The 57,671-nt window shown below is 47.1% G+C and carries 51 protein-coding genes (1 of these 51 running past the window's edge); 24 read left to right on the plus strand and 27 right to left on the minus strand.

The genetic code is table 11. From position 1 onward, the window contains the following. Positions 1-372: 372 nt before the first annotated feature. The 7 genes from PJF56_RS11490 to dapB all read right to left on the minus strand — a co-directional run bounded on the left by PJF56_RS11490 (position 373) and on the right by dapB (position 7,341). Positions 373-1,236 (minus strand): ABC transporter permease, encoded by an 864-nt coding sequence (locus tag PJF56_RS11490; RefSeq protein ID WP_347179527.1) that lies wholly within the window; start codon positions 1,234-1,236, stop codon positions 373-375. Between the two features lie 86 nt (positions 1,237-1,322). Continuing rightward, positions 1,323-2,456 (minus strand): ABC transporter substrate-binding protein, encoded by a 1,134-nt coding sequence (locus tag PJF56_RS11495; protein WP_283762813.1) that lies wholly within the window; start codon positions 2,454-2,456, stop codon positions 1,323-1,325. A gap of 219 nt (positions 2,457-2,675) precedes the next feature. Further along, the gene (locus tag PJF56_RS11500) at positions 2,676-3,815 is read right to left on the minus strand and encodes an ABC transporter ATP-binding protein (RefSeq protein WP_283762814.1); all 1,140 of its coding nucleotides are present in this window, start codon (positions 3,813-3,815) and stop codon (positions 2,676-2,678) included. A gap of 89 nt (positions 3,816-3,904) precedes the next feature. Continuing rightward, positions 3,905-4,888, minus strand: coding sequence for a Gfo/Idh/MocA family protein (locus tag PJF56_RS11505; RefSeq protein ID WP_283762815.1), 984 nt, complete (start codon positions 4,886-4,888; stop codon positions 3,905-3,907). Between the two features lie 12 nt (positions 4,889-4,900). Next, positions 4,901-5,638: a ribonuclease III gene (gene rnc, locus PJF56_RS11510; RefSeq protein ID WP_283762816.1), complete on the minus strand. Its 738-nt coding sequence runs from the start codon at positions 5,636-5,638 to the stop codon at positions 4,901-4,903. Positions 5,639-5,709: 71 nt separating this feature from the next. Then, positions 5,710-6,291: a hypothetical protein gene (locus tag PJF56_RS11515; protein WP_283762817.1), complete on the minus strand. Its 582-nt coding sequence runs from the start codon at positions 6,289-6,291 to the stop codon at positions 5,710-5,712. A 222-nt stretch (positions 6,292-6,513) separates the two neighbouring features. After that, on the minus strand, positions 6,514-7,341 hold the full coding sequence (gene dapB / locus PJF56_RS11520; protein WP_347179528.1) for a 4-hydroxy-tetrahydrodipicolinate reductase: 828 nt from the start codon (positions 7,339-7,341) through the stop codon (positions 6,514-6,516). Between the two features lie 447 nt (positions 7,342-7,788). Here dapB and PJF56_RS11525 point away from each other — a divergent pair, with 447 nt between their 5' ends. Both PJF56_RS11525 and PJF56_RS11530 read left to right on the plus strand, forming a co-directional pair. Continuing rightward, complete coding sequence (locus PJF56_RS11525; protein ID WP_283762819.1) at positions 7,789-10,386, plus strand: adenylate/guanylate cyclase domain-containing protein; 2,598 nt, start codon at positions 7,789-7,791, stop codon at positions 10,384-10,386. Next, the gene (locus PJF56_RS11530) at positions 10,383-11,570 is read left to right on the plus strand and encodes a DegT/DnrJ/EryC1/StrS family aminotransferase (RefSeq protein WP_283762820.1); all 1,188 of its coding nucleotides are present in this window, start codon (positions 10,383-10,385) and stop codon (positions 11,568-11,570) included. The genes PJF56_RS11525 and PJF56_RS11530 overlap by 4 nt, the downstream gene beginning before the upstream one ends. On the opposite strand, the gene PJF56_RS11535 is transcribed toward PJF56_RS11530, so the two are convergent. Next, positions 11,567-11,758: a hypothetical protein gene (locus PJF56_RS11535; protein ID WP_283762821.1), complete on the minus strand. Its 192-nt coding sequence runs from the start codon at positions 11,756-11,758 to the stop codon at positions 11,567-11,569. The two genes, PJF56_RS11530 and PJF56_RS11535, sit on opposite strands and share 4 nt — an antisense overlap. Positions 11,759-11,965: 207 nt before the next feature. Further along, positions 11,966-12,334: a YccF domain-containing protein gene (locus tag PJF56_RS11540; RefSeq protein WP_283762822.1), complete on the minus strand. Its 369-nt coding sequence runs from the start codon at positions 12,332-12,334 to the stop codon at positions 11,966-11,968. Positions 12,335-12,443: 109 nt separating this feature from the next. Here PJF56_RS11540 and yidD point away from each other — a divergent pair, with 109 nt between their 5' ends. Further along, positions 12,444-13,442 (plus strand): membrane protein insertion efficiency factor YidD, encoded by a 999-nt coding sequence (gene yidD, locus PJF56_RS11545; RefSeq protein WP_283762823.1) that lies wholly within the window; start codon positions 12,444-12,446, stop codon positions 13,440-13,442. A gap of 57 nt (positions 13,443-13,499) precedes the next feature. Continuing rightward, positions 13,500-13,682 carry a hypothetical protein gene (locus PJF56_RS11550; protein ID WP_283762824.1) on the plus strand — a complete coding sequence of 61 codons (183 nt, stop codon included), beginning with the start codon at positions 13,500-13,502 and terminating at the stop codon, positions 13,680-13,682. A 166-nt stretch (positions 13,683-13,848) separates the two neighbouring features. Here the strand turns inward: PJF56_RS11550 and PJF56_RS11555 are convergent, their stop codons facing one another. Continuing rightward, entirely contained in the window at positions 13,849-14,901 is a 1,053-nt protein-coding gene (locus tag PJF56_RS11555) for an NAD(P)-binding domain-containing protein (RefSeq protein ID WP_283762825.1), read from the minus strand. A 123-nt stretch (positions 14,902-15,024) separates the two neighbouring features. Further along, complete coding sequence (locus tag PJF56_RS11560) at positions 15,025-16,161, minus strand: pentapeptide repeat-containing protein (protein ID WP_283762826.1); 1,137 nt, start codon at positions 16,159-16,161, stop codon at positions 15,025-15,027. A 258-nt stretch (positions 16,162-16,419) separates the two neighbouring features. On the opposite strand from PJF56_RS11560, the gene PJF56_RS11565 reads away from it, so the two are divergent. The 7 genes from PJF56_RS11565 to PJF56_RS11595 all read left to right on the plus strand — a co-directional run bounded on the left by PJF56_RS11565 (position 16,420) and on the right by PJF56_RS11595 (position 23,665). Further along, positions 16,420-18,084 carry a tetratricopeptide repeat protein gene (locus PJF56_RS11565; protein ID WP_283762827.1) on the plus strand — a complete coding sequence of 555 codons (1,665 nt, stop codon included), beginning with the start codon at positions 16,420-16,422 and terminating at the stop codon, positions 18,082-18,084. Between the two features lie 338 nt (positions 18,085-18,422). Beyond that, complete coding sequence (locus tag PJF56_RS11570) at positions 18,423-18,653, plus strand: hypothetical protein (protein ID WP_283762828.1); 231 nt, start codon at positions 18,423-18,425, stop codon at positions 18,651-18,653. Between the two features lie 6 nt (positions 18,654-18,659). Further along, positions 18,660-18,815, plus strand: a complete 156-nt coding sequence (locus PJF56_RS11575) for a hypothetical protein (RefSeq protein ID WP_283762829.1) — start codon at positions 18,660-18,662, stop codon at positions 18,813-18,815. A gap of 93 nt (positions 18,816-18,908) precedes the next feature. Continuing rightward, the gene (locus PJF56_RS11580; RefSeq protein ID WP_283762830.1) at positions 18,909-19,982 is read left to right on the plus strand and encodes an amino acid ABC transporter substrate-binding protein; all 1,074 of its coding nucleotides are present in this window, start codon (positions 18,909-18,911) and stop codon (positions 19,980-19,982) included. Between the two features lie 191 nt (positions 19,983-20,173). After that, a complete protein-coding gene (locus tag PJF56_RS11585) occupies positions 20,174-21,343 on the plus strand; it encodes an amino acid ABC transporter permease (RefSeq protein WP_283762831.1) in 1,170 nt (389 codons plus the stop codon). 169 nt (positions 21,344-21,512) lie between these two features. After that, positions 21,513-22,730 carry an amino acid ABC transporter permease gene (locus tag PJF56_RS11590; protein ID WP_283762832.1) on the plus strand — a complete coding sequence of 406 codons (1,218 nt, stop codon included), beginning with the start codon at positions 21,513-21,515 and terminating at the stop codon, positions 22,728-22,730. Between the two features lie 143 nt (positions 22,731-22,873). Further along, the gene (locus tag PJF56_RS11595; protein ID WP_283762833.1) at positions 22,874-23,665 is read left to right on the plus strand and encodes an amino acid ABC transporter ATP-binding protein; all 792 of its coding nucleotides are present in this window, start codon (positions 22,874-22,876) and stop codon (positions 23,663-23,665) included. Between the two features lie 77 nt (positions 23,666-23,742). On the opposite strand, the gene PJF56_RS11600 is transcribed toward PJF56_RS11595, so the two are convergent. The 3 genes from PJF56_RS11600 to ribD all read right to left on the minus strand — a co-directional run bounded on the left by PJF56_RS11600 (position 23,743) and on the right by ribD (position 26,096). Further along, positions 23,743-24,201, minus strand: a complete 459-nt coding sequence (locus tag PJF56_RS11600) for a hypothetical protein (protein WP_283762834.1) — start codon at positions 24,199-24,201, stop codon at positions 23,743-23,745. Between the two features lie 136 nt (positions 24,202-24,337). Further along, a complete protein-coding gene (locus PJF56_RS11605; RefSeq protein WP_283762835.1) occupies positions 24,338-24,898 on the minus strand; it encodes a hypothetical protein in 561 nt (186 codons plus the stop codon). A 76-nt stretch (positions 24,899-24,974) separates the two neighbouring features. Beyond that, entirely contained in the window at positions 24,975-26,096 is a 1,122-nt protein-coding gene (gene ribD / locus PJF56_RS11610; protein ID WP_283762836.1) for a bifunctional diaminohydroxyphosphoribosylaminopyrimidine deaminase/5-amino-6-(5-phosphoribosylamino)uracil reductase RibD, read from the minus strand. Positions 26,097-26,300: 204 nt separating this feature from the next. Between ribD and PJF56_RS11615 the strand changes: the two genes are divergently transcribed. The 3 genes from PJF56_RS11615 to PJF56_RS11625 all read left to right on the plus strand — a co-directional run bounded on the left by PJF56_RS11615 (position 26,301) and on the right by PJF56_RS11625 (position 28,509). Continuing rightward, positions 26,301-26,999, plus strand: a complete 699-nt coding sequence (locus PJF56_RS11615; RefSeq protein WP_347179529.1) for an MBL fold metallo-hydrolase — start codon at positions 26,301-26,303, stop codon at positions 26,997-26,999. A 44-nt stretch (positions 27,000-27,043) separates the two neighbouring features. Further along, a complete protein-coding gene (locus tag PJF56_RS11620) occupies positions 27,044-27,589 on the plus strand; it encodes a rhodanese-like domain-containing protein (protein ID WP_283762838.1) in 546 nt (181 codons plus the stop codon). A 143-nt stretch (positions 27,590-27,732) separates the two neighbouring features. Continuing rightward, positions 27,733-28,509: a sulfite exporter TauE/SafE family protein gene (locus PJF56_RS11625; protein WP_283762839.1), complete on the plus strand. Its 777-nt coding sequence runs from the start codon at positions 27,733-27,735 to the stop codon at positions 28,507-28,509. On the opposite strand, the gene PJF56_RS11630 is transcribed toward PJF56_RS11625, so the two are convergent. Then, a complete protein-coding gene (locus tag PJF56_RS11630) occupies positions 28,506-30,491 on the minus strand; it encodes a sensor histidine kinase (protein ID WP_283762840.1) in 1,986 nt (661 codons plus the stop codon). The genes PJF56_RS11625 and PJF56_RS11630 overlap by 4 nt on opposite strands. 212 nt (positions 30,492-30,703) lie before the next feature. Between PJF56_RS11630 and PJF56_RS11635 the strand changes: the two genes are divergently transcribed. Beyond that, complete coding sequence (locus PJF56_RS11635) at positions 30,704-32,038, plus strand: hypothetical protein (protein WP_283762841.1); 1,335 nt, start codon at positions 30,704-30,706, stop codon at positions 32,036-32,038. 18 nt (positions 32,039-32,056) lie between these two features. Here the strand turns inward: PJF56_RS11635 and PJF56_RS11640 are convergent, their stop codons facing one another. Then, a complete protein-coding gene (locus PJF56_RS11640) occupies positions 32,057-33,340 on the minus strand; it encodes an ATP-binding protein (RefSeq protein ID WP_283762842.1) in 1,284 nt (427 codons plus the stop codon). A 77-nt stretch (positions 33,341-33,417) separates the two neighbouring features. Here PJF56_RS11640 and PJF56_RS11645 point away from each other — a divergent pair, with 77 nt between their 5' ends. Next, positions 33,418-33,897, plus strand: a complete 480-nt coding sequence (locus PJF56_RS11645) for a pentapeptide repeat-containing protein (protein WP_283762843.1) — start codon at positions 33,418-33,420, stop codon at positions 33,895-33,897. A gap of 325 nt (positions 33,898-34,222) precedes the next feature. Here PJF56_RS11645 and PJF56_RS11650 read toward each other — a convergent pair whose 3' ends face one another. Both PJF56_RS11650 and PJF56_RS11655 read right to left on the minus strand, forming a co-directional pair. Continuing rightward, positions 34,223-34,507: a hypothetical protein gene (locus PJF56_RS11650; RefSeq protein ID WP_283762844.1), complete on the minus strand. Its 285-nt coding sequence runs from the start codon at positions 34,505-34,507 to the stop codon at positions 34,223-34,225. Then, positions 34,504-35,073, minus strand: coding sequence for a hypothetical protein (locus PJF56_RS11655; protein ID WP_283762845.1), 570 nt, complete (start codon positions 35,071-35,073; stop codon positions 34,504-34,506). The genes PJF56_RS11650 and PJF56_RS11655 overlap by 4 nt, the downstream gene beginning before the upstream one ends. Positions 35,074-35,355: 282 nt before the next feature. Here PJF56_RS11655 and PJF56_RS11660 point away from each other — a divergent pair, with 282 nt between their 5' ends. Next, positions 35,356-36,393, plus strand: a complete 1,038-nt coding sequence (locus PJF56_RS11660) for an N-acetylmuramoyl-L-alanine amidase (RefSeq protein ID WP_283762846.1) — start codon at positions 35,356-35,358, stop codon at positions 36,391-36,393. A gap of 146 nt (positions 36,394-36,539) precedes the next feature. Here the strand turns inward: PJF56_RS11660 and PJF56_RS11665 are convergent, their stop codons facing one another. Further along, entirely contained in the window at positions 36,540-36,860 is a 321-nt protein-coding gene (locus tag PJF56_RS11665) for an FmdB family zinc ribbon protein (protein WP_283762847.1), read from the minus strand. Positions 36,861-37,101: 241 nt separating this feature from the next. Here PJF56_RS11665 and PJF56_RS11670 point away from each other — a divergent pair, with 241 nt between their 5' ends. Beyond that, on the plus strand, positions 37,102-38,172 hold the full coding sequence (locus PJF56_RS11670) for a CHAD domain-containing protein (protein ID WP_283762848.1): 1,071 nt from the start codon (positions 37,102-37,104) through the stop codon (positions 38,170-38,172). A gap of 183 nt (positions 38,173-38,355) precedes the next feature. Here the strand turns inward: PJF56_RS11670 and dndD are convergent, their stop codons facing one another. Together dndD and dndC are read right to left on the minus strand one after the other, a co-directional pair. Next, positions 38,356-40,377, minus strand: coding sequence for a DNA sulfur modification protein DndD (gene dndD, locus PJF56_RS11675; RefSeq protein ID WP_283762849.1), 2,022 nt, complete (start codon positions 40,375-40,377; stop codon positions 38,356-38,358). A gap of 117 nt (positions 40,378-40,494) precedes the next feature. Continuing rightward, entirely contained in the window at positions 40,495-42,165 is a 1,671-nt protein-coding gene (dndC, locus tag PJF56_RS11680; RefSeq protein WP_283762850.1) for a DNA phosphorothioation system sulfurtransferase DndC, read from the minus strand. 85 nt (positions 42,166-42,250) lie between these two features. Here dndC and PJF56_RS11685 point away from each other — a divergent pair, with 85 nt between their 5' ends. Then, positions 42,251-43,444, plus strand: coding sequence for a DNA sulfur modification protein DndB (locus PJF56_RS11685; RefSeq protein ID WP_283762851.1), 1,194 nt, complete (start codon positions 42,251-42,253; stop codon positions 43,442-43,444). Positions 43,445-43,505: 61 nt separating this feature from the next. Here the strand turns inward: PJF56_RS11685 and PJF56_RS11690 are convergent, their stop codons facing one another. Next, positions 43,506-44,522 carry a DNA sulfur modification protein DndB gene (locus PJF56_RS11690; RefSeq protein ID WP_283762852.1) on the minus strand — a complete coding sequence of 339 codons (1,017 nt, stop codon included), beginning with the start codon at positions 44,520-44,522 and terminating at the stop codon, positions 43,506-43,508. Positions 44,523-44,859: 337 nt separating this feature from the next. On the opposite strand from PJF56_RS11690, the gene PJF56_RS11695 reads away from it, so the two are divergent. From PJF56_RS11695 to PJF56_RS11705, 3 genes are all read left to right on the plus strand, one after another. Next, positions 44,860-46,374, plus strand: coding sequence for a DGQHR domain-containing protein (locus PJF56_RS11695; RefSeq protein WP_283762853.1), 1,515 nt, complete (start codon positions 44,860-44,862; stop codon positions 46,372-46,374). Positions 46,375-46,461: 87 nt separating this feature from the next. After that, on the plus strand, positions 46,462-47,643 hold the full coding sequence (locus PJF56_RS11700) for a helix-turn-helix domain-containing protein (protein ID WP_283762854.1): 1,182 nt from the start codon (positions 46,462-46,464) through the stop codon (positions 47,641-47,643). A 5-nt stretch (positions 47,644-47,648) separates the two neighbouring features. Then, a complete protein-coding gene (locus tag PJF56_RS11705) occupies positions 47,649-48,281 on the plus strand; it encodes a hypothetical protein (RefSeq protein WP_283762855.1) in 633 nt (210 codons plus the stop codon). 60 nt (positions 48,282-48,341) lie between these two features. Here PJF56_RS11705 and PJF56_RS11710 read toward each other — a convergent pair whose 3' ends face one another. Both PJF56_RS11710 and PJF56_RS11715 read right to left on the minus strand, forming a co-directional pair. Beyond that, positions 48,342-50,570, minus strand: a complete 2,229-nt coding sequence (locus PJF56_RS11710) for a ComEC/Rec2 family competence protein (protein ID WP_283762856.1) — start codon at positions 50,568-50,570, stop codon at positions 48,342-48,344. 135 nt (positions 50,571-50,705) lie between these two features. Beyond that, positions 50,706-51,890 carry an S-layer homology domain-containing protein gene (locus PJF56_RS11715; protein ID WP_283762857.1) on the minus strand — a complete coding sequence of 395 codons (1,185 nt, stop codon included), beginning with the start codon at positions 51,888-51,890 and terminating at the stop codon, positions 50,706-50,708. A 142-nt stretch (positions 51,891-52,032) separates the two neighbouring features. Between PJF56_RS11715 and rppA the strand changes: the two genes are divergently transcribed. Then, the gene (rppA, locus tag PJF56_RS11720) at positions 52,033-52,710 is read left to right on the plus strand and encodes a two-component system response regulator RppA (protein ID WP_283762858.1); all 678 of its coding nucleotides are present in this window, start codon (positions 52,033-52,035) and stop codon (positions 52,708-52,710) included. Between the two features lie 10 nt (positions 52,711-52,720). On the opposite strand, the gene PJF56_RS11725 is transcribed toward rppA, so the two are convergent. The 3 genes from PJF56_RS11725 to PJF56_RS11735 all read right to left on the minus strand — a co-directional run bounded on the left by PJF56_RS11725 (position 52,721) and on the right by PJF56_RS11735 (position 55,757). Beyond that, entirely contained in the window at positions 52,721-53,548 is an 828-nt protein-coding gene (locus tag PJF56_RS11725) for a metallophosphoesterase (RefSeq protein ID WP_283762859.1), read from the minus strand. A 308-nt stretch (positions 53,549-53,856) separates the two neighbouring features. Next, on the minus strand, positions 53,857-54,531 hold the full coding sequence (locus PJF56_RS11730; protein ID WP_283762860.1) for a response regulator transcription factor: 675 nt from the start codon (positions 54,529-54,531) through the stop codon (positions 53,857-53,859). Between the two features lie 137 nt (positions 54,532-54,668). Continuing rightward, positions 54,669-55,757, minus strand: a complete 1,089-nt coding sequence (locus tag PJF56_RS11735) for a DMT family transporter (protein ID WP_283762861.1) — start codon at positions 55,755-55,757, stop codon at positions 54,669-54,671. A 400-nt stretch (positions 55,758-56,157) separates the two neighbouring features. On the opposite strand from PJF56_RS11735, the gene PJF56_RS11740 reads away from it, so the two are divergent. Next, a protein-coding gene (locus PJF56_RS11740; protein ID WP_283762862.1) for a serine/threonine phosphatase crosses the window boundary here: on the plus strand, positions 56,158-57,671 show its 5' portion. It continues 55 nt past the right edge of the window; 1,514 of the gene's 1,569 nt are visible here — the first part of the coding sequence; the start codon lies at positions 56,158-56,160; its stop codon lies beyond the right edge, outside the window.

Here is a 57,671-nt window from a genome sequence, read left to right on the forward strand (position 1 = left end):
CGGTAATGGGTAATGGGTAATGGGTAATGGGAAAACCATTTTTTACGCTATGCGTGCCCATTCTTCAGGCTTTTCATGGGACAACACTCTCAAGGAACATTTCGATTACTGTACCTCATAACATCGAAAAACGCTGTAAGGAGTTAGGGAGCGAGATATTAAGAAGTTAGGGAGCGAGACGCTCCCACTCCTTAATATTAAAGGTTTTAGGAGTGCGGGCATCTTGCCCGCTTGTTCGATATCAAAGCTATAGCAAGGCGCGATCCCATTCTGCAACCTGACTACCAATTACCCATTACCCATTACCCATTACCTATTACCGCGCGTTTCATGTCTGCGAAGCAGAAAGCGCTATAACTCTGGATTCTATGCCTAGGCTTGGGGGGTGGGGTCGCCATATTTGATTAAGAGGGCGATCGCCAAACTGACGGCTAAAATCACCACCATACTGAGCGCGGAGCCAAATCCCCAGTTCTGAGTCGCGCCCAGAAACTGGTTATAAATCAAACGAGCTGCGGTCATACTGGATGCACCTCCAAGCAGCTCCGGATTGACAAAATCCCCTAAACTACTGATAAAGACCAATAGACTCCCGGCGGCAATACCTTGGAAGGTTTGGGGAACGGTAATTTTCCAGAATCCTTGTATGGGGGTTGCGCCTAAATCGGCTGATGCTTCTAATAACCGTTTATCGAGCTTTTCCAGGGCTGAATAGAGAATTAATACCATATAGGGCAAAAAGCTGTAACTCATGCCAATGAGAACGGCTGGCCATTCATTAAGCAGATTTAAGGGGGGCAAACCGATACTGGTGATAATGCTATTGAATACGCCTGTCCGTCGGAGGATGGTGATCCAGGCATAGGAGCGCAACAGGGAAGAAGTCCACAGGGGCAGCACAAAGCCCAAGAGGATTAAATTTTGCCAGCGTTTGGGGGCGTTGAGGGCGATCCAATAGGCAACCGGGAAACCCAAAAGTAGGCAAATGGTCGTTGTTCCGATCGCAAAAAAGAGCGATCGCCCAATCACTTGCAGATAAACCGGTTCAAATACCCGCAAATAATTCTCCAATCCCGAAGGATTCACCACATCCCCCGGTCGAATATTGGGCACTAAACTTAACTCAAAAATTACCAGAGTGGGTAACACTAAAAGCATTAAAAGCCACAAACCAGCAGGCCCTAGGAGGACGCTGGGGCCAATCAAAGTTGACCAACGGCGTTTAGGAGTCGGCATTTCAGTTGACTGGGATTCAGAAGGAACAGTTGAAGACATAAAGTGCTTCGCGCGGTAATGGGTAAAAATTTAACTTTCTTGCTCGTTTAACTACTGGTTAATTGAGTCCAATAGCGGTCATAGAGTTGGGCAATATCGTCTTTCACGGGCGAAACACTTTCACAGTTAGCTAAAATCTCTGGAGCCGGAAACAGGGTACGATCGCCTTGAATCTCCTCCGGTAATTGTTCATAGGCGACTCGATTCGCCGTAGCAAAACTGAGGCGCTTCGTAATTTCAGCCGCTACCGCCGGTTGTAACATGAAATTAATCCAAGCATAGGCCCCATCTGGATTAGGAGCTGTTTTGGGAATCACCAGGGTATCCGTCCACAAAGAAGAGCCATTTTCAGGAATTACATAGCCCAGGTTTTCGTCTTCTCCCATGATTTCACTGGCATCCACCGAATAACCCATAGCAATTTTCAGATCGCCGGTGAGAATTTGGGGTCGCCAAGCATCGGAAGTAAAAGAGGCGATCGCCGGTTTCAAGTCCACCAACGCTTCATAGGCCTCTTCAATTTCCTGGGGATTTTCCGAATTCAGAGAATAACCCAAATGTTTCAGCGTCGCCCCCATCACCTCCCGCACATCATTGAGCAGCGTCACTTGGCGGCTTAATTGGGATTGATTTTGCCACAAATATTCCCAATTTTCCGGTTCCCCATTTAAGGCTTGGCGATTATAAATTAACCCTGTTGTTCCCCAACTAATGGGAATACTGTGAGCATTGCCAGCGTCATAGGGCGGATTCTGGTAATTCTCAAAAAGCTGATTTAAACCTTCAATGCGACCGAGATCCAGGGGAGTTAATAAATCATCCTCCACCATTTTCAGCACCATATAATCCGAGGGATAAATGATACTATAAGCACCGCCACCCCCAGCTAAAACTTTAGCCAGCATCGCCTCATTAGAATCAAACACATCGGCGATGACTTGAATCCCCGTTTGTTGTTCAAATTGGGCCAGCAAATCCTCATCGGTATACCCGGCCCAGGTATAAATATAAAGTTTATTACTATCCCCTCTTTCCACGCTCTGAGTTTGCACATCTGCCAACGTCCAACCACAAGAAGACAACCCCAAACCGGCTAAGGCAGCAGTTGTCCCCTGCAAGAAACGGCGACGGTTGATCGGGCGAGAAGATGAGAGATGATCCGGCTTATCCTGTTGACGCATGGGCAACCCTTACTTCAGTGACCAAGAGATTTGATCCAATTTATTTGAGACGTAAACTTGGAAGTCCCTCTCCCTTTCATGTCCGCTTGCGGAAAATCCCTCTCCCTGGGGAGAGGGACTTCTGCTCCCCTTCTCCTATGGGAGAAGGGGCTGGGGGATGAGGGCAACCGTTGATAACTCATTATAAAATGCTACATAACTTCTTGAATTTAGATTGTCCTATTCATGCAAAGCCAAACAATCCGTCGGCTGCCAATGGACATAGAAGGCAGTTTCCGGATTAGATAGGGCTTGAGCATAGGAACTCCCTTCGCGAACCGGTTGGGATACGGTAATTTGATCGCCTGAAACCAATTCCACCACACATTGAATATGGGTTCCCATAAACATCGTATGCTTAATTCGGCCTTCAAAACAGTTGCGATCGCCCTCTGGAGGAGTCAAACTCAGGTGAATTTTTTCCGGTCGTACACTCACCACCAGGCGATCGCCCCCTGCCGCGCTACCCTTGAGGTCTGAAGCTGCCCAAATCTTCAATCCCTTATCCGTTTGTACCTCAACCGCTCCCGAATGCAGGGAAGCGCTGCGACCTTTGAATAAATTGGTATCCCCAATAAAATCGGCGACAAAGGGAGTAGCCGGACAATTGTAAATCTCACTGGGAGAGCCAATTTGTTCAATTTTGCCATCGCGCATAATGGCGATGCGATCGGAAAGGGAAAGGGCCTCTTCCTGATCGTGGGTAACCATCACAAACGTTAGTCCTAACTCCTGATGCAAATTAGACAATTCTACCTGCATCTCTTTGCGTAATTTCAGATCCAACGCCCCCAAGGGTTCATCCAATAACAAAACCGCCGGTCGATTCACCAACGCCCGTGCCAGAGCCACCCGTTGTTGCTGTCCCCCAGACATTTGTTTGGGCAAGCGATGGGCAAACGCCTCCATTTTCACCAAGCGGAGCGCTTCCTTTACTCGGTCTTCAATCTGGGCTTTCGTCAGCTTTTTTAACCGCAGTCCAAAGGCAATGTTCTCCCAAACATTCATATGTCCAAACAGGGCATAACTTTGAAACACAGTATTGACCGGACGGCGGTAAGGGGGAACCTGGTTGACCGACTGCCCTTGAAGCAACAATTCCCCAGCCGAAGGCACTTCAAAACCGGCAATCAGTCTTAACGTCGTGGTTTTTCCACACCCAGAGGGCCCAAGGATACTAAAAAATTCACCTTGGTGAATATTCAAGTTTACGCCTCGGACAGCCGTTTCTGAGCCAAACACCTTAAAGACTTTGCGAAGCTCAACATCTAAGTCGATATTGGTTTCCCGATTGATTTGATTAGTTGCGGTCTGAGACATAATGAGAACCCCTAGCAATGAGTCCGCAGTTAAGCAGGGACAGTAACAAGGATCTAGATGGTTTCAGTTTAATCTATATCAATTACCAATTACCAATTGCCCTTGAATTGAATCTGTTGCAGGGTACGAACTAGGTCTGCTCCAACCCATCCGGAGGAGTGAGGAGAAGGTTGATTGTGACGTACACAGTCCAGGAAATGATCGCAAACTTGTTTTAGGGGTTCTCCTGGAGGGGGGGACAGGACTTCGAGGTTCATGCCTACTGGGTTAAAATTGCCCCCTTGAACCTCGAAGTGTCCCTGTTGCACAATTAGAGGATCGGCACTGAGTTCATCAAAAATTAACGTCCCCTCTGACCCAACGACGGCTAAACGTCTTTGTTTATCTGGGTTGAGCCAACAGAGGTGGATGGTAGCCTTAAATCCACTGGGATAGATGAGTTTCACCCAAACCACATCGGGTAAACCTGGCTGTAACCAGGTGTCGGCGGTCGCATCAACTTCTATAGGGGTTTCTCCTAACCAGTGATTAAAGATGGCCAGATCGTGGATGGCTAAGTCCCAGAGCGCGTCTACGTCTTGGCGCACGGGGCCTAAATGGGTGCGGGTGGCATATCCATAGCGTAGCTCTCCTACTGCTCCAGAAGAGAGTGCCTCTTTGCCTCGCTGCACTACGGGATGAAATAGATAGGTATGGTCTACTACAAGCTGTCGTTGTTGAGTTTCTGCTAGATGGCAAAGCTCTAGACATTCTTGGGCATCCAGGGTGAGGGGTTTTTCGGCTAATACGTGACAATTCTGATTGAGGGCGTATTTAATGATCTCATAGTGGCTGGAGGCGGGGGTGGCGATCGCCGCTAATTCCACCTCTTCCCCCCCTAAAACCCCCTGCCAATCTTCGGTCAACTGCACCGAGTCGGGCAGGTTATACCGATTTTTCATCGCCTCTAGTCGGCTAGGGTTGGGGTCTACCACCGCTACGACTTCCGTCTGGGGATGCTCCAGGAAATTACGGATTAAATGGGTTCCCCATCGACCCGCGCCCAAAATCCCAATCTTAAATGGCTTATCCACGCTGTCGTTATTTCACCCCTCTTGAGCGATCTTGATTTTTGATAAGGCATCTTTAGCGGCTGCTTGTTCGGCTGCTTTGCGCGATCGCCCTTTTCCTGTACCATAGGATTCTCCCTGCACCCAAACCTGAGCCGTAAAGGGTTCGGCTGTATGTTTTTGCGATTCTACCGTAATCAGTTTATATTCCGGTAAAACCTTATGAACTGCTTGAGTCCATTCTTGCAGAGCTGATTTATAATCTCGCCGAGCCGGATCTTTACGAATCTCCGTAGACAGAGTGGTAAAATGACCATCAAGCCAAGGTCGGATTAACTCTAGGGTATGGGTACTCAAGTACAGGGCCCCTAAAATGGCTTCAAAAGCATCTGCTAAACGGGATGAACGGCCGAGTTTATCGCTGGCTGTTCCCCGATCCATCACCAAGTCTTGTTCTAAACTGTAACGATCGGCTAACTGGGCTAAAGTGCGATCGCTCACCAAAATTTTCCGAATCGCCGAAAATTCCCCTACCGACGCATCCGGATACAATTCCATCAATAATTCTGAAGCCGCGATCCGAACCACCGCATCACCAATAAACTCTAATTGCTCATAGTTTTCTGTAGAGGACATACTCGGATGAGTCAGCGCTTTATCGAGTAAACGCCATTCCACCGGAGAGGTTTCCGGTAACCCCAGCTTGAGAATGACACTTTGCAACTGCCGTTGTCTTCGGGGATAACTAACTTCTTCAGGGACAGAACTAGACATTACCCATCCAATGTGAGGTTTTGCTAATTTTCCCATCCTATCTTAAATAATTAAAAATTAAAAATTAGTTTCTAAGGACAGATTGTTTTTTTAGGACGTTTAAGAGCATGGAGTTCTAGGGCCTGATGGAAATCGATCGGTTGCCAATAGGATACTCCTTTGAGGTAAGTTACTGACGTAAAATAGCGGCTGTTACGCACTTGAGTAACCGTTTGCGGTAATACGCCAATCAATTGCGCCAGCACCTGAGTATTGAGTTCTTCAACTGTTTTCTGGCCAAAGAAGGCTTCTAGATTCGAGAGCAGCTTTTCCGTCCGACAGAAAGGGTTAGGAGAAAACTGAGTGAGTTTGTGTAACCACCGCATCCATTGCAGGCGCATACTATAGGCTTGGTGGTAGTCTTGACGGTTGGTAATCGGCAACAATTCTGGGGAGCCAATAAACACTAATTCTCGGCCTTGTTCGTGGGAGGTAATCGCCGCACCTGGCCCTAGAAACTCGGCATAATAATCTGTACAGAGAATCAATGCACTTTTTTTCTGGGGGGAAATGGCAAAAACTCCTTTGATGTCCCAGGATTGGCGATCGCTGGATTTTAATTCTCTATGTCCTTCATTACACATCATCTCCGTTTCTCTCCCGACATCAATCATCTGTGAGCAAGTGTGGGTTGTTTAGTGGGCTGTTTTACGGCTCTACCCTTTACCTACACTTGTTGAGATTCTAATTTACGCCCTCTTTATTTGTCTTTATCAATTCTTTAATCTTTACCGAATCCACATATTTCTGCCTCAGTTTACTTAGTTTTTATCAAGTCTCCGTAGGAAAATTTCTGTTTTTTTGTATTACAGTATACCATAATGCCCGATGGCCCATTAAAGAATTTTTTCTAGGCCATAAACCAGGGTTTTCAGTTGTAAGACTTTGCGGATGGCTAGAAGTACGCCGGGCATGTAGCAGAGGCGATCGCTAGTATCATGACGCAAGGTGTACAATTCTCCTGGAGACCCAAACAAGATCTCTTGGTGGGCAATCAACCCTGGAAGGCGCACGCTATGAATGCGAATTCCCTCATCGGCCGATGCTCCTCTGGCTCCGGCTAGATGCTCCTTCTCATTTACCTTGGGAGGATTATAGGACTTACCCAACTCACCCAACAACTGAGCCGTTTTAATCGCCGTCCCACTCGGAGCATCCGCTTTCTGGTCGTGATGGAGTTCAATAATTTCCACATGATCGAAATACTTGGACGCTTGGATCGCCGCCTGCTGTAATAGAACCATACCAATCGAGAAATTAGGAATCACCAAACATCCCGTACTCGCTTTATCCGCAAACTCTGCCAACTCTTGTAACTGCTGGGGACTCAGGCCAGTTGTACCCACGACCGGACGAATTCCGTAGGCGATCGCACTGCGCACATTATCATAAACCGAATCCGGGTGCGTAAAGTCCACCATCACCCCCAACTGACGCTCCTGAGTCGCATAGGCCAACATCGACTCTAACTGATTCAGAATCGGAACCTCCAGGGGGCCACATCCAGCCACCTCCCCCACATCCTGACCATTACGATCCGGATTGAGATCCACCCCCCCAATCAACTTCATATCCTCAGCTTGGGAAACAGCCTTAACCACCTCTTTGCCCATTTTCCCGGCTGCACCATTGACAATTACGGGAATCGTCTGATCGCTCATCATCCACTCCTGAATCATAAAACAAACAACCACAATTGGCAGATCAGCCCTTGGCGTTGAGTCCTCTGAAAAGACACAATAGAAAAGTTAGGCGATCGGAAGTCGATCCTATCACGATCCTTGGCCCTCCAAAACCGGTAAGGACAGCTTACAGATTATCCGGTTGATTAGATAATCTCCTCGGAGAGAGGATAATAACCATCTTTTATCTTTGACTAAAACTTAAATGGACTCAGACATCTATGACCCTATGCCATCATAAAATCTATTATCATAGCTCAATATTAGAGGATATCTTAGTCCCGACCTGAGCGGATGTAACTGTACTCCCTTGCTAAGTAAGTTTGTCCATCTAGCCATGCGGTAGGTGGCTACAACTCTAGATGTGACAGGGTGCGAAAATCAGCAAGCCCATGGGCCGCTGATGCCAACCATACCCACCATAACAACATGATGCACCGTTCCTTACAGGTACCTGTTCATGTCGGACTCAGTCCGAAATTAGAGCCGATGAGAGACCATGAGAAAAGCAAAGAAGAATTGGTACAGGAATTAGTTACCCTGCGCCAGCAAGTGGTGAACTTGCAAGATCGACTGCGGTCTACTCAGGCAGACTGGGAAACACGATGGGAAAAGACAGAAAGTGAACTCAAAGCTGAGGTCGAGGCTCGCACGGCAGCCCTAAAAGAGTCGAACGATCAATTTGTGGCCGAAATTGCCGAACGCTATCAAACCCTTCATGCTCTGCGTACTGCTAAAGACCAATTAGAAGCGATTTTAGAGGCTGTACCGGGAACGGTATCTTGGATTAGTCACGATCTGCGCTACCTAGGAGTCAATCGACATTTAGCGGAAATATTTAATTTGCCTCCAGAAGAATTTGCGGGTAAACCTTTAGGATTTTTAGGCAGTAGCGATGGATTTGATGGGTTTGTGCAAGATTTCTTTGCCAGTGATGCTCAGGAAGCCTTCCGGGAAGTGGCGATGCGGATTAAGGGAAAACATCGCATTTTCTTGATTGTGGCCCAAAAGTATGACAATAACCAGGCAGCGTTTACGGTTGGCATTGATATCACGGAGCGCAAACAAGCGGAAGAAGCCCTACGGGAAGCGGAAAATAAGTATCGGACGATTTTTGAGAATGCGGTAGAGGGCATTTTTCAGATGACCCCGGATGGGCGCTATTTGAGTGCAAATCCGGCTTTGGCTCGAATTTATGGCTATGCTTCGCCAGAGGAGTTGAAAAATACTTTAATTAATGTTCAGGATCGGCTTTATCTTGACCCTCGGCAACGGCAAGAATTTATTCATTTGCTGCAACAGTATGATTCGGTGGTGGGGTTTGAGTCCCAGATTCGTCGGCTCGATGGACAGTTAACTTGGATTTCCGAGAATGGGCGAGCGGTACGGGATGAGGTGGGAAATTTACTCTATTACGAGGGTACGGTTGAGGATATTACGGAGCGTAAAGAGGCGGAGGAGCAACTGTGGCGGCTGAATGAGGAGTTGGAACAACGAGTTGAGGAGAGAACGGTTGAGTTAAAGCAGGCGGTGGATCAGCTCACGGTGGAGGTGGCGGAACGGGAACGGGTGGAAGCGGCGTTGCGGGTGTCTGAGGCGGAACTGCGGGCGCTGTTTGCGGCGATGACGGATATTATTACGGTGTTTGATGGTGAAGGTCGGTTTATTCGGGTGGTTTCGACGAATTCGGAGACTCTGTTTAGTCCGACGGCCGATCGCATGGGAAAAACGGTGTATGATATTTTTCCTCCGGAACAAGCGGAAATTTTTGCCCGGCAAATTCAACAGGTGGTGGAAACGGGGCAAACGATGAATTTAGAGTATTCTTTACCGGTTTCTTTGATGCCGGGGATGGTGCAGGACAATCACGGATATTGGTCTCAGGATAGGGGAGAAAATGAAGTCTGGTTTGCGGCGAGTGTTTCTCCGATGCCGGATAATTGTGTGATTTGGGTGGCTCGCAATATTACCGAACGTAAGCGGGTGGTGGATGCTATGCGAGCGGCGGAAGAAAAGTATCGCAGTATTTTTGAGAATGCGGCGGAAGGAATTTTTCAATTGACTCCCGATGGACGTTATTTGAGTGCAAATCCGGCTTTGGCGCGGATGTATGGTTATGGATCTCCAGAGGAGTTGATGGAGCAGTTACAGAATGTGGGGACGAATCTTTATGTCGATCCGGGCCGTCGGGATGAGTTTATGAGGCTGATTGAGCGGGAAAATGCGGTCTCTAATTTTGACTCCCAGGTGTATCGCCAGGATCGTAGTATTATTTGGACTTCTGAGAATGCTAGGGCGGTTCGCGATGAGCAAGGAAATTTATTGTTCTGTGAGGGAACAGTGGAAGATATTACGAAGCGGAAAGAGGCGGAAGCGGCATTAAGAGCAGAGCAGGAGAAATCGGAAAATTTGTTGTTGAATGTTCTGCCGGGGGCGATCGCCCAACGGCTGAAACAGGAAGAAAAGAATTTGATCGCCGATCGCTTTGATGAGGTGACGATTTTGTTTGCTGATATTGTGGGCTTTACTCGCATGTCTTCGGGAATTTCGGCAACGGAGTTAGTGAATTTACTCAATGAAATTTTTTCCCGGTTTGATGAATTGGCTAAAATCCATCAGGTGGAAAAGATTAAAACCATTGGTGATTCTTATATGGTGGTTAGTGGTATTCCCAAGCCCCGTGCAGATCATGCGGAGGCGATCGCCCAAATGGCCCTGGATATGCAAGGGGTAATTCCCCACTTTCAGCAACCTAATGGTCAACCCCTGCAACTGCGAATTGGCATGAGTACGGGGCCGGTGGTGGCTGGAGTAATTGGGATGGCCAAGTTTATTTATGATTTGTGGGGAGATGCGGTGAATGTGGCTTCGCGCATGGAATCTATGGGCATTCCGGGTAAAATTCAGGTCACGGAAGCCACCTATAAAAAGCTTAAACATCGCTATTTGTTTGAAAAACGGGGTGAAATTCAGGTGAAGGGTAAAGGGATGATGACGACCTATTGGTTGATAGGAACGGGCCATTGAAGACCTATCCCCGTTTAGGATTGGATGTGCAATGGCCCGATTTGCTGGCCGGACTTGTGGAAGGTTCCGAGTCGGAATTAGAATTAGAAGGGGCGATCGCTTCCTATTGGCCCACTTCCCGTTCGATTCAGGTTACCCTATCGGTTAGAAGTGCCTTCGATTTACTCTTGCAAGCACTGGCATTACCCCCAGGAACTCAAGTTCTGATGAGTGGGGTGAATGTACGCCACATGGTGGAGATTGTGCGATGTCATGGGTTAGTCCCTGTCCCCGTTGATTTAGATTTCGATACCTTAGCTCCAAATTTAGACCATTTGCACCGCTTGATTTCGCCTCAGACCGGTCTTTTTGTGATTGCCCACCTGTTTGGATCGATTATTCCTTTAGCGCCCTATATTGCCCTCTGTCGCCCATATCAGATCCCCTTGGTGGAAGATTGTGCCCAAGCCTTTGCCGGGTCGTATTATTTAGGGGATGAACAGGCTGATGTGAGCTTCTTTAGTTTCGGCCCGATCAAGACTTGTAGTGCGTTGGGGGGGGGTGTGGCGCTCATAGGTGATGAGACTCTGGCAGAGAAAATGAGGGAAATTGGCGATCGCTATCCTCGAAAAGGCGATCGCTGGTATAGACAACGCCTACTCAAATATTGCGCCCTGAAAGCCATCTCTAACCCTTATCTGTATCACGCTCTGCTGCAAGCGATCCAACGTTTGGGGAAAGATGTGGATCGGGCGATCGGATCGAGTGCCAGAGGATTTAGCTCTGGAGAACTGATCCCCCAACTGAGACAAAAACCGCCTCACCTATTATTACAATTTCTGGCTCACCGACTCAAAACTTGTCCCAATTATCAGGAGCGCATAAACCGGGCAAAAATGATTTTAACTCAACTCGATCGCTCCATCATCTGGCCGGGATCTGCTGCGGATCAACACTCCTTTTGGGTGGTTCCCATTCAAACCCCATCCCCTCAACTCTGGATGGAACAACTTCGCAATTCCGGCTTTGATGCCACCCAAGGAAATACCAGCTTAATCGCCATTCCGACTCCTGAAGGAAACCCCTTACCCCAATCTCAAAAACTGCTGCAAACCCTGCTGTATTTACCAGTTTCTCCAGCATTACCCGTTACTGAATATCCGCCACTCATTCAACAGATTAACTCCCTGAGCCATCCGACTTAACGACGTTGACACACTTTTTGTAGGCGATCGCCTTCAACCACAAAAACATTACACTGCACTCGATCTCGATCGAGCTGCTCCAATACAGACATTTTCGACTGCTCAGATAATACCCGATCGGACACGAGAGGATTAAATAGGGCAGCCATTAGGGTTGAAAAGGTCAAAAGAACGAAACTTACATTCATTGGTTCAAATCTCCGTTTGCTGCTTTAGCTAACCGTCTCCTGGATAAATCTGTAATTACTCGGACTTATGGGTTGTCTGTTAGCTGTTATAATCCAATTTTGGACAAAAAACAAGCAAAATCCCTAGTAGGGTGTTCCACAATTGCAACCGTCCACTCATGGATGGCCAGGAAGTTAGCTTCGGTATTTTCAACAGAAGCGCTCCCTTTAACGAAGTTCCCGTCCGAAGGGAAACAGGGCTAAAGGAATTAACTTAAAATGCTGTTGGGCAAAGGGAATGCCGATAATGGTAATAAACAAGATCGCCCCGTGGAGGAGATGAGAAAGAGCAATTTCCCAACCAAACAAAATCACCCAAACAATATTCAAAATCATGGCAACCATGCCAGAGGAAGTGGGGCTAACCTCAACTTCTTTACCAAAGGGGGTAAAGGTGGCAAAACCCAGTTTTATCGTCTGTATGCCAAAGGGAATGCCGATAATGGTCACACAAATGCCAAGACCACCGATAATATAGCCCAATCCAGAGATTAAGCCACCAAAAATTAACCAGATCAGGTTACCCAACAGTGTCATAACTGGTTTATCTCCCCCATTGAATGACGAAATTGAATGACTAAACGGATTGATTGTATCAAAGACCGGTTCGATAGGAGTATAACCTTAGATATATCTTTGGCTGAACATGGGACTCAAACTCAAACTCTGGGAAACTCAACTGCTGAAAGTGGTACTAATTCGCGCCATTCAAGCCTATCGGCGGGGAATTTCGCCCCTCTTTCCTCCAAGTTGTCGATTTTATCCCACTTGCTCCGAGTATGCGTTGACGGCGGTGGAACGGTTTGGAGTGATGGGGGGGTTACAATTGGCAGGAGCGCGGATTTTAAGGTGTAATCCGTTTCATCCCGGAGGCTACGATCCGGTTCCAGAACTAGAAAAAGTGAGTCATGAGACAATGGGGATTATGGTATTAAAACCTTATCAACAGATTCGGATTGAAGATCCTCACGAGCCTTTGGTTCCCATTCCTCTAGAGTTGTTTGCGGTGGTTGTTCCCCATCCCTATGAGCAGTTGGGCGCACCCTATGGGGATAAGTCGCCCTATTGGTTGCGGAAAACAGTTTGCGATCGCCTGTTGATGGCTCAAAAGCAACTGCAAACCCATCATCCGGGCTGGAAGATTCAGATTTTTGATGCCTATCGACCGATCGCCGTTCAAGAGTTTATGGTCGAATATAGCTTAATCCAGTTGGCGCAACATCAAGGACTCGATCCGGAAACCCTCACCAAGGAGCAACGGCAAACCCTCTTAGAGGAGGTGTATCAGTTTTGGGCGGCTCCTTCCCCCGATCCGGCGACTCCTCCCCCCCATAGTACGGGGGCTGCTGTAGATGTTACCCTGGTGGATGAGATGGGAACCCCGATTGATATGGGATCGCCCATTGATGAAATTTCTCCCCGTTCCTTTCCCGATTATTATGCCCAAGGGAAGACTGCCCAGGAGCAGGGTTATCATAAACACCGTCAACTGCTCGATCGGATTATGGAGTTTGCCGGGTTTAAGCGTCATCCCCGTGAATGGTGGCATTTTTCCCATGGGGATCAACTCTGGGTATGGCTGAAGGTACTCGAAGGCAGTTGGCATCAGTCGGAGGCGATCGCCCATTATGGCAAAGCTCCCTAATCATCCCTCAAAATTCCCCCCTTTGGCTACAATGAGAGAGAGTATGGGAGGCCTTAGATGTTAGAAATCATTGCGATCGTCATCTTTTCGGTTGCTACCTTTGCCCTAGCCTATCTTCTGGGGTTAATGGGTATGGCATTAACGGGACTTTTTTTCCTCCTCGAAGATATCCCTGGATGGGTATGGACAGCCCTCTTATTAGGATTGACGGTAGCAACGTATAGAGGATTAAGGTACTAAGATTCTCCTAGTCAAGCCCGTCGGTTGTTGAATTATTCCCTGTGGGAATTTCAAAAACTGTTGGGGGAAAATCATATTGTATTGATCCCTCCCTTGGCTAACATTAGAGGAGTAAGGATCTAACGAGGTGGTGGTAGAGTCTGCCTTGCCAAAATCAAAATGGCAACTATTTAACCAAACACGATATCGCTGTTTGATGGCAAAACTGTTGGGCTTGTTTGAGCCAGGCTCGATCGAGCGATCGCTGGCATTCTGGAGCTGCAAAGGCGCGATCGTAGGCTATCTCTAAATGAGGATACTTTACTTTCGCTTCTTGTGCCAACCGTTTCGCCGTATCGATGCGGACATAAATCGCTCCACTGTTCATTTTTTCATTCATCAAAGCGAGAGCATTAGCAGAAAAAACACGCGGCGGAGAAGCTGACACTATTTTAGCACACTTTTCTAATTTTTTCAGCAAATCAACCTCAATTATTCCCGCATTTAATCCTCCTTTAGGATGCTCCCAAGGCACAGCTACCGCTACATAGGAAGCATCGATAAAAGCCTGTTCTAAAGACTTCGCACAAGTGACGCGATCGCAATCAATTCCTCGCTCTTGTAGTCGTAATTGTTGTTCTCTTTTGGTTGCGGCTTGCAGAGAGGGACTAATTACCTGTACATTCAAGTCTTTTTCAATCGCTTTGTGGACGATCGGTTGGGCAATATTGCCCATCCCTAAAACAGCGATTTTATCCCTAACTTTTGCTTTCTCTAATTCTAAATACTCGATCATATGTTGAGCTACAAACGGCGAATTAATCCCCGGTAAATTGCCCACGGAAACCCCATATTTTTGCGCCGCATCTTTATCAATTGCCCTGGTATCCACCCCTCGACGAATCACCAGTAAGGGACGCTCAGACGCGATCGCCTCCCTCCAAGCACGAAGGGCAAACCCTGGAACCGCATTATTGCCCACAATGAGAACATTCGGCTTAAAGCCTGCCAGGGAGTTCGCTAAATCGATTAAGGTGGGATCGTTGGCTTCATCCGGAACTTGGGCAATAGAAATACCGGGAATATAGAGAATTTCTCGATTATCTGTAGATTGATAAAAGATATTATGGACAATTTCTCTAAGCTTAAACTTGTCCCTGTAGAGGTTACCGATCGGTTCTAGATGTAGCTCTTTAATGATACTGCTGTGAATCGGATGAGACACTAAGATTTTGCACATAACGATTGGATCGTGATTGGAGGCTAAACTATAATCATAGAATCAAACAACCTAGAGTTCTCAATTTACAGATAGTTTTAATATTTTTTAGTTCAGTTCTAGGGTGGGCATCGCCCACCCTACCTAACGGGTATGCCAACAATATCCGGGTTGTCCATCGGGTAAAGTGGCTTGGCAAAAATGGGTTCTAATTAAGCGAATATTTTCTGTCGAAACATTCCATAAAATCGCGCCCCGTAAATCCACATTCAACAGCACAATATCGCGGAAATCTGCTCCCTCTAAATCGGCATTACGGAAACTGGTATGGCGCAATTCGGCATAGCGGAAATTAGCTCCGACTAAATCGGCATCCTGGAAACTAGAACTGAGGATAAACGCATTCTCAAAATTGGCGTTTCTCAACCGTGCGCCAGTAAAGTCAAGTTGAATCAATCGGGTATTCTGAAAATTAGCATCTCGCAGATCGATTCCTGCTAAGTTAACTTTACGCAGGATGATTTCCCCTAACTCTGTATTTCTGAGATTGGCGGTAAATAAATCAGCGCCTCTCAGGTTTGCCCCTTCTAAAATGGCGGACTCTAAATCGGCATTGCGGAGATTGGCTTGCACAAAACTGGAACTCCTTAAATCGGTTTCACTTAAGAGCGCTCCTTGCAAGGAAGCGCGGTTGAAATTGGCTCGATCTAAAAACGCGCGACGGAAATCAGCAATGACGCTATCGGTGTTTTCAAGGTTGGTTTCTTGTAGGGAAGAATTCCTTAAGTCAGCAATAAATAAATTGGCATTTTGTAAATTGGTTTGGTCTAAATTGGCTCCCACTAACCGCGCCCCTTGTAAGGATGCTCCTTGTAAGTTTGCCCCCTCTAAATTGGCATTTTCTAAGTTGGTGCGGCTCAGGTTTGCCCCCGATAAATCCACTCCTGCTAAATCTCGATTTTCTGCGCCTTGATTGATTAATTCCCATGCTAATCGCCATTTGGGGTCGATTAGGGTATCCTCGTCTAAGCGGGCATGGCGTAAATTGGCTCTGGCAAGATTAGCATAACTGAGATCTGCCCCCCGCAAATCTGCCCCTCGGAGATTGGCTCCTTCGAGGTTGGCTCGGCGTAAAAATGCACCCCGAAGATCTGCTTGTTGGAGTTGTGCCTGTTTTAAGTTGGCTCCGGATAGGTTACTATCGCGAAGGAATGCCCGTTGTAAGGGAGCAGATTCTAGATTACAGCGATCGCAGTCGCGAGTGCGTCGCAGTTGTTCCATATCTCTGCGCCTAAAGGCTTGTGCATCCTCAGCAGATAGGGTGAAAATGAACAGGAACAGGACAAAAAGCTTTAAGAAATGGTGCCCTCTCCCTGTATCTCTCTCCCGTGGGGGTTGCCCTCTCCCTATATCCCTCTCCCACGGGAGAGGGACTTGTTCTCCTCTTCTCCCGTGGGAGAAGGCTTGCCCTGAGCGAAGCCGAAGGGGGTTGGGGGATGAGGGTAAAACTTGTTGGAAAATACGATAACGATTCATAAAGTGTCAACTAGGCGGAGTTCGGTGAATGTGAGCAGTAAACGACGATTTTGGGTTTCTCTTTCCGGGGTAGTGCTGGGAATCATTTGCGGTTTTCCCAGTCGGGTGAATGCACAACTGGAATTTCTCGATCCCTTTCGTCAACTGGCAGATTTTGACTATTGGGCGAATTTATGTAGTTTGTCAGTAGATGAAGATGGGGGTAAAATGCTGGAAGCTTGCGAGCAGGCGCTGCTTCTGAGACCAAAAGATGCTCAAGTTTGGGCCGATCGCAGTCGTATTTTACTACAACAGAATCGCTATGCTGAAGCCATTGCCTCGGCGGATACGGCGGCTCGTTTAGAACCCAAGTTTTCCCGCGCGTTTACCTATCGCTGTCAGGCGCTCCTGAAGTTAGAGCGCTATGAAGATGCCCTAGAAGCTTGTGAAGAAGCACTGCGCTTAGATACGAATTGGGGACAGGAAAACCCGGTAATGGCTTGGGTTGGGCGCGGTTTGGCTCTGGTTGCCCTCCAAGAATATCAAAATGCTCTCACTTCTTACGATCGCGCCCTGAATTTAGAACCGGAGTCTTCCTTGGTTTTAACCTATAAATGTGGGGCGCTGCTGGAGTTGGAACAATATCAGGATGCCATTGGCGCTTGTCAAACGGCTCTGGAGATTAATGATAACTGGCAACCGGAGTCGGAAACCCTGGCATGGCAATATTTAGGGGTGGCTTTAAATCAAAGTGAGTTGGCAGAAGGGGCGATCGCCGCTTACGATCGAGCCTTAAATCATAATCCCCAAAATCTCCAGGCTTGGATTCAGCAGGGAATAGCATTAAATGAGATGGGGGAAGACTTAGAAGCGCTCAATTCCTACACTCAAGCCCTTTCCCTACAAGCTGATTCTACCTTGGCTCTGGTGCTGCAATGCGAAACGTTGAATAAACTCAAACGCTATGAAGAAGCCATCAAATCCTGTGAAGCGGCACTGACAGGGGATGGAATTTGGGGGGAAATGGGCATTGCCACAGCTTGGAATCAACTCACCATCGCCTATACTCAACAGGGGCAACTCGAACAAGGGTTAGTCGCAGCTAACCGAGCGGTGGGGTTTCGTCCCCATTTTGCCGAAGCGTGGAATAACCGGGGGGTGACGCTCTGGTATTTAGAGGACTATGACCAAAGTTTAGATGCTATTGGTCGCGCCTTGCAACTGCAACCGGATTATGTGCAAGCTTGGCTCAATCGGGGGCGGGTGTTGCGATCGCTGCAAAAGTATGTAGAATCTGTAGGAGCCTACGATCAAGCCCTACGCTATCAGCCGGATAATGCCAATGGATGGGCCAATCGCAGTGTAGCATTATGGTATTTAAAGGAATACGATCGCGCTTTAGACTCAGCTCGACAGGCGATCGCCCTCGATCAAACCTCTTTCCTCGGCTGGTACAATCAAGCCGTAACCTATGGTTCTCTCAATCAATACGAAAGTGCCATTTATTCCTACGCTCAAGCCGTGCGTCTTGCCCCCAAAAATGCCAGCGTCTGGGCTGCTTTCGGCGTAATGTTACAAAAAGCCGGTCGCGATACGGATGCAGCCGAAGCCTTTCAAGAAGCCTTAAAACTAGAGCCAGAACTCGAAACCGCCCGTCAAGGCTTACAAAGTCTCAGCCGCAAGCAATAGCCCGTGGCAAGAAACCGGGATTCTAGGTATCCTACGGGTAAGTTATAGCGCTTGGTAATAGGTAATAGGTAATAGGTAATGGGTAATCAGTCAGTGGGGGTAGTTCACCATACCTAAATTAATGAGGCAGTGAGCCGCCGTCTCTTTAGAGCGGGGTGCTGACGGAATCAATACTTGTAAAGCCGATCTTAACACTCAAGCCTTCAGGCTCTTGAAAGTGTCAAGTTATGAATCATTTTGTTAAGCTTCACTACCTTTGATAGGATCTTGTGTCGAACCGGTGAATTCTAGGTTTAAAGTAAGTATGATTATAAATAAATCCTTAAGGAGGCATCATTATGACTCCCCATCTGCTACGTCAGCTCTGGTCACTGATTGAAACTACCCAACCCCAAAGATTGCTCCGGCTCGATGATGCGAGTCTTGTGAAGTGGCTGTTAGGGAATATGGCTCAAGAGCGATCGCTCAATGGAGAAGAAGCCGACTTACTCTCCCATTATATTGAATCCCGTTCTTCCCTGATCCGAGATTTAGCCCAAGAGCGCTTATCCCCAGAAGTCTTTCCGTAAATAACGGTGGCACGCTTCACCCTAACAAGGTTCTCCTGTGTGCAACGCCTCAAGCATCAGGCAGAATCTTCGGCTGTGGATTCAGAGGCGATCGCCAAAAGATGTGTTCTGGAACACGAAAAAGTTTCTCCTGCGGATACCAAATCCAGAAGATCCTGCTAATATCATGAAAACAAAAGTAAAGAATCTTGAAGCTACTGCTGATACAGTGGCTTCCGTCTTTCTGTTTATTCGTGAGGAGAAAATCTTTTACATATGGCTAAATGGCAATCATTGTTCATCTCTGCGCTACTTCTAGCTCTCCCCCTGGGAGCTTGCACCACTCCGCCGTCTGATACTGCCGATGGAGGAGGTGAAGAGACTTCAGAAATGGGTTCCCAAAGTCGTTTGGATGTCGTCAAGAGTCGGGGAACCCTAATCTGTGGTGTCGATGGTGGCATTCCTGGATTCAGCTTCGTGGATGAAACCGGAGAATATTCAGGCATTGATGTGGATATTTGTAAAGCAGTCGCGGCAGCCGTTTTAGGCGATCCCGAAGCCGTAGAATATCGTAACCTCGATTCTACAGAGCGGTTTACGGCCCTCTCTGGTGGGGAAGTAGACATGCTCTCTCGAAACACCACTTGGACAACAAGCCGAGATACAACCGTCGGCCTAGAATTTGCCCCGACCACCTTCTATGATGGACAAGGGATGATGGTGCGTCGAGATAGTGGCATCACCTCCTTACAAGATTTTGACGGCAGAGCGGTTTGTGTAGAAGCAGGAACCACTACCGAGCTGAACTTAACCGATAATATGCGCGAAGCTGGAGTAGACTTTGAAACCGTAACCTTCCAACAAGCTGACCCAGCCTATGCCGCCTATGCCGAAGAACGCTGCGAAGGGATGACTTCCGATAAATCCCAGCTCATTGCTCGTCGCAGTACCTTGCCGAACCCAGACGATCATATTCTCTTGGATGTCACCATGTCCAAAGAACCCCTCGGCCCGGTAACGATTAATAATGATTCCACCTGGTTTGATGTGGTTAAATGGGTGACTTACGGTTTGATCGAGGCGGAAGAATTGGGCATTACCCAAGCGAATGTGGAACAAAGCAAGAGTAGTGATGACCCCACTATACGCCGTTTCTTGGGAGTTGAAGGCGATTTGGGTACAGGCTTAGAACTCGATAATGATTTTATGGTCAATGTAGTTTCCGCAGTGGGGAATTACGGCGAAGTTTTCGATCGCAATTTGGGTCAAGGATCGCAATTTAACTTAGACCGGGGTCAAAATGACCTCTGGACTCGTGGCGGTTTGCTCTATTCTCCACCTTTCCGCTAAATTCAGTTATCAGTAAACAGTTTCCAATCACCCGTGATGCCATCATGGGTGATTAGTCTTGAGTTCTCCCATTGAATCGATTCTTGTTATATCAAATCCCAAAAAACATGCTACATATCAATCTCCGTGTCTCCCTGTCCCCGCGTCTCCGTGTCAATCATTATGTAGCAAACATCTAAGGATTCCATATTATGGCCTCGGCAAATGAGCATAGCATTCCTCTGTGGCGTGATGAGCGATTTTGGCGAGTCGCGCTACAAGTTTTGGCGATCGCGATCGTTATTTCTGTCATTAGTCTGTTAACCTATAATGTCTCCAATAATCTCCAAAGAGCGGGAATCGAGTTTGGGTTTGAGTTTTTAGATACCCAAGCGTCCTTTGCCATTGGAGAAAGTATTGTTCCTTACGATCCAGCCAGAGATACCTATGGCCGGGTTTTATTAGCAGGGTTGGTGAATACCCTGCGGGTGATTATTGCAGGCATCATCCTGACGACGGTGGTGGGAATTACCGTCGGGATTGCTAGTTTTTCTAATAATTGGTTACTCCGCAAAGGGAGCGAAGCCTATGTGGAGTTAATCCGCAATATCCCCCTACTCCTCCAGTTGTTTTTCTGGTATCGGGCGGTCTTTTCTAAGTTACCGAGACCTGCCGATCGCATAGAGGTGATGGGATTCGCGTTCTTGAGTAACCGAGGTGTGTTTCTCCCTTGGCCAAAATTGGGTTGGCCTCTAGCGCTTTGGTGCGCTGTGTTGCTCGGATTGGCGATCGCTGCGGTGGTGGTTTGGAAAATCCGCATCAAGGAAATCGTAGAGCGCGGAAATTCTGGACAACCCCAATTAATTGCCTTGTGGATTATGGGTATTGCCGCGTTGCTGATTATTACGGTTGCCTTTGGATGGGAAAAACCCACGGAAATTGAGGTAGGGCGCATTACCGGAGGGTTGCGCCTCACGGGAGAATTTTCCGCCTTGCTGACGGGATTAGTCTTTTACACTGGTGCTTTTATTGCCGAAATTGTGCGAGCGGGGATTCAATCGGTTGCTAAAGGACAGTGGGAAGCTGCCAGTGCCCTAGGGTTGTCGTCTGGGTTAATGATGCGTTTGGTCGTATTTCCCCAAGCTCTACGGGTGATTATCCCGCCTTTGAGCAGTCAGTATATGAACTTGGCGAAAAACTCTAGCTTAGGAGCGGCGATCGCCTACGCGGAAATTTACAACGTCGCCAATACTACCTACAACCAAAGTGGGCGACCGGTAGAAGTGATGTTAATTATCATGGCCACCTATTTGCTGATGAATTTGATGATTTCTCTCGGAATGAACCAAATCAACCGCCTGGTGCAACTGCAAGAGAGGTAATTCAATTAACTATATAGCCTTTCTCTCTTGCATGAGGTATAGCCCTCACCCCCAACCCCCTCTCCCACGGGAGAAGGGGAGCAGAAGTCCCTCTCCCGTGGGAGAGGGATTTAGGGAGAGGGCATTCCACGTTTACGTCTAAAAGGAAAACGTTATATTATTCATTTACATGACTTCTTTACCGAGCAACTCAACCGATATGGCCCCGCCGCCGGAGATGCGCGATACTCCGGTGAATTGGGTTAAAAATAATCTCCTTAGTCCCTGGTATAACGGTTTAACTACGGTGATTATCCTAGGAGTATTAATGACCCTGGGGTATAACTTTCTCTCCTGGTCATTCACCCTAGCGAAATGGGATGTGATCCCGCGAAATTTGCCCCTATTTATGGTGGGTCGTTATCCCAGTGAAGAATATTGGCGCTTGTGGATTTTAGCCGCTCTCATTAGTGTCTTTGCTGGCTTGTCTTGGGGGGTGATTGCCCGATCGCTCCCTCTCTTTAGCCGTAATGTTCTGATTGGCTTGTCAATTGCGGCCCTAGGCTGTTTTATCACGCCTACTCCCATCGTGTATCGCGCTTTATTGGTAGGCTGTTTAGTGGCGATCGCCGGAAGTGCCTGGATCGGCCAACAGGTGGGCAGAGTCCAACCCGCTCTCGGAAAATGGGTATCCTTTGGCTGGTTTGGCGTATTCTTAATCGGACTTTGGCTCATTGGTGGAGGTCTCGGTTTAACCCCCGTGGGAACCAATGAATGGCAAGGCCTGCTGCTCACCGTGCTGACTGCTGTGGTGGGAATTACCCTCAGCTTTCCCATCGGTTTAGTGGCTGCATTGGGAAGACGCAGCACCTTACCCGTGGTCAAAGGACTCAGTATTGCTTATATTGAACTCATTCGGGGCGTTCCCCTGATTACCATTTTATTTATGGGCCAGGTGATGATTCCCCTCTTTCTCCCCGACGGAATGCGTCCGGATCGGGTGATTCGGGCGATTGTGGGCTTAACCTTGTTTAGCTCCGCTTACCTAGCCGAAAATGTACGCGGTGGTTTACAATCGATTCCCAAGGGACAGGCCGAAGCATCACGGGCCCTAGGTTTGAGTACCCCGTTAACCTTGATTCTGATTGTCTTACCCCAGAGCCTGAAAGCTGTTATTCCGGCGATCGTGGGCCAATTTATTAGCCTCTTTCAAGATACGACCCTGTTAGCGATTACCGGCTTGGTAGAATTATTAGGTATTAGTAATTCTATTTTGGCCAATCCTCAGTTTTTGGGGCGCTTTTCAGAGGTGTATCTGTTTATTGGTGTTCTATTTTGGGTGTTCTGTTATGCCATGTCGTCCGCGAGCCGATGGGTAGAAACGAAACTGAATACAGAACACCGCTAAAGTGAAGCAACAAAGGAGTGCGAGCGTCCTGCTCGCTAGACATAACCAGCGAGCAAGATGCTCGCACTCCAACTTCTAACCATTCCCTATTCCCTATTCCCTATTCCCTATTCCCCATTACCCATTCCCTATTCCCTATTACCATGTCACATTCCGATCGCCTAATTAAATCTGAAGATAATCCAACTCCTGTAGACACTGAACCCGCCATCATTGCCCAAGAAGTCCATAAATGGTATGCCAGTAATAAGTTTCATGTCCTGCGAGGGGTGAGCTTAGAGGTTACCAAAGGCGAAGTGGTGGTTGTTATGGGGCCGAGTGGTTCCGGAAAATCCACGTTTATTCGCACGTTTAATGCCCTAGAAGAGTATCAAAAGGGCAAAATTATTATCGATGGCATTGAGTTGTCCCACGATTTAAAGAATATTGATGCGGTGCGTCGGGAAGTGGGGATGGTGTTTCAACAGTTTAATTTGTTTCCCCATTTAACCGTTCTACAAAATGTAACCCTAGCGCCCATTTGGGTGCGCCGTTGGAAGAAGGAAAAAGCGGAAGAAATTGCCCTACAGCTCCTAGAAAAGGTGGGAATTTTAGAGCAGGCGAAGAAGTTCCCCGGACAGCTATCGGGGGGACAACAGCAACGGGTGGCGATCGCCCGCGCTCTGGCGATGCAGCCGAAAATTATGCTCTTTGATGAACCGACTTCTGCCCTCGATCCAGAAATGGTGCGGGAGGTACTCGATACTATGCGATCGCTGGCTCAAAGTGGGATGACCATGGTTTGTGTTACCCATGAAGTAGGATTTGCCCGTGAAGTTGCGGATCGGGTGGTGTTAATGGCTGATGGGCTATTAGTGGAGGAAGCAACCCCTGATGAATTTTTTAACAACCCTAAAGAGGAACGAACCCAGAAATTTTTATCACAAATTTTGTAACCTTCAGTTTAATTTTCAGTTACAGGTGGGTTTGGGGTTGAAGGGGAGAGGAGCAGGGAGTGTGATTCTATATTCCCTTATCGGGGACAAACTAGAACACCATTGGCATTCTCAACAATAGAACCTTCAACATCGTTGATATAAATGGTATTTCCAGTTAAGACGCGCACGAGTCTAGGTTTTTCTTGCAAGCATTCACCAATGGTTTCCGCCCAGCGAATCAATTCACTGGTATCTCTGGTGACTCCAAAAGCATCCGTGATCGGCGTATTAGACCTAATGCTAGTATCTTGAAAAATTGCCGTTTCAATCGGTAAGCTAAAGCGCAAGGGCAAGACTTTTCCGGTTGGCGCTGTAGTAACATATTCTCTGGGGCCAACATAACTGCCACCATAAAGTTCTTGGAAGGCCGTTTTCCGATAGTAGTCTACCTGAATGCTGGGAACGCGATCCTGGGCTTTTAGAGCTAAGGGAGAAGCAGCAACAGCGACAGTCGCTAAGACTGAAGCGGCAACTGTTTTGACAACATTTTTCATGATTTCTACTTTGAACCGAGTCAATTCAATATCTAGGACATCAAGGGTCAAATTTTTAAGTCAATCTAGAGAGACTTAGACCCTGGATGAAATTTTAACGATTCTACTATAGCAGAGCCAAGAGAAACTGGACGTTTTATTTAGGCAGAAACTGAGGTAGGGGAGCATTCTCTGGTGGCGATTCACTTAGATATTGAGTCATCACCCGATATCCTGCATAAGCTGGGATAATTAGAGCGATCGCAAAAGCAAGGGTAGCGAACCAAAATTTAGTGTTGCCTGACGATCCATAGTGACATCGATAGGGGTCAAAGGACAGGGTTTCCGGGCGAATTTTCTGTCGAGTCGCTAGAGAGCGCCGAAATCTGATCCGGCGATCGTCGAGTTTTTCTAAGAAAATCCAGCCCGCTTGGGATTCTTCCCGACAGAGTTGGTGAAATATAGTCGGATTGCGAAATAAATCGCTATTCGCCCGCACGATCTTAAATTCCCATCCCCTGGCTTTGGCTGAACCATTTTGATTCGGTTGTCCTTCTGTACCAAATTGTTCTTTGGGTTCATAATGGGTCAAAACTTCTTCCTCCTCCTGATTCCGTTTCTGGATTTCTCTTTGAGCGCGATCGAGACGATTGCCGATCGCCAGCAATTGACATCCCAAACTACTAAAAAACAAACTACTAATCACTAATTCGAGCATATAGCGCTTCCCGTGGTAATGGGTAATGGGTAATAGGTAATGGGTAAATCCATTTTTTCCTTAACAGTCCCCATTTTTAAGGCTTAGAGGGATCGGGGTTGACTAAATAACCCTCAATTAATATATCGTTGCCTAAAGATTGATAGTGAACCTCACTAAGGTTTAAGGCTTGAGTCATTTGGGTTAATCCTAAATCTCCCACGGGAGAAGGAGCTTTATCACCCCCGATAATCTTAGGCGCGATAAAGGCATACACTTTCTGTATCATTCCAGAGGCGATCGCCTCTGCTCCGAGTCGTCCCCCACATTCCCATAACACCGATAAAAAGCCCCGTTGATATCCATAGTCCATCGCTGCTCTGGGAGTCAGTTCGGGAAATTCCACCACTTCTACACCGCGATCGCCTAATTCCCTCTGTAATTGCGGGTTTGCTCCCTCCTGGGTTAACACCACCGTCGGCGCAACCGGCTCCCATAACTGGGCAGATGGGGGTAAATTCAAAGAACGACTCATCACCATCCGCACCGGATTGCGATCGACGACTCCATGAGTGGTTAATTGGGGATTATCTTTCCGCAGGGTATTGCCTCCCACCATCACCGCATCACAAGCGCCTCGCAATTGATGCACCCATCGTCTAGAGTCTTCCCCAGTCACCCAAGCACTATGACCTGTGGTTGTAGCGATTTTTCCATCTAAGGTCATAGCATACTTGAAAATTCCCCAAGGTCGTTGATGGCAGATGCGATGAATAAACGCTTCGTTGAGACGCTGACAGGCTTGCTCTTCTATTCCCACCTGTACCTCGATTCCCGCCTCTCTGAGTCGTTGAATCCCACCCCCTGACACCCTGGGATCGGGGTCTACCATCCCCACCACTACACGCCTGACTCCGGCAGCGATCAGGGCTTCTGTGCAGGGAGGGGTGCGGCCATAATGATTACAAGGCTCTAAATTGACATAAACGGTCGCTCCTTGGGCGCGATCGCCCGCCTCTCGTAGGGCAAAAACCTCCGCGTGAGGCTCTCCCGCACGGGGATGGAAGCCCTCCCCCACCACTTCGTTTTCCGCCACCACAACGGCCCCCACCAGGGGGTTGGGAGCGGTCTGACCAAGGGCTTGGCGAGCTAATTCGATGCACCGGTGAATATAAGCGGAATCTACATCAGAGTGAGATTCCTTCGAGGAATGGGTCAAGGTTGTAAGGGGATTATTTAGACTCTTGGGCGAAAATTCTGGCTGATTTTAACACGAATTGATGCAGGGATTACAAACCCTAGAAAGACGTGAGTTTACGATCCTTCCCTAGGAGAGAGTAAGCATCCTTGCCTAGCTTTTTAGGTTGCTAAATCTCTAAATAGTGATATGATTTTTAATTAAGCGTGAATGAAGGAGACTTGGATGTTATTTCGTCAACTGTTCGATCCAGAAACCAGCACGTATACTTATCTATTGGCTGACTTGAAGACTCAAGAAGCCGTATTAGTCGATCCAGTGCTAGAGCAAGTGGGGCGAGAGTTACAACTGTTGCAGGAATTGGGGTTAAGTCTTCGCTATTGTCTGGAAACCCATATTCATGCTGACCATATTACCGGCAGCGGCCAGCTCCGGGAAGCAACGGGTTGTACGTCCATTGTGCCCCAAAAGGCGGGAGCGCAATGTGCCGATCGCTGGATGACGGATGGGGAAGTGTTGCAAGTGGGAGAAATTGAGATTGAGGCGATCGCCACTCCCGGCCATACCGATAGCCATATGGCCTATCTGGTAAATGGAGAAAAATTACTCACGGGTGATTCTCTGCTGATTCGAGGCTGCGGTCGTACAGACTTCCAAAGCGGCGATCCGGGTCTGCTCTATGATGCCATTACCCAACGGTTATTTACCCTTCCCGATCGCACCGAAGTCTATCCCGGTCATGATTATAAAGGTTGTATGGTGTCCACCATTGGCGAAGAAAAACAATTCAATCCTCGTTTAGCCGGTCAAACTCGTGAGAGCTTTATCGCCCTCATGAAAGGCTTAAATTTACCCAACCCGAAAAAAATTGCTGAAGCGGTTCCCGCAAATCAAAGATGTGGCAAAGTGCCCGTCTTAGCTTAATTAATGCTGTATCTTCTTATTTCCTGAGTTAATTTTTATCAACTATGGCGAGCCATCAAAATCTGCAAGACAAACTCCAAGCGATCGACAGTTTTTCTGTGAAAGAATTGTGGGAACAAGACCGGATTCAGTTCATTGATGTTCGCGAACCGAGTGAATATGCCGGAGAACGGATTCCAGGGGCCATTTCTCGACCTTTATCCCGATTTAATCCGGATGATGTTCTTCCCGATCCCACTAAACCCTTTATTCTCTACTGTCAAACGGGAAATCGTTCAGCGACAGCGGCCCAAAAGCTATTTCTAGCGGGCTTTGAAGAGGTGGCCCACTTAGGCGGAGGATTAGAGGAATGGAAACAACAGGGATATCCCACCCACGTCAATCCCAAAGCTCCGATTAGTATTATGCGTCAGGTGCAAATTGTGGCCGGTTCTTTGGTTTTGACGGGAACGTTATTGGGGGCATTTGTGGCTCCTGGGTTCCTATTTTTGAGTGGGTTTGTGGGTGCAGGATTAATGTTTGCGGGGATTAGTAATACTTGCATGATGGCTCAGTTATTGGCGAAATTGCCCTACAATCAGCGAGGATGAGTGATGAGTAATACGGTCGTTTTTTCTATTTTGAAGTGATCTCGATCCCCCCTAGCCCCCCTTGAAAAAAGGGGAAGAAAAAAGTCACCCTTTTTAAGGGGGATTTAGGGGGATCAAAATGTGGGGAATATGAGGAAAATCAGATGTTAGTGAATCTGGTGGGACATGCTTTGGCTGTTTGTATTGGCTTAAGTTTGGGTTTAATTGGGGGTGGGGGTTCGGTGTTGGCTCTGCCGGTGCTAATGTATGTGATGGGAGTAGAAACCAAATCGGCGATCGCCATGACGTTAGCCATTGTCGGCAGTGTCAGCTTGATTGGCGTGATTTCCCATTGGCGATCGGGGAATGTGAACCTGAAAGCAGCACTGATGTTTGCACCTCCAGCCATGGTGGGTTCCTATGTGGGGGCTAAAGTGGCGACACTGCCCACGATCAGCGCCACTCTGCAACTGATGGGTTTTGTGGCGATGATGGTGACGGCTAGTGTTTTGATGATTCAAAGAAGTCGCAAGCCAAAGACGGAAGAGACGCTCAAATCTGCACCTGTTTCCAGTATTTGGCAGAGGTTTATACTGATTCCCTTGGCGGGTTTAGGTGTTGGATTAGTGACCGGGTTTGTGGGGATTGGCGGCGGATTTTTGGTGATTCCAGCCTTGGTGCTACTGGTGCAGATTCCCATGAAGGAGGCGATCGGTACATCCCTATTGGTGATTGCATTTCAATCGGTGACTGGGTTTTGGGGATATCTGAGCAGTCAGATCCCGATTAATCTCCCTTTGGTGTTCTCCTTTATCGTCGCTGCGAGTACAGGGATTATCTTGGGGTCATATTTAACTCAGTTTGTGCCTGGAAAGCAACTAGAGAAAGGCTTTGGCTATTTTCTGCTGGCGATCGCCGTCCTGATTGTGGTAAAATCCTAAACTTCCGTTTTCAAAGCCTGCGATCGCTGCAACTGTTTCACATCAATCAAAGGCAAGAGAATTTCTACCATGGTTCCCTTCCCTTCTCCCTCACTATATAGGGTAATCGCGCCTTCCATCATCTCAATCAAATTCCGAGAAATCGCCAATCCTAACCCCGTCCCTTCAAACTTCCGCGTCCGACTTCCATCACCCATCACAAACGGTTCAAACAACTTCGATTGGGAAGATGGCTTAATCCCAATTCCCGTATCTTTCACCCTAACGACTGCTTGGGACGGCGATGAAGTGTTACCATTGGTATACAACTGTCCATCCTCCTGCATCCTCTCCACTGCGATCGTAATTCCTCCCTGTTCCGTAAACTTAATCGCATTGCCGATCACATTCATAAAAACTTGCTTGAGTTTGCCCACATCAGCATAAACGGCGATCGCTTCAACTTGACGCTCATAAGTTAAAGACAAGCCTTTAGAGTGCATGGAGGCAGATTCAATATCAATCACCTCTTGTAGGATCTGATTTACGTCTACTGCTTCTAACTCTAGAGAGAGCTTACCCGCTTCAATTTTAGATAAATCCAAAATATCATTAATAATTGAGAGTAAATGCAAAGCCGCATTATCAACTTGTTGCAAAAAATCCAACTCTTCTTCTTTATCATCACAGAACCCATCTTTAACCAACCGAACCGAGCCAAGAATAGCATTGAGTGGCGTTCTCAACTCATGGGAAATACTGGCTAAAAACTCACTTTTAAGCTGATTAGAACTTTTCGCTTCTTGCCAAGCCACTTCTAGCTCTTCTGCCCAACTGGTTAACCGTTCGACCATACTATTCAAAGCTTGAGCGAGTTGATTAAATTCATGGATTTTGAACTGCTGGGGAATCGCTTCTGGGGAAACACTACATTCAACGCTTTTGGCATATTTGCCTAACTGTTCAACCGGAGTGACCAAAGAGCGAGCTAAAATTAGCGTGGCAATTAAATTCGCCGCAATTAATCCCAAAACTAAATTAATTAGGGTTTGCCGAATTTCTTGAAGACCATAGAGGGCATGATCCAGAGGCGTTACGGCTAAAATCACCCATTTTCCCTGAGTCAATCCCTGAGTGGTTGGATTCGGAATCGCCGTATATCCAGTAATCACTTCCTTTTCACTTTGATCGAAATGAGGCAAGTGCAGAAAATTGCTTTGACCCCCGGTAGCTGACCGCATAATTGCTTCTAATCGAGATTTTAGATTTGGATCGTCGATCCCATGAATATTAGTTCCAATTTGACGGTTATCCAGATGGGCAATGATTGTACCTTCTTGATTAATGATGACCGTATAACCGGATAAGGATTTGCGTTCTTGAATCTGTTGTAGGGGAAGAGCAGCTTCAAGGACTAGGTTATATTGGGGTTCTTCAGAAGCGTCATAAACGGGGGCACTGATTAAAAAGTGAAGCTGGTCTTGACCATAAGGCTCTAGAGTGGAATTGGGATTATCAGTGAGTAATTCGACTGTTACTGGACTAGAAGATTGAGGAGAGGGTTTTTGAGTAATTTTTTCAGTTGAGACGTTACCGATCGCCTCAACTCCACAGGTACTCGCAATCATCTTATCACCGGTCAGGGTTTGCAGTTGCAAACAGACGACAGAATCAGAAACGACAGAATGATAAAACCTCTGACTTAGCTCTTGGAGATAGGGATCGATTTTGGATAAATCCCCGGATTGCAAAATGCCACTTTCACTCGCTGTTACCACTTGATCGGTTAGACCATTGATACTGACATCGAGGAGAGCTGCTTTTTCAATGGCACTTTCAATAATATTATACCGAGCCGTTTCTAATAAACTCGAACGCGCTTTACGGTACGTGGCATATTGAAGTAAAAGTAAAACCGGAATGGTCATCAGCAAAATCCGCACTAACAAAATACGGCGAAAAGATGTTTCGGTGGATTGGAGTAAACGGAAGAACTTCAACATACCCTAATGGTGACAAACGATTGCACAGGTCAGCACATAACTAGGATCGCTCCTAAGTTGGGATACAATTAAAACTAGAGTTTCAGGGAACTCCTGGATTCATTGTAGGAAATAATTGGTTTTATTGGCTCCCAGAATTTACGGAAAATCACGCAAGGTTTTTGGGTGAGAACTCAGGCATAATAGTGATAAGAAACTCAACAATCATCTTTATGGCTCGTCTCAATCATAAGGCATATACGATCCTAGTGCGGGAACTAGAGCGATGCGTGGGGAATGATCCGCTCAAAGCTCCTACAAAAAGGCTGGTACTCAAGCGGTTGGAGCGTCTACGACAACAAACTGGCGATCCAGTTTCGGAGCAACAGCTACAGGAAACGATTCAGGCTCTGATTCCAGAGTTCCCGACGAAGGTGATTCGCAAAGCAGCAAAAGCCAATCAACCCTCTTCGGGACTGTTCGGGTATTTGTTTTGGGGGGGAGCGGGTTTAGCTGGATTAGCGGGTTTGGTGTATATCCTGAACCTTCCCTATCCTATGATTCGCTGGCCAGTGTCGAAAACGATTCCCTTGGTGCTGCTACCCAGTTATATGAAAATGGATTACGATTATCGGGGAGCGATCGCCAATGTGGAAAAAGCTGACCAACTGATTAACCAAGCCACCAGCGCCGCCGATATTGAGTTAGGGGAAGAGAAAGTAAACCTAGCGCAAAACCATCTGGATGGTTTACCGGTGTGGTTTTTAGGTTATTTCCCCCAGCGCTACTGTACCTTGTTTAGTTGTAGTTGGCGGTTTACCCTGGATGAATATCAAGTCGCTCGGCAACAGGTGGCTCGCATGGATGCTAAGGTCTTCCAAGAAACGAATGCCCTAACCCTGCTCGAAGAAGGGCAAAGCCAAATCGAAGAAGCGAAAAGCCAGTATCAACAAGCTAACTCTGAAAGTGATAAACAGGAGGCTATATCCCTATGGCAAGCGGGACTCGATAAACTCGACCAAATCCCCCGACAAACTGTCGCCGGACGCATGTCTGAGCCTCAAATTAGAGCCTATCAGCGCGATTTTCAACAGGCCTCTGGCCGGGCAGTGGGAACGCAAAAAACCGATACCCTGATCCAAGCGGCTGCTCAATATGGCATGGCAGCGGCCCAACTGTCCCAAAATCCTCCCCATGCTGAGGAACAATGGCAGGAAATTATCCGCCTGTGGGATCGGGGAAGCGATCAGTTAGAACGGGTTAGGGATGATAATCCTGCCTATGTTCAAGCCCAGGCTAAATTAGCCGAATATCGCAAAAATGCGGCTATGGCGCGGATTCGCCTGCGGAATGAACAGCGCTCGACTCAAGCTTTGAATCAGGCTAAAAGAGAAATTACGGCTTGGCAACGGTTAGCGGCTTCTAGTACCAACACTGGGGTACTCGTCAGTGGACTGCAAAGGATTATTTATGACTTGGATCAAGTCAAATCGGGTACAACGGCTACGGAAGAAGCGCGATCGCTGCGACAGTTTGCCGAAGCGAAAATGCAGGAACTGAGTCAGTAAGAGGACTCGCCTATAGCGCTATAGGACTTGAGACTTGATAAAGTCAATGAACTGCCGTGCGGTTCTCCCAGAGCGCCCATTATGACGAGTTGCCCATTGTAGGGCTTGATATTCTAATTCTGCGCCGGTGAGAGAAAGCTGATTGAGGGCGGCTAAATGTTGCACCATTTGCAGGTAGGTTCTTTGATCGGCGGGTTCAAAGGTGAGGGTTAAGCCAAAGCGATCGCTAAAAGAGAGCTTTTCTTGTAGAGTATCCCAATGATGAATCTCTTCGGCATCTTTCGGATGGGGGCGATCGCCGAAAAACTCCCGGATTAAGTGACGACGGTTGGAGGTGGCATAAACAACCACATTATCCGGTCTCTCGGTTAAATTGCCTTCTAAGACCACTTTCAGAGACTTAAAAGCATCATCATCTTCTTCAAAGGATAAGTCATCCACAAAGATAATAAACTTTTGGGGCAGATTTCGCAGCCGTTCCACAATGTCCGGCAAATCTTTCAGGTCGGACTTAGCGACTTCAATCAAGCGCAAGTTATCATAGGGATGAATCAAGCCTTTAATTAAAGAGGATTTGCCACTGCCGCGAGAGCCGTATAAAAGGACATTCAGAGCCGGAGAGCCAGCGAGTAAGGCTTCCGTGTTCTGTAAAAGGGATTGTTTTTGCTCTTCGTATCCCACTAATTCCTTAAGTTGAATGCGATCGGGATAAGAAACTCCCTTTAACTCTCCCGACTGCCAACGCAACGCCCGATATTCGCAAAAAATTCCCGTACCATGCTGTTGATAATAGTGGGCTAATTCCGGCAGCGCATCCGCCCAATTTTCCCTGTTTCCCAGCAGAGCATGAGCAGAAGATTCCATCACCCAGCAAACTGGGGGTTCTGGCAAATCGGCCACCCATTGCACCCACAAGCTCATCTGTTCCACCACCGGGGGTTCCCCTTGACAAAGAGTTTCTAAGGTGTGTAAATCCTGTCTTGCAGCAGCCACCAGGGGGCTGGGAATTTTGGCTAGGGGAAGGTGTTGCGCTTGGTTGGTAAAGGGATTATGGTCTCGGAAAATTTGGCCCAGGAGATAATCTGACCAACTTTTTTGGATATTCGCCAGGGTTCTAAACCAATGACCGTATGCCTTGAGACACTCTAGGGGATGGGGTTCCGGTTGGTTGAGTTGCTCTAAGAGGTTCAGGAAGGCTTGGCCAACTCGATTGTCAAGAACGTTTTGATAAAGGAGTATAGAAGCGGCTTGATGTTGCAGGGAGGCAATGTGTTGTCGTGCTGAAGGGTTTAGGGTGGTCATGGAAGCCTTGGGCGATCGGATGAATTTATAGGGTGAAGATGCGATAAAATAAGCACAGAGTATTTCTACGCTACGATATGATTGGAAAAAATTGGAACACTTGGGTGTTAACTGCCATTGTACTTATTTTAGCGCCCAGTGCGATCGCCCAAAATACCGACCCTTTGCAGCAATTGCAAACCACCGGCAATTGCTACGAGTGCGATTTGAAGCGAGTTGATTTACAAGAAGCAGATCTGAGATTGGCAGATTTAAGGCGAGCCGATCTCAGAAGGGCTAATTTGAGAGGAGCAAATTTAGCAGGAGCCGATCTTGAAGGAGCAAATCTTGAAGGGGTCAATCTTAGGGAGGCAAATTTGGATGCAGTTACCCTAAGAAAAGCCAATCTTAGAGAAGCAGATCTCAGAGACTCCAACATGGATACAGTGATTTTAACTGAAGCGGACTTGAGCGGGGCCAATCTCGCGGGAGCCTTTGTTGATGCCCTAAATGCCGATGGAGCCGTATTTTGCTTGACGGTCTTACCTTCTGGAAAAATCAGCCGAGAATGTCCTTAAGTTACCTTAGCCGATCGGCCAGACTGCCGTGAGCGATCGAATTGGCTGCTTTATAGCAGTGAATGAGTTGGTTAGGACAGTTAAATTTTGATTTTAGGCAACAGGGAACAGAAAATGTCTTACAGCCATTCGCTTTCTTCATGAGGTACAAGAGGCAAAGATCCCCCCAACCCCCCTTAAAAAGGGGGACTTTCACTGCCCCCCTTTTTAAGGGGGATTTAGGGGGATCAAAATGTACCGCAGAACAGCGAAAAATGCTGTAAGTCTCCCTTGCCTTACTTTAGAACAAAATTTTTAATTTTTAATTTTTAATTTTTAATTGAACTCATCCTTGATGGCGCTTAAACGGAATTGTCTTTCCTTTGTGCTTTTCCCCTGGAGTCCCACCATCTTCACGTTCTGAACCTGGTTCTACTTGAGCCTCTTCTTCTTTCACAGCGTCTTTCTTATTCCTTCCTTGGGCATCGTGCCACGGAGAATCATACCGGTTCCAAGGGAGAATCGGCCCTTTGGGTAACTTATTGGTGAGTACGGTAATATTATCCTGATCCGGTTCCGGCAGGTTGACTTTCTTTTTGGGAGGATTGGGATTGTCCCGATGGGAACTCATAGAGCAAAATAAGTCAAAACAGTAGGGAAGCAAGCCATCCCTGGACAAAAGTTAGCCACTACCATATCCGTCAGAATCACCAGCGCCAACATCCAGGTGGCATAGGCAGCATAGGAGAGGGATTGGGAGATATCATCTAACCGTTGTTTATTTACATTATAGGCTTCTGCCCAGTTCACGAGCATTTGCAGTTGATATTCCTCTGGCGAGAGAGATAAGTAGCTTTCCAGGAACTTGCGATCGCCTAAATTGGGACTGACTGCCATTTGCCGAGGGAGGAACGCCGAAATCAGCAACGTGAAGTTCACAAGGAAGCCGATCAACTCAGCAACCGTGAGCAGGTTAGGGACTAGCACCAACCGCGACAGGGTTAAACTGGTAAGCAAGGCTCCATTGGTCACAAATAATATATTCAGTTTCGTCGTTAGGGTTTGGTTTTTCTGTCGTTGTTGTTCGAGGACTTCACGAGCATCGCCAACAGCTAGTTCTAGGGTACTGGCAGATAGGGAGTCTTCAGAAGGTTCAGGAGAAAGGGTATCAAAGAGGGAATGCACGGTGGCCGTCATAGTGGTAGGAGGGTTTATTCAGTTATGGAGTGAAGGGTGGCGTTGGCCAAAACCTTGGCCAGGTCTATCTTCTATTATGCTAGACCCTGAATCCTTTTGGCTAGAGGATTTTTACAGGATTTTGGGGGTTCTCTCGGTGAGCAAAAGTCGTCTTTATCTGAGCTAAATTACGGATAGAGGCGATCGCTCTTTCAAAAGCGCTTGTTTTTTTGCTGAACTTTAATATTTTATCAGAAATCCCTGAAATATAATGAGGTCTATATCTTAGGATCAGGCAAATTTATGGGTCAAATCATTCGCAAAATCTATTTACACTGGAGTGGAACGCACTATAATTGGGCGACTCCTGGTCATTACCATACCGTCGTCATGAGTGATGGCACGGTTAAACGGCACACGGGTTACGATCAAATGTTGCGGACTCATACTTATGCCCGCAACACCAATTCTGTCAGTATCTGTTGCTCCTGTATGGGAGGAGTGGCTTGGCGGGATTATCCCCCCACCACCATCCAGATTGACAATATGTGTAAAGAAGTGGCATCTCTTGCCCTAGATTTGGGTTGGGGAACCAACGATATTACCATCTCTAGTGTGATGACTCACGCCGAAGCAGCCGCTAATCGGGATTTTACCAAGTGGCAAGCTTGGAACAGCACCGGAGTCTCTTTTGCTACAGCAAGATACTATGGGCTGCCCCATGATAACTATGGCCCCATCAGTTGGCATGATGGATGGCCGGGGGGTACAGCCGAACGCTGGGACTGGTGGCAACTGAAATCCTCCGATCGCGGTGGTGTAGGAGGGGATATTTTACGGGATAAAATCCGGAGCTTCATGCAAGCTGCGGCCGATCCAGACTTACAAAAGATCGAAAACTATCAACAGGAAACGGAATGCAAGATCTTCTTTGGGGGAAGAGTGATTTCTACAGGGTATATCCTTTCCGATAACCGGTGTTATGCTCGGTTATTAGATTTAACATCACCCTTCCAGATCCGAATTGGTACAGTCCAAAGCGGGGACATCCGGTTTATTAATCTGGTTTCGGATAAATACAAGCCCAAATATATAACTGATGCTCCCATTATTCCCAGTTTTCCCAATGTTGATATTTACCTAAATCGTCCTTTAGATGTGAATGGGAATGCCATTGGCGATCAAGATTTCCCAGTACAACCCTTTGTGCAAGGGGTTTTGTTGAAGCGTTCTACCTATGTCATCTTGGCAGATTTTTGTAAAGAATTGGGCATTGATTATGCCTATCGGGGTGCGGATAAGTCCATTCATTTAGGCACGAAAACAGCCCCTCCGATGTAAATGTTTCCTATAATATTAAGGAGTGGGAGCGTCTCGCTCCCTAGCTCCTTAATTAGGGTGAATCCGCTTCGCGGACATTTTTATGTCGGACGCAGTCCGAAACAACCGGAGATGATATTAATGGTTCATTGTTCATTGCTAAACAATTACTCATTACCAGAATTTGGTGTTTTGTTGCGATAGTAAATCGGATCTTCTCCGTCTTTAGCGGTGACGTTTTCATAAACGCCGTCATCTCGCTTGACTAATTTACTAAAGCCTAAATTTTTATAATCATTATTGCTCGTGGGAACACTAAGCATGGGAGCGCTCAACAAACGGCGCACGGGTGCATCTAAGGGTGTGTCTTCAGTATCGATCTGGGCGAGTTCACACAGTTTGCCCCAAGTTTCGATGGTTTGATTGAGGGAATGAAAGACTTCGACCCGGCGATTATTACTAGGGCAGAAATAATCGTAGAGAGGCATAAGATTCCGTAAATTGAGAAAAAGGTTAATCTATTGTTTAGTGTATAGGGGTTAGGGTCAGATTTCAAGAGATTGATGGGTTGATCGCACAGAAAAGCGCTATATTCAACAGAGGCGATCTTAAGTTTATGAAGTTTTGAGAATTAAAACAACTTAGAGGGTTTAAGCGTGTTATAATAATGTGTTTTAGTTGAACACCCTAGAGGGGTGAAGCGATCGTTTAATTTTAGGGGCACAGACCATGATTCAACAGCGACACTCTCAGACGCAACATTTAAGAGATTGGGCTTATCTGGGGATGGAAAAATATTTCCGCAAAGCGATCGCCTATGAACAGAAAGTATTAGCCGACCAAGATCCCGAAGATTTACACCAGATGCGCGTGGGAATGCGACGCTTACGCAGTGCAGTCAGTGGTTTTGCTCCCATTTTAGACTTACCACCCCAGGTTAGTAACAAGAAGATCGGCAAAATAGCCAGAATTCTCGGAGAGTTGCGAGACTTAGATGTACTGCAAGAAGCTCTGCAAGCGTATCAACCCCAATTAAAAGCTAAGGAAAAACCCTTACTAGAGAAGGCATTGAAAAAAACATCCAAACGGCGCTCTAAGGCTTTCCAAAAGGTGAAAAAGCTCCTTCAGGGTAAGACCTATCAGAAATTTAAGCAGTCTGTACAAGCATGGTTGCAAGAGCCACACTATCAGCAGTGGGCAGAGTTATCAATCAATAGTGTATTACCGGATCTCTTGTTACCTTACATCAATCAATTGTTGCTGCATCCCGCTTGGTGGGTTGGGGTAACCATAGATCGAGATAAAATTAAGCGGCAAACCCGGTTAACCCTCAAAAGCGCTGAAGCGCAGATTGCCCAACACGGGGAAGGGTTGCACGATCTGCGGAAACAAGCAAAACGGGTGCGCTATCAAATGAGCTTGTTTAGACAGCATTATGGCCCGGTTTACCAAGAATATGTGCAAGAGATTAAACAAATTCAGGAGGTATTAGGTACGATCCAAGATACTTTGGTTTTGGAAGGGTTTTTGGATGAAGTGTTACCCTCAGACTGGAGAACAGAAGGGCCGACCTTGGCAAAACTGTTAAGCAAACAGCGTTATGAATGCTGGAAAAAATGGTATAAACTACAGCAGCGATACTTGAGTGAAACCGTGCGTCAAGGGTTACGACACTCAGCGATCAGTCCGTTAATTCAGGTAGCGGTAGGAGAGAACAATACCCTAATTAACAATCAAACATCAGAGGAGATCGCCCCTGGTCAGACAAAAAACCATCATCACCGGCAAGATAAAAACTAATATCAATCCAGTTTCCGCAAGCGGACATGAAAATGGGTTAACAAGGGGGCAAGATGCCCGCATTCCTAAAACTTTTACAGCGCTTCGCGCGGTAATGAGGTACAGTCGGAAAAGATCCCCCAAACCCCCTTAAAAAGGTTGCTCTCATCGGCTCAATTGTTGCCAAATCAAATAGAAATGGTATTACCAAAAATAACCGTCTTTAATGGTGGTTTGGCCGTTGGTGGGGTCGTATTTGAGCAGGTATTCGCGGGTAATGGCTTCTTGATTGCGTAGATTTTCGATTTCGGTTTGGGCGATTTCGGTGTCAGTAGAGAGGAGAATCACTTGGTGGGAGGCGCTGGGGAAGTAGCGCTCGATTAGGTTTTGACGGTGGGAGGAGTCGAGGCGACCGAGGGGGGTATCAATGGCGACGGGGAGTTGGCGGCCGGAGACTCTGGCGAGACCCCATAAAAAGGCGATCGCCAACAGTTGCTTTTCTCCGGCCGATAAACGGTGTTTGGGCAGGGGTTTACCTTCGCAATCATACAGAGACAGGCTGTAATCTTCGGTACTGACGACGACGCGGTGAACGAGGTCGGATTTATGCAGGAGGTAGCGGAAGCACTCGGTTACCTGGTTTTCGAGCTTGTTTAGTTTTTTCAGGGTCAGTTTTTCTCGGTATTTTTCCAGTATCGTTTTCACTCTGGCAATGGAGTTGATGATATGGGTGGCGTTTTCCTGAGCCAGAAACTTTTCGCTGTAGTCTTTGAGTTGTTTTTTCACTTCTTCGATGCTGCGCTCAAGGTCTCGGAGTTGACGATGTTTGTATTCTAAATCGATTTCGAGTTTGGTCTTTTTGTCGTTGGCTCGTTCTTTGGCTTCCCTTAATTCTTGATAGCGTTCGGGAGAGGCGGCGACGGTAAGTTTGCGCTCGACATCCATCAGTTGCCGTTCTAACTTTTCCAGATATTTGGATTCTGCTTGGGCTTTTTCCCGTTGGCTGGAAATATCGTAGGCGATCAGTTTTTCTAGGGTTTCCAGTTCTTCGGGGGTGGCGTGCAGCCAGGTATTTTCGGGGGGTAAGATTTCCTGTTCTAAATGGTGGTAATCTTGCTGTAAAAAGGATTGAATATCTGTAGTTTGGGACTGGGCAAGTTGCAGGGTTTGCAGATAATCGAGTAAACGCCGATCGCGCTCCTGAATGCGATCGCGGGAAATTTGCGCTTTTAAGGACTCCTGTTCCGCTTTTCCTTGGGCGATCGCCTGCTCCATCAAGGGTTCAATCAGACTCAGGGGTAAGGAAGTAGCAGCTAAATTCACCAGTGCGTCGCGAGTCTGCTGGATTTTCGCCTCTTCGCTTTTTCTCTGTAAATCAAGCTGATGGCGTTCGGCCGCGATTTTTCCCCCTTCGGAGACAAACTCATTTTCGGCTTCTTTAGCCTTGTTAATCGCCCGTTTGAGCATATGTTCTGTATTTTTGATCTCTTGGGTAATGCGCTCCTTCTCCCCGTCATATCCCTTGAGTTTGCGGTCAATTTCCTCTAAATTACCCAATTCCTGCTTATCGGCGATCTGCTTTTGCTGACGACGGGAGAGGATGTCTAAGTCGGTGTCCAGGCGATCGGCTAATTCTAACCCCAATAAAGACTGAATCGCCTGCACCACTAAGGGAGGGGGAGCATCAAGATCGGCCAATTCTTTCACCTGTTCCCCATCAAATAAAAACAGATTGGAAATACCCAAAGGTAACAGGTTTTCGATATAATCATCCCAAGTATCTCTAAGGGTATTTTCCGGAAATTCACCATTCAAAATCCCCAAAGTATCCTTACTATCTTGCTTTGTCCAATAGCGGATAATTCGCAGTTGCGTATGGAATTGAGATTCTGGGTCATCGGGGTTGAGGGTGTCGGTTTTGGCGATTTTGCTGCTATCCCCAGAAATAATCTGCACCAAAAGTTCTAATCGGGTTTTTTCTGAGTCTGGAGTATGGCGATTAATGCATTGCTTGAGAAAGTTACTATAACTGAGATTTCCTCGCGTGGAACATTCGGCTCGATGACCATAGAGGACTAAGCGAATGGCATCCATGAGGGTCGTTTTTCCGCCCCCATTCATTCCCCCTAAGAGGAGGATGGGTTTACCCTCGTTGGGGCGCAGGTTGAGGACTTGTCTACCCCTGTAGGGGCCGAAGTTTTCTAATACGAGTTCGAGGAAGATCATAAATCAATTAACAATTAACAATTAAATATGGTTGTGCCCTCTCCCTATATCCCTCTCCCACGGGGAGAGGGACTTTACCCCCTTCTCCTGTGGGAGAAGGGGGCAGGGGGATGAGGGCTAATCCTTCTGAGCAGAAGAACCAAACTTAAACTCTCCCCAACCTAAACTGAGTTGTTCACTTGCAGGTGGGGGTTCGGGTTTGGGTTGGTTGTCGGGATGGTTAGGATCGGCTTTTTCGGGGTTTTTAATGATCTCTTCGACTTTCTCCGCGTCCCCTTTTAAAACGGCAGTTTTGATGGCTCGTTGAAAATGGGCCTGTTGAATGGCTTTTTCTCGTTCGCGAGAACTGATTTCAAAGCATTTGCTCAGAGCCTCATAAATGCCGGAGCGACTGCTTTTGTTTTGATATTGGCGCTCGGTATTCAGGAGTCTGGCGAGTAGCTCGAATTCCATGGAGTCCTTATCGGTGACCTCTTCGAGAACGCTCCATTCGTCTAAACCGAGGAGGGTGCGATCGCCTTCTGGACGGCGATCGATGAATTCCTCTCCCGTAACTTCTTGATAAATTTGGGGTAAGCTATCTTCAAATTCATGTTTTTCTTCTAGCCAAATGCGGCGAATTTCGCTCAATTCTTCCGGAGTAATCAAGGTTATTTCTCCCATTTCTGGCGGTGCAGTTTGCCGAATTTGTACCTGTGCTTGGAGCAGTCGTCTGAGCAGGTATTCCCGCCATTCTTTCTTATAAGGGCCGGGAATGGGCTGGAGTTCGGTTGATGGATTTTTTTGACGATCGGGTTGTTTATCATCCGTTTCAACTTTGCGTTCAAACAGTTCGACTTTTCCATAAATACGCCGAAAATCTCGTTTATCGCGATCGCTTTTTGTATCCAGTTCATTGCGCAGATCTAAAAGCGGTTGCAACCATTCCTTTTCTTCATCATTTTGGATCATGGCTTCCATGGATTTATCCTTGTTCACCATGGTACAAACCCAGCATCCAAAGCGAGAACTTCCACAACTGGGGGTTGAGGTATCGACGACTAGGGGGCATTCGTTATCGGCAGTTGCTCCCCGATACATGGAAAAGAGGTCTTTGTTATTGATTCCCCAAGGATTTTCCCATTGCATGAGGTACATCCAAACTTCATCAGTTCGCCAATCTTCAATTGGACTGTATACTAGAGAGTTAGGTAAACGAGAGTTAGGGCTTAACCTTTCACGTATTCTACCTTCTTCATACTTTTCCATCACTGATGCACGAATAGAGCTTTCAGCTTTACGAATTCCTAAAACAACAATAGTTTCACCATACGTTCTAATTACGTCTCGGATAAAAGAGTTAACTGGCTGAATTTTCATTCTATCTGTACACCACCGAAAACCTGGGCGAGGCGCAGGATATCCTTTCCCAAGCAAACAAACCCAAAAACTATCTTTGAAATTCGGATAAAGTAAGTGAGCTTCAATCGGCATTTGCTGCTCTTTTGCTGACTTTCTCATGTTTCTGATCGATTCTTTTACCCAAGCAGCAACAATCGGATTTTCAACTAGGGTATCTGTGGTGATCGCATGAACTGTTTTAGTTCTGCGCTCTATCGGTAATCTGGATAAGGCATTCCAGATAAGCTGTAAAATTACGGTTGAATCCTTACCACCACTGTATCCTATCACCCAAGGAATTTCATCAAGACAGTAAAGATTCTGAATTTCCTCGATGAGTTTCTCAATCGTAATGATAAACTCATCGACGGTACGCTGTGGCAAGAGTGAAGGCTTAGTCGCTGTCATGATGATCCGTGTTTCCCCAGTTGATTATGTCACTAATTATGTGTTACCATGTAACTATAGTGATCTTTCGTAACAAGTTAGTTGTATGGTTCAAAATACAGATCATAACACTGAGGATGAATTAGATCTCAATAAAGTTATCAATCCTTACCTGGCTGAACATCATCGCGATCGGTGCTACCCTGCCTTGATTTTTAACCAAGGAAATCGGCAGATGCTACAAATTAATGTTCCAGCCCATGATCTTCCTACTCTCTTACAGGCAAAACACTCTACTGATAACAATCCTGACTCTGGCAAAAACCGCCCTGAAGTCCCAGGGCATGTCAATGAGATTAAAGACTATATTCGAGAAAGAGTGACAAGAAATCGGCCCTGGGTATTAGGTACAATAACAGCTAATGTTGATCCTTCCGAGATTAAGGTTATTCACTTAGGTCGTGGAGTTGGTCTAGCAGTTATCCCCAGAAATGTCAAGTTAGATATTACTGATGGACAGCATAGAATTAGAGCTATTGATGAGTTGGCTAGAAGTCCAGAAAATAGCTTAATTGGTGATGACGACTTTCCCATTACGCTTATACTAGAGCCAGAATTTAAGCAATGCCAAACTGATTTTCGGGATATGGCACAAACTAGACAGTTGGATAAGTCATTACTATTATCATTTGGGGAATTTGAAGGACGTATTGGAATTACTAAAAGTATAATTGAATCTGTTCCAATGTTTGCCCATAAAACGGAAAAGATAAAAGGTAGTCCTTCTACTAACAAAAAGCTTATATACACAATCAACTACCTCGTTAAGTTTGTTAGTTGTGCTTTTACAGATGATGCAAATAAAGAACTACTTGGCTATGATGTCGAAAAGTCCTCTAATGCTCTGATTTCTTGTTGCAACTACTTTTTCTCAAACTGTAGAAACACAAAAGAAATTTTTGAAAAAGACATCAGAGAGTTAACGACTGAAGATGTGGGTAAATTCAAAGATAACTGTATTTTAGGTCGAAGTGTTGGATTAGAAGTGTTAGGGCGCTTATTACATTACACTTATGATAAAGATAATAATATTTTTGATGAAAATCATGTTTTTAAGCTTTCTCAATTAGATTGGTCAACAGGAAGTAATCTATGGAATGGAAGTATTGTCAAAGTCGATCCTAATCCCAAAAATCCAACTAAACCCTACAAAATTGCTGCAAGTATGAATCTTGTGAAGATTGCAGTTAATGAAGTTAAGGAGCAATTAGGGTGGCTTGATCATACTCCACTGTTCTAAACGACTCTAAATTCTTAATTCTGATTCCATGTCATGAGTGAGATTAACCTCCTAAACTGACTCATGTTTCCAAAAACCCCATCAAATAGTCGCGCATCCAAACCCTAGTGGTAGCAGAAACCGGAAAGCGTCCCTTAATGATAATCGAATCTTGCCAAACCGGGTTAGCCACCGACCAATCCACCGCCGCCAAACCCTGTAAGTAAATTTCCCAAGACTCCGGGTACAGAGACAACAGGGTAACCCCTACCTCTGCTAACCCGAAAAAGGCGATCGCCTGACAACACACATAATGCTCCCTAACTTCCCACGCCCTCAACTCCCCCGTCAACACCGATCGCCAAACTGGTATCACCTCCCCTATCCCCCGCCAAAATAACACCGCTTGCGCCACAGTCACCCCCCGATCGAGCATATGCTGTATTGCCGGATACACCATCGACAGGGTAAACAGCTTACCTGACTTCGCCCCTAAGCGGCTCCGTTCCAGATCGGTTAACTCCCGTAAATTTCGCACATTGCGAACAACTTCTAATACCCAACGGTTGCCCCATTGCCGATGGTTATACAACCACCCCAACCCCGGATCGAGAGCTATGCTATGGCAATTGAGATCGTAAAACATTTGCTGCGATCGCTCCAATCCCATCGCCAAAAAGAAACACACCGCGATCGTCTCATATCCCAGCTCTGGATGCTCCTGTAATGCCCATTCCAGCGCCATCCGACGATGCCACCCATCATTAATGGTTAACGTGGCATCCATGGGCACATACAAGCGCCCCATCTTCCAATCTTCCCCTTCCTCACTCACCGGTTCAAACCGCGTATCCCCATCAATAGCCACCGTCAGCGCCGGTAAAATATAGCTGTCTAAATTGTCTAAAATATAACGGCATAAACTCCTGATCCGAGACCGAGAAGGCGATCGCCCCACCCGCAACACCGGATCGCTCTCCCCCATCCCCACCGGGAATAGCTTCGGTAAAAACCGCAGAGGACACATCGATGTATAATACTCATCTCCCCCCTGAATCCCCCGAACCACTGGTAGCACATACTCAAACGCCGTCAACATCACCCTTTCCCCCCGCGACTCCTCCAGTATGACACACTTTTTAAAAAGTTGAGTCAGTTTTAGAAAACTTATTGCCCCTCTATCCCTCTCCCCAGGGGAGGGACTTTGAACCCCCTTCTCCCGTGGGAGAAGGGGGCAGGGGGAAGAGGGCGTATCTTCCCGCAGGTGTTGCCCTCTCCCTCTATCCCTCTCCCCAGGGAGAGGGACTTTGAACCCCCTTCTCCCGTGGGAGAAGGGGGCAGGGGGAAGAGGGCAAACCAGCCAACATCAATGAGATAATCAACCTTAACCCCAATTTTTAATTTTTAATTTCTAATTTTTAATTTTTAATTCCCCCATGACCATTCTCGACCCACTCCCACCCCACCAACTCCTCGTCCAAAAAACCCAAATGGGACAAAGCCAAGCCTACCTCGCCTCCGTCACCCTCGAATGGCTCTCTAACCATGTCCGGTTTGCTCACCAACTCCCCCTCTTTCAACACAAATTCGACCCCCAAACCCACAACCCCATCCGGGATGCTGAAACCATCGAACACCTACAACAGCGCCCCCTTGACTGGTCGCGCCAAGCCCCCCTAGCCCAATATCTAGCTGTCCGTCCCAACCACAAATTCCCCCCCATCCTCGCCGTTGTCAGTCCTCCCTGGGTCGATGAACCCCATGCCCCCGAATGGGACGGAGAAGATCGGGCTACGGAGTCCGCCGCCCAATTTACTCCCCTCAACCGCGACCAAACCCTGGGCCTACTGAACCTCGATCGCAGTATCTCCCTTTTTGCCCTCGATGGCCAACATCGGCTCATGGGTATCCAAGGACTGATGGAACTGATCCGCACCGGTTCCCTACCCAAATACAAGAAAAACAGAAAGCCCACCGGCTCCAACATTACGGCTGAAGACCTCTATCAGCACTACCCCATCACCCCCAGCCAACTGCAAAACCTAGGCCAAGAAACCATCGGCCTGGAAATTATGCCCGCCGTCCTGCCTGGGGAAACCCGCGACCAAGCCAGGGGGCGCATTCGCTCGATTTTTGTCCATGTCAACCTGATGGCGGTGCGCCTGAGTGCCGGTCAACTGGCGCTTCTGAATGAAGATGACGGCTTCTCTATTGTCGCCCGTCGTCTCGCGGTTAACCATCCTCTACTGAAGGCAGAGAGCGATCGCCACCCTAGAGTCAACTTTGACAGCGCCACCGTCTCCACCAAATCCACCGTTCTGACTACTCTCCCCGCCCTCAAAGACATGGCTCAAGCCTATCTCCAGCATCCCTATCCCCACTGGAAACCCACGGAAAAAGGACTGATTCCCCTGCGCCCGGAAGACGAGGAACTCGATGAGGCGATCGCCACCTTTTCCACCCTCTTCGACCACCTGGCCAACCTCCCCAGCTACCAAGCTTTAGAAATGGGTACTTTGAGTACCGACCTACGCCGGTTCAGCTTTGAAAGCCATGATGGCCAAGGCCATATGCTCTTCCGTCCCGTGGGTCAAATCGCCCTCGTTCGGGCGATCGGTATCCTCGTTTACCAACACCACCTCAGCCTCACCCCCATCTTCACTCAACTCTGCGCCTATGATGCCCAAGGGGGCTTCAGTCACATCGATCACCCCGAATCTCTCTGGTACGGTATCCTTTTTAACCCCACCAAAAAGCGCATCCAAGTCTCCGGCCGGGATCTAGCCACCCGTTTGCTGATCCACCTAATCAACGACACCCCCGACACCTTAGATCGGGCCCAACTGCGCCAAGACCTAGCCAACGCCCGCACCTTCCAAGACAAAGCCCTCAGCTTCGACGGTAAATTAGTTCACCCGCGCCAATTACGTCTACCGGGGCAATTGGGGTAATGGGGGAATGGGGAGATGGGCGATCGCCTCAAATTTGTTAAAATAATAAGCTGACACCGCAAAAATAACAAATCGTTAAAAATGTATATGAGCCATCAACCTGAATTGCTTTTAGGGCGATCGCTTCGTCAAGCCCGTGAATTAGCCCAATTGTCCCAAACCGAAGCCGCCCAAAAACTCCGTATTACCCCTGCCGCTCTCAGCCAATACGAGAGCGGGAAGCGACGCATAGAGGCTCTCATACTCGATCGCTTGGCCCATTTATACGGTGTTCCAGTCACGTACTTTTTTGACGATAATAATCACCAAAACCCCTTACCTCATTGGGAAACCCATTTAAGAAGAATGGCTCAGGATCTATCGCCAGAAGCTAAAGCCGGAATTACCCAATTAATTCAAATCATTCATCAACTCGAACAACTGTATCAGATTACCCATACTCCATTGCCCGTAAACGGCGATCGCCCCCTACACCACCCCTTTCCCCCACTCTCTCAGAGCCAATATTCCAACGATCAAATCGCTCAATACGCCCAAAAAGTGCGCCGCCACTTTAACTTAGGCATGGCTCCCCTGCACTATTTAAAAACATTTCTTGAGACTCAAGGATATCCAGTATTTTCCGTTCCCCTTGGTGGAGGAAATAATTCACTCACCGGACTGTTTTTGTGCCATCCCACATTAGGAGCCATCCTTGTCATCAACGAGAAGCAATCTTATACCCGCTTTCCTTTCCTCCTCAGCCATGAAATAGCCCACTGTTTCTTTCACTGGGATCGCTATGCCGTCCTCTGTCCCTTGAACAGCAACGATCCCCAAGAACAATTTGCCGATCGCTTTGCCTCCTACTTTCTCATTCCTCCCGAAGGATTACAGGAATTACTAGATACTATGGGTATCAAAACTGTCAAATATCCCGAAGAAGTCATTCACATTGCCCGATACTTTGGGGTAAGTTATGGGGATACCTTGCATCGATTAGGCGGCGATCGTAAACTCGGAGTATCCAAAGAACACTTTAAGGGAGTAAAACCCGTCGCCTTAGCCACATCTTTAGGCTATAGTTACTTACCCAATTCATTCGAGATCCGTCCCCTCCCCCCTGAAGAGCGTCTTCCCAGAATCTTTTTAGAATTAAGCCATAAAGCCCTCAATCAAAACTTGCTCTCTCTCAGGCGCGTCGCTGAAATTCTAGGCATTAGCGATCTAGAATTAGAAGATCGACTCAATGAAGAATCCCTAGAAGTTCCAGAAGAAATTTATGCCTAAAGTTTATGACTCAATTTGTTCTGGACACCGTAGTTTTGCGGGTCTTCGCTTTTTCTCATCCCCAAGGCATTGACATTCTTTTAGAAGCCCTGAATACCCCTCAAGCCATTTTCCCCTCTGAAGTCTTCAATGCTGATGAAAATAACTTACCTCTAACAGAATCTGACCAAAACTTAAGTGAATTAGCCAGAGGATTACGATACGCACGTCGCCAAGTTCAATCACAACCAGAGCTTACCAGAAAACGCTTTCAAATCCGTTTAGAAAACGCCAACCAACTTTATCACCACCTTCAAACCGGTAGCCTTTTAATCACCCCCTTAGAACTCCAAGAAATTCCACGCCGAGAACAACTCATGACCACCCATGGCATTGGTCGGGGTGAATCTGCTTGCTTAACCTTAGCTGAACGCAATACCAGCATTGCCATCTTTTTATCCAGCGACGAAGCTGCCTGTCAAGTTGCACAAATTCTCGGCATTGCCCACTTAACTATTCCCGATATTTTACGCCAATGGATACTTGAGGTTAATCCTACCCTAGAACAATTTCAAGACTTAATCGAGGGCATGAAAAACGCAGCCTTCACCCTCCCAAAACCCATTGACCAAGAGCTAAACCAGCTTTTTGAACTTTGATCTGATTGTAAACCCTCTCCGTGTCCCTCCGTGTCTCCGTGGTTCATCCCCCTCAGTCGATCACAATGCAAAATCATTCCGAGCTTGCACATCAGCAGTGGTGCTAAATCCTCGTTGAGAATTCCATTGAACTGCCCCATCTCTTCCCGTTAAAAACACTGTGCTATTTGTGGCTTTTAATGCGGATAAAATAGCCGGATCGAGATCCTCAGAAAGGGCGATCGCCACCTCTGGCTGTATTTTTTCTATCATTTCCAGCGCCATCCCCTTACCCGACCAAATTAACACAGTCTCCCCAGCATAATCATTACACCAGGACTGCACTTCACAAAAAGCACCCGTAAAACCCCTACCTTCTAACATTAAAAAACGTTTATTTTCCAACTCAAATCCCAAAACCTGCGGATCTAAACTCAAGCCTTCAATGCTCAAGGTTTTCCAGTTTAAACCCTGATTCACCTGCAACAGTTGATAGGTTTCCACCCGCTCCTCAATCTTCTGCTCTACCTGCTCTACAAGGTCACCAATCTGATAAAATCGGCGTATGGGTAAGGTATCCAAAATCCTCAACCATCCCTCAATGGGAGCATTTCCCCCATTGAGCATCACCCCAGCATCCAATTCATTGACCCCCTGAGATTGGAAGAAGGGAATTAGGGTATACTGGGCGACTCCAAAATCTGGCGTATTGACCAAGACAACCTTACCCCGATCCTGAATGGCGATCGCTGGGGTGCGAGTGGCAAACACCGTTACCTGAGACCTATAGGCTTGAGTGTACCATAGGGGAATGACTACGACGGCGATCGCCAAACCGATCCCCATCCCCAGCAGTATTTTAGACTTAATTGGTACTCTCCCCTTTACCCAAAACAAGAGAATCACACCATACAGCACCAGCAACTGAAGCGCCGAAATTTTACCCACTGCTACCGAATTTCCAGGCAGCTCGGTAAACCCATCAATAATCGCCAGAAACGCCACCGTGGGATAATATAAAACACTAGAGACCCAACTCCCCAACAACGGCCAAATCACCGCCATAGAAGCCACCACCATCCCCCCCAGAGTGAGCAGCACCACCAAGGGTAACGTCACCAAATTAACCCAAATTCCATAGGAAGACAGGACAGCAAAATGATACAACTGTAGGGGAAACGTCCAGAGAAAAGCACTGACAGGAACCGCGAATGCAGAGGCGATCGCCGGAGGTAAACCCTCCCAGATTTCCATCAACACCGGAACCGTCACCACTAACCCCAACGTCGCCAAAAAACTCAACTGAAATCCTACATCTTGAATCCATAACGGGTTGACTAAAAGTAACACTGTTGCCGTCAATAATAACGACCCTAAAATATTCACTCGACGGTCTAATAACGTCCCTAAAACCGCCCCAAATCCCATTAACGACGCTCGCAATACCGAAGGTGTAAACCCCGTTAACCCGCTATAGAGAATCAGGGTGATAATCCCCACCCGAAACTGAATTCGCTTCGAGAATCTCTGAGTTAAAGTTAACACAAATCCCAGCAACAACGACACATGAAACCCAGAGGCCGCCAACACATGAGCGAGTCCCACCTGAATAAAATTATCCCGGATATCAAAGGGTAAATCTACCGCTCGACGACCCAGCACCATGGAACTGATGACTATTCCTTCCGGCACATCCAACCCCTGCACCAGGGAGCGCAAAATACGCTGACGCACCCACCACCAGCCCCAGGAACCCTGATTTACATCAAATTTGACAGTTTCAGCACTCAGCCCCATAAACATCCCCTGATGGGCTAAATAGTGCCGAAAATCAAACCCTCCGGGGATACTCGATCGTTGTGGTTCATACAGTCTTCCCCTAACTTCTACCTGATATCCCGGATGTAATCCCGTCGCTTGCAATAAGGGAACAGTGGTGTAGAACTTTCCCTGAACAGGCCGATCTTCAATCTGACTGACCTTGAGTGTAAACCGGATACGGTGCGATCGCGTTAACTGAGGTTCACTGAGTACCTTTCCCTGCACCGTCACCGGTTGACCGATCCAAGGGCTGAAGTCTATTTCTGGAGGTTGGGGCGTGCGAAAACTAAAATAAAAACTGGCTATAAACCCCAGAATTCCCGCCAGTAACCACATCCCAGACTTGGGCCCCATCCGCCAATATCGAGGAATACTAAACGCGGCGATCGCCCCCAAAACCAGCATCCCATAACTTCCCCCAGGAACCGGAACCAGAAGCAACCCCATAATATAAGCCAGACACAACAGCACACCGCTCGTCCGGGACATAGCAAACAGGAAAATACACATCAAAAAGGATTGAAGTCCGACAGACTTCAACCTCTCCAGTGTATCCTCTATCTTCAATTACCGCGCCAACATTCCGCCCTAGAAGAACGGGGAGCAGTCCATACTCATGAGTGATTACTCCCGATCAATTGTATGAATCGATCGCCCCTCTCCTTGTGTCCCAAAATACGTTAGAGCCGTTGCTGCTTCCAACTGGGTCACTGTTTTTTGCGGTTGAAACAACCGAGTATAGCCAAACACGCGGCGAATATTAGCATTGTTTCCATTTTGGAAATCCACCAAAATACTCGGTAAAACTTGGGCATTAATTTTACTCGTATCCTGAAATCCCCAAGTGTCTTTGACCGCCTCTATCGTGGCTTTTGGCAGTGCTGAACGAGTATCTAACGGGACTTTCCAGCCAATGAGATTTTCCCTCGTTAGGGGAGCATCAGGACGAAACCGGGTTTCCGTTGCCTCTCCAGTCAAGGCACTGGGAATTAACCCCGCCTCCGCCAAACCCTGAATATAGGCAAAATCTGGGTCACTTTTCGGGACATCTTGGAAAACTGGCTCTCCAGTCCCAGAGGCTAACCGAATCTGTTTACCCGGATCGTCTGCATAGATTTGATTATTGGCGTTGATTAACCAGCGAGCATACTCTCGACGGGTAATGATTTCATTGGGTTGAAACGCTTCTACAGAAATATCATTCGTAATTCCGAGGGCGATCAATTGTTTGACTTCTGGCGATAGAGGAGTCGAAACTTGCGACGGAGTAGGAGAAGGGGAAGGACTTGGAGAACTGATGACCGTGGGCGTATTTTCTATAGTTTCTATACGATAAGTTAAGGTATAAGTCGTTTGTCCAGAAGTCGGGGGCGCAAAACTGAGGGTAAGCTGTAAATCCTCCCGACGCGCAGACAGCTCCGGTGCATCTTGAGCGCTGGTCATTTCCCAGTTATTCTCAGTGAATTGCTGTTGGTAATAGCGTCTGACTACCGTGGTAGAGTCAGGGCTAAACCAACGGGTAATGAGTCCTTCTTGGGCCGAAGTTAGGGGAGAAACCAATTCTAGAGTAGCGTTGGGATATTGGGGAATAGCAGAGGGAAAGTTATCTGGAAGGCTAACAGCAGCAACAGGAGCAGGGGGAACAGAAGCTTGGGGAGAGGGTTGGGACGCAGGAGGTTGTTGTAGTTGGGGATCGGGTGCAAGCAGTTGCTCTAGACTTTGACCTCCAGAGCTATTAGCGCAGGAAGTTAAGGGAGCGATCGCTATTAAGATAGCGAATAAGGAAAGAGCTGGAGAAGGGTTCAACACAGATTAGAAAATGGTTACGAGTCCATCGATCGAGTCTTCTGATCCCTATCTTACCGAAACTCGGCTGTTGGTATGGTTATCCTCAGCTTTGATTGGCTCGGCGATCGCTGCTGACCATAATAGACAATAGAGCATTAGGAACATGAAGATTCTCTTAGTTGATGATGAAGTTGCCTTAACCGAGTCCCTGACTCAAGTTCTCAGACGAGAAGGATATGAAGTCGATGTTGCCACTGATGGCAAACAGGGAGAACAATTAGCCACAACTGGAGAATACGATCTGTTCATTCTCGATTGGATGTTACCCCATCGCTCTGGATTAGACATTTGCCGATCGCTACGAAAGGGTCAATCTTCTACTCCGGTTCTGTTTCTCACTGCCAAAGATACCTTAGACGATCGCGTGATGGGACTCGATAGTGGTGCGGATGATTATATTATTAAGCCCTTTGAGTTGCGGGAATTTCTCGCTAGGGTACGAGCCTTATTGCGCCGTTTCACCGCCCCTAACCGTTCCGTGTTAGAGGTGGAAGACATCAGGTTAGATCTCGATAATCAAATGGGCGATCGCCAAGGACGCTTAATTCAACTCTCGGAAAAAGAATGTCGTCTCCTCGCCTACTTTATGCAACATCCCGGTCAACTCCTCACCCATGACCAAATTTATCAAGCTCTCTGGAGCGCCGATGAATCCCCCAATAGTAATGTTTTAGCCGCCCAAGTGCGTTTACTGCGCCGCAAAATTGAGTTACCCGGAGAATCCCCCTTAATTCATACCGTTTATGGGAAAGGGTATCGGTTTGGCCGACTCGCCGATTAAAACGGGCCATTTAAACCAAAGTGATCGCCGTTAACTCTGGAGGACAAAATAAGCGCCCAGGGGGATAGGTTCCCAATCCCCGATTCACATAAAGGCGATTATGATTGAGTTGATAGAGTCCGGCTGACCATTCCCAATGCTTAACCACGCGATCGCACTTGCGTTGTAGCAAGGGTATCCACTGACGTAACCACGGTGGTGTAGCCAGAATTGCTCGTTCTTGATACGCAATTAATGGCCCCAATTCCGGTAACACAATTTGTCCCCCATGGGTATGACCCGATAACTGTAAATCCACGCGCCATTGTTGTAAGACTTCCGCACTATCCGGTTGATGGGAAAGCACAATTCGCGGGACTTGCTCATCGAGATCGTTGAACACAGAGGCCGGATTAAAATCCGGTGACCAAAAATCAGGCAATCCCACCAAAGCCAATCCTTTTCCCAGAGGATAACTGACTTGATTCCATAACACCTGAATGCCAATATCAGTTAAAGCTTGAGTCACGATAAATTTAGTGGTTGGATAATAAAGATCGTGGTTACCTAAAACCGCATAAATCCCCCGCCGAGACTCAAGTCGTTTCAACCGTTTAACTAAGTCATGAATTGGATCAGGTTCATAGGTGACAAAATCCCCCGTTAAGACCACCAAATCGGGATTCATGCTATTACTGGTACGAATAGCTTCGGCTAACAGTTCCTCAGAAAGTTTCACTCCATCATAATGAAAATCAGAGAGCTGGGTAATTTTCAGCCCTCGTAACTCTGGAGGTAAGTTATTCACGGTAACCGGGATCTTCTCAACAGTTAACGGCCCGGAGAAAAATTGATGCATAAGCCTACTGAGCGCAAACGATTTCTTTTAGCATAGCTTATCTACTTCAGGGTTTAAGTACAGCCAATCACTGAATTTCCTCCAGCAGTTCTTGGGGCTTTTTCCAGGCTTTAATTCTTCCGTCTCGATAGACTTTAGTAATAAATGGAGCAGGATGGTCAGCAATAAACAGACTCGCTCATTATGCTGCGCTTCGAGTCATTTCACAACGGATCGCTTCTTCAATTTTGAGGCGACTGTTCAAAGATGCTTTAAGTGCTATTTTTCCTTGTTGTGAGGCATTAATCAATGATCCATATCGTTCTTTTCTAGTCTCGCAAAACGTAGCCGACACCGCGCACGGTTTGAATGATGCGTTTTTCCTGATTGGCTTCTAATTTTAAGCGCAGATAACGGATATAGACTTCAATAATATTAGAATCGCCCATGAAATCATAGCCCCAAACCTGTTCTAGAATTTGGTCGCGGGTGAGAACTTGCCTAGGATGCATCAGTAAATATTCTAACAAATCAAATTCTTTGGCGGTTAGCTCGATCGCCCGATCGCCGCGTTTGACTTCCCGCGACTTGCGATCTAAGCTCAGATCCTCAAAGGCTAAATACTCGCGCTCGGATTTCTGTACTCGACGAATCTGTACCCGAATCCTAGCCAAGAGTTCCTCAATGTTAAAGGGTTTGACCAAATAATCATCTGCACCTGCATCTAATCCCGCGACGCGATCGCCGACTTCATCCTTAGCAGTCAATAGAATCACCGGTACACTCTCCCCTGTCTGGCGTAAACGGCGACAGAGATCGATCCCACTCAACCCCGGTAACATCCAATCAAGAATCACCAAATCCGGTTTTAACTCTCGAATCCGGGTTAATCCCGTCAAACCATCCCCCGCAACCGTTACCTGGTATCCTTCATATTGCAGTTCTAATTCTACAAAACGAGCCAGTTTTGCTTCATCTTCAATCAGCAGAATATGGGAACTCATGGCCGCAGACCTAACAGGGAACTTAATCCACTATGATACTATGATGAAAATGGGTTAAACTAGGGAGCAAAATGCCCGCACTCAGTCAATCGATTGATATTACTGGAGTGGGAGCATCTTGCTCCCTACATTTTTAATTAGGGTATTTCCGCTTCGCGGACATGAATCCGCTTCGCGGACATGAATCCGCCTCGCAGACATGAATCCGGTTCGCGGACATTTTCATCTAAAGATTCCTCAGTAGACGACTCTTCATTGAGAATGCGATCGCTATATTGACTCGATTTAGCTAAATAAATTCCCCCTAAAACCGTAGCAAACGCCAGAGTGTTCACCAGGGTTAAGCCTTCGGCAAAGACAATCCAAGCAATAATGGCGGCAAACACCGGATCGAGCAAGAGGAAAATTCCCACTAAACCAGAAGACAGACGCTTGAGGCTATAAGCTTGTAATCCTTGTCCCACCACTTGGCAAATCACGGCTAACCCAATCACAGAAAGCCATCCGGAGAGAGTAATCGGAAACAGTTGGTCTTCAGCCAGTAAAACAACCGGCAGGGAGAGAATCGCACCTACCCCACAACACCACATTAAGATCACCGTAGCGGGGAATTTGTGGCGCAGGGTTTCAATCAACATCAAATTGGCAGCCGAAAAAACAGCCGATAATAGGGCAGCAATGTCCCCATTGAGGTGTTCAGTACCAACCTGGAAGTCATCGAGTCCCAGGGCAACTGCCCCAATCATGGCAATTAATAGCCCGGTTAAAAACCGGCGATCGAAAGATTCATGGAAAATCGCCCAAGCTCCCAGAGTCGTAAATAAAGGAGTTAGGTTATGTAGAATAGTCGAATTGGCCACACCGGTGAGGGTTAGAGACCAAGCCCAAAACGCCAGACACCCCCAAAACATGACCCCAGCAGCGATCAGCAACAATACATCCTGTCGATTCATTGCTTCCACTTTCGGCTTTCGGTCTACTGCCTCCTTGTTTTTCCACTGTTCTAGGGCATAAATCACCCCCAGGACTAAAAAGGCAATCCAAAATCGGTTGAGAATCGTGGAAAATGGCCCCAGCTCTCGTTCGCTCAAGCGAATGAAAATGGCAGCAAAGGACAAAGAGGCGATCGCGAAAAATACGGCTAAAAGGGCAGATACAGTGGAACTGATTTTGGGAATTCTCGGTAGATGGGGTTGAATCGAGGGTAAGGCTCTGGTAAAAGACATGATCTTAGCAAGGGTAAACCTTGGAGTAACAAGCGTCAGCGAAGGGGGTCGAGTAAATAAATGTGCTTAATCCTCTCCTTCCAGTTATCTTAAGATTCCTTCCTTATAGCTCGAACAGGATTTTTGCAATTTGTTACACAATGAAACGGCTCTTCATCGAATCATCAAACTCAGACAATAAATCACCATGGGGAAATTTAACCTGCTATCCTGAAAGATGCAAGAGATCGTGCGATCGCTTTAGCGATGGGTCGCATGATTGTCGCCTTCTACCCAGCTATCCCACGCTCCTGACGATCGTTATCCATTCTTAAGCCAGTATTCTGGATTCCCAGGATCTTCAGACGTACTAATTAACAATTCTCCTAACTCAAGATAAAGATTAAAGCTAAAGAACCCTATGGATATCTCACCAAACGATGCACAAGTTATAGTCCCAGAACTCGCCCATATTTATCGAGTGCTTGAATCCCAATTGGGCGAAACGGATCGCCATCGTGTCCCGTCTCTACAGGAATCTCGGCTGGAAGCAGAAAACCAAACGGTCATGGTTCTCGAAGACCGCTCAGACTGGAAACCCGTGGTAGATCTGTGGCGAGAAGAAAACATGCCCTCAGAACAAATTATCTTTATGTTTCATGAGATGCTCGATCTGTGGGAACAGCTCGAAACGGTCAATTGTTGCCAAAGCCTTCTAGAATTAAGTAACCTGCTGCTCGATGAAGATGAAATTCTCTGCCTCAAACGCTTACATCCTGACAGCAATCCAGAAGGAGTCAGCCTTAGAGAGTTGGGTAAAGTTTGGCAACAACTGTTTCAACAGTCAGAGATGACCCAAGTGGGATCGCTACTGTCCCTCTTGCAAGACCTACAAGGGGAAAAAATGACTTCCGTTGACCAAGTACGCGATCGCCTGGAAGAAATTTTGGCCGAAGAACACGGCGATCCAGACCTGGACGACGACGAAAGCCTTGCCCCCCTCTATCCTGAAGAAGAACTCGATCAGGACAAAACCCAACCCATTGACTACAGCGATTACAATCCTTCCGGATTCCCTGCCCCCACCCAGATAGCTCCCCCTATTTCTCCCTTCGAGGATATGCCCACTGTGGTGTTACCCATGCAACTGTTTAGCCTCGATTATGCCGGGGCAACCGACAAGGGAATGCAGCGAGACCACAATGAAGATAGTTTTCTCATTCACACCCAATTAGAACGCATTGAAGATAAAACCGGGCGCACCATCCACGCCAAAGGGCTGTATATTCTCTGTGATGGCATGGGGGGCCATGCGGGAGGGGAACAGGCCAGTATGGTGGGGGTAAAAACCCTGAAAGAGTATTTTCAAACCCATTGGTTTAACTTGCCCGATTCTGAATCCCGCCTGCCCTCGACGGAATGTATTGAAGAAGGGATATTCCAGGCTAATCAAGCGATCTATGATATCAATCAATCCCAAAGTCGTACCGGAAGCGGACGCATGGGAACTACATTGGTGTTGGTCTTGATTCAAGATGTTCATGTGGCTGTTGGCCATGTGGGGGATAGTCGGTTATATATGTTTAGCCGCAAACAAGGGTTAACGGCATTAACTCAAGACCATGATGTGGCCCAACGGGAAATTAAACGAGGGTTAGAACCGGAATTAGCGTTTGCTCGTCCGGATGCCTATCAATTGACCCAAGCTTTGGGGCCCCGCCATAATGATTTTGTCAAACCGGATATTTATTGTTTTGAACTGAATCAAGATAGTCTGTTGCTGTTAAGTTCCGATGGTCTCACGGATAATGATTTGGTAGAAAAGCATGTGGGTAGCCATATTGAGCCGCTCATGAGTTCTCGTGCCAATCTGGAGCGGGGAGTGAGCGATTTAATTGATTTGGCTAATGAACATAATGGCCATGACAATATTAC

Origin of the sequence: Roseofilum halophilum BLCC-M91, from assembly GCF_030068445.1 — a bacterium.
GTDB lineage: Bacteria > Cyanobacteriota > Cyanobacteriia > Cyanobacteriales > Desertifilaceae > Roseofilum > Roseofilum halophilum.

Coding starts and splice junctions, on each gene's coding strand:
- dapB (WP_347179528.1), bottom strand. CDS start 7,341: ATGATGAGCGATCAGACGATTCCCGTAATTGTCAATGGTGCAGCCGGG.
- PJF56_RS11600 (WP_283762834.1), bottom strand. CDS start 24,201: ATGAAAAATGTTGTCAAAACAGTTGCCGCTTCAGTCTTAGCGACTGTC.
- PJF56_RS11570 (WP_283762828.1), top strand. CDS start 18,423: ATGACTCCCCATCTGCTACGTCAGCTCTGGTCACTGATTGAAACTACC.
- PJF56_RS11555 (WP_283762825.1), bottom strand. CDS start 14,901: ATGTGCAAAATCTTAGTGTCTCATCCGATTCACAGCAGTATCATTAAA.
- PJF56_RS11640 (WP_283762842.1), bottom strand. CDS start 33,340: ATGACCACCCTAAACCCTTCAGCACGACAACACATTGCCTCCCTGCAA.
- PJF56_RS11620 (WP_283762838.1), top strand. CDS start 27,044: ATGGCGAGCCATCAAAATCTGCAAGACAAACTCCAAGCGATCGACAGT.
- PJF56_RS11500 (WP_283762814.1), bottom strand. CDS start 3,815: ATGTCTCAGACCGCAACTAATCAAATCAATCGGGAAACCAATATCGAC.
- PJF56_RS11630 (WP_283762840.1), bottom strand. CDS start 30,491: ATGTTGAAGTTCTTCCGTTTACTCCAATCCACCGAAACATCTTTTCGC.
- PJF56_RS11660 (WP_283762846.1), top strand. CDS start 35,356: ATGGGTCAAATCATTCGCAAAATCTATTTACACTGGAGTGGAACGCAC.
- PJF56_RS11605 (WP_283762835.1), bottom strand. CDS start 24,898: ATGCTCGAATTAGTGATTAGTAGTTTGTTTTTTAGTAGTTTGGGATGT.
- rnc (WP_283762816.1), bottom strand. CDS start 5,638: ATGTCTAGTTCTGTCCCTGAAGAAGTTAGTTATCCCCGAAGACAACGG.
- PJF56_RS11535 (WP_283762821.1), bottom strand. CDS start 11,758: ATGAATGTAAGTTTCGTTCTTTTGACCTTTTCAACCCTAATGGCTGCC.
- PJF56_RS11550 (WP_283762824.1), top strand. CDS start 13,500: ATGTTAGAAATCATTGCGATCGTCATCTTTTCGGTTGCTACCTTTGCC.
- PJF56_RS11590 (WP_283762832.1), top strand. CDS start 21,513: ATGACTTCTTTACCGAGCAACTCAACCGATATGGCCCCGCCGCCGGAG.
- yidD (WP_283762823.1), top strand. CDS start 12,444: ATGGGACTCAAACTCAAACTCTGGGAAACTCAACTGCTGAAAGTGGTA.
- PJF56_RS11650 (WP_283762844.1), bottom strand. CDS start 34,507: ATGAGTTCCCATCGGGACAATCCCAATCCTCCCAAAAAGAAAGTCAAC.
- PJF56_RS11615 (WP_347179529.1), top strand. CDS start 26,301: ATGTTATTTCGTCAACTGTTCGATCCAGAAACCAGCACGTATACTTAT.
- PJF56_RS11685 (WP_283762851.1), top strand. CDS start 42,251: ATGGTTCAAAATACAGATCATAACACTGAGGATGAATTAGATCTCAAT.
- dndC (WP_283762850.1), bottom strand. CDS start 42,165: ATGACAGCGACTAAGCCTTCACTCTTGCCACAGCGTACCGTCGATGAG.
- PJF56_RS11515 (WP_283762817.1), bottom strand. CDS start 6,291: ATGATTGATGTCGGGAGAGAAACGGAGATGATGTGTAATGAAGGACAT.
- PJF56_RS11560 (WP_283762826.1), bottom strand. CDS start 16,161: ATGGAACAACTGCGACGCACTCGCGACTGCGATCGCTGTAATCTAGAA.
- PJF56_RS11695 (WP_283762853.1), top strand. CDS start 44,860: ATGACCATTCTCGACCCACTCCCACCCCACCAACTCCTCGTCCAAAAA.
- PJF56_RS11495 (WP_283762813.1), bottom strand. CDS start 2,456: ATGCGTCAACAGGATAAGCCGGATCATCTCTCATCTTCTCGCCCGATC.
- PJF56_RS11490 (WP_347179527.1), bottom strand. CDS start 1,236: ATGCCGACTCCTAAACGCCGTTGGTCAACTTTGATTGGCCCCAGCGTC.
- PJF56_RS11655 (WP_283762845.1), bottom strand. CDS start 35,073: ATGACGGCCACCGTGCATTCCCTCTTTGATACCCTTTCTCCTGAACCT.
- PJF56_RS11735 (WP_283762861.1), bottom strand. CDS start 55,757: ATGTCTTTTACCAGAGCCTTACCCTCGATTCAACCCCATCTACCGAGA.
- PJF56_RS11730 (WP_283762860.1), bottom strand. CDS start 54,531: ATGAGTTCCCATATTCTGCTGATTGAAGATGAAGCAAAACTGGCTCGT.
- PJF56_RS11665 (WP_283762847.1), bottom strand. CDS start 36,860: ATGCCTCTCTACGATTATTTCTGCCCTAGTAATAATCGCCGGGTCGAA.
- rppA (WP_283762858.1), top strand. CDS start 52,033: ATGAAGATTCTCTTAGTTGATGATGAAGTTGCCTTAACCGAGTCCCTG.
- PJF56_RS11705 (WP_283762855.1), top strand. CDS start 47,649: ATGACTCAATTTGTTCTGGACACCGTAGTTTTGCGGGTCTTCGCTTTT.
- PJF56_RS11585 (WP_283762831.1), top strand. CDS start 20,174: ATGGCCTCGGCAAATGAGCATAGCATTCCTCTGTGGCGTGATGAGCGA.
- PJF56_RS11580 (WP_283762830.1), top strand. CDS start 18,909: ATGGCTAAATGGCAATCATTGTTCATCTCTGCGCTACTTCTAGCTCTC.
- PJF56_RS11645 (WP_283762843.1), top strand. CDS start 33,418: ATGATTGGAAAAAATTGGAACACTTGGGTGTTAACTGCCATTGTACTT.
- PJF56_RS11725 (WP_283762859.1), bottom strand. CDS start 53,548: ATGCATCAATTTTTCTCCGGGCCGTTAACTGTTGAGAAGATCCCGGTT.
- PJF56_RS11595 (WP_283762833.1), top strand. CDS start 22,874: ATGTCACATTCCGATCGCCTAATTAAATCTGAAGATAATCCAACTCCT.
- PJF56_RS11635 (WP_283762841.1), top strand. CDS start 30,704: ATGGCTCGTCTCAATCATAAGGCATATACGATCCTAGTGCGGGAACTA.
- PJF56_RS11625 (WP_283762839.1), top strand. CDS start 27,733: ATGTTAGTGAATCTGGTGGGACATGCTTTGGCTGTTTGTATTGGCTTA.
- PJF56_RS11525 (WP_283762819.1), top strand. CDS start 7,789: ATGATGCACCGTTCCTTACAGGTACCTGTTCATGTCGGACTCAGTCCG.
- PJF56_RS11670 (WP_283762848.1), top strand. CDS start 37,102: ATGATTCAACAGCGACACTCTCAGACGCAACATTTAAGAGATTGGGCT.
- PJF56_RS11690 (WP_283762852.1), bottom strand. CDS start 44,522: ATGTTGACGGCGTTTGAGTATGTGCTACCAGTGGTTCGGGGGATTCAG.
- dndD (WP_283762849.1), bottom strand. CDS start 40,377: ATGATCTTCCTCGAACTCGTATTAGAAAACTTCGGCCCCTACAGGGGT.
- PJF56_RS11700 (WP_283762854.1), top strand. CDS start 46,462: ATGAGCCATCAACCTGAATTGCTTTTAGGGCGATCGCTTCGTCAAGCC.
- PJF56_RS11540 (WP_283762822.1), bottom strand. CDS start 12,334: ATGACACTGTTGGGTAACCTGATCTGGTTAATTTTTGGTGGCTTAATC.
- PJF56_RS11710 (WP_283762856.1), bottom strand. CDS start 50,570: ATGTCCCGGACGAGCGGTGTGCTGTTGTGTCTGGCTTATATTATGGGG.